54 protein-coding genes and 2 pseudogenes are annotated in these 56,690 nt (G+C 63.9%); 37 read left to right on the forward strand and 19 right to left on the reverse strand.

What is annotated here, in order from left to right; all coding sequences use genetic code 11:
• Positions 1-4: 4 nt before the first annotated feature.
• The 8 genes from O7B34_RS25210 to O7B34_RS25245 all read left to right on the forward strand — a co-directional run bounded on the left by O7B34_RS25210 (position 5) and on the right by O7B34_RS25245 (position 7,125).
• A complete protein-coding gene (locus O7B34_RS25210) occupies positions 5-1,261 on the forward strand; it encodes a flagellar hook protein FlgE (protein WP_337138673.1) in 1,257 nt (418 codons plus the stop codon).
• Positions 1,262-1,288: 27 nt separating this feature from the next.
• Positions 1,289-2,743 (forward strand): flagellar hook-associated protein FlgK, encoded by a 1,455-nt coding sequence (gene flgK / locus O7B34_RS25215; protein ID WP_337148577.1) that lies wholly within the window; start codon positions 1,289-1,291, stop codon positions 2,741-2,743.
• A 3-nt stretch (positions 2,744-2,746) separates the two neighbouring features.
• Positions 2,747-3,790: a flagellar hook-associated family protein gene (locus tag O7B34_RS25220; protein ID WP_337148578.1), complete on the forward strand. Its 1,044-nt coding sequence runs from the start codon at positions 2,747-2,749 to the stop codon at positions 3,788-3,790.
• 32 nt (positions 3,791-3,822) lie between these two features.
• A complete protein-coding gene (flaF, locus tag O7B34_RS25225) occupies positions 3,823-4,170 on the forward strand; it encodes a flagellar biosynthesis regulator FlaF (RefSeq protein WP_337148579.1) in 348 nt (115 codons plus the stop codon).
• Entirely contained in the window at positions 4,167-4,610 is a 444-nt protein-coding gene (gene flbT, locus O7B34_RS25230) for a flagellar biosynthesis repressor FlbT (protein WP_337138677.1), read from the forward strand. Before flaF ends, flbT begins: the two co-directional genes overlap by 4 nt.
• On the forward strand, positions 4,610-5,017 hold the full coding sequence (gene flgD, locus O7B34_RS25235; protein WP_337148580.1) for a flagellar hook assembly protein FlgD: 408 nt from the start codon (positions 4,610-4,612) through the stop codon (positions 5,015-5,017). The genes flbT and flgD overlap by 1 nt, the downstream gene beginning before the upstream one ends.
• Positions 5,018-5,030: 13 nt before the next feature.
• Positions 5,031-5,297 carry a flagellar biosynthesis protein FliQ gene (fliQ, locus tag O7B34_RS25240; RefSeq protein ID WP_013893193.1) on the forward strand — a complete coding sequence of 89 codons (267 nt, stop codon included), beginning with the start codon at positions 5,031-5,033 and terminating at the stop codon, positions 5,295-5,297.
• A gap of 184 nt (positions 5,298-5,481) precedes the next feature.
• Positions 5,482-7,125, forward strand: coding sequence for an MFS transporter (locus tag O7B34_RS25245; protein ID WP_337148581.1), 1,644 nt, complete (start codon positions 5,482-5,484; stop codon positions 7,123-7,125).
• A 23-nt stretch (positions 7,126-7,148) separates the two neighbouring features.
• Here O7B34_RS25245 and O7B34_RS25250 read toward each other — a convergent pair whose 3' ends face one another.
• From O7B34_RS25250 to O7B34_RS25260, 3 genes are all read right to left on the reverse strand, one after another.
• Positions 7,149-8,930 carry a chloride channel protein gene (locus tag O7B34_RS25250; protein WP_337148582.1) on the reverse strand — a complete coding sequence of 594 codons (1,782 nt, stop codon included), beginning with the start codon at positions 8,928-8,930 and terminating at the stop codon, positions 7,149-7,151.
• Positions 8,931-9,092: 162 nt separating this feature from the next.
• Positions 9,093-9,224 carry a hypothetical protein gene (locus O7B34_RS25255; RefSeq protein ID WP_337148583.1) on the reverse strand — a complete coding sequence of 44 codons (132 nt, stop codon included), beginning with the start codon at positions 9,222-9,224 and terminating at the stop codon, positions 9,093-9,095.
• Positions 9,225-9,248: 24 nt separating this feature from the next.
• Positions 9,249-9,977, reverse strand: a complete 729-nt coding sequence (locus tag O7B34_RS25260) for an NAD-dependent epimerase/dehydratase family protein (protein ID WP_337148584.1) — start codon at positions 9,975-9,977, stop codon at positions 9,249-9,251.
• A gap of 62 nt (positions 9,978-10,039) precedes the next feature.
• On the opposite strand from O7B34_RS25260, the gene O7B34_RS25265 reads away from it, so the two are divergent.
• Positions 10,040-10,513 (forward strand): MarR family winged helix-turn-helix transcriptional regulator, encoded by a 474-nt coding sequence (locus tag O7B34_RS25265; protein ID WP_337148585.1) that lies wholly within the window; start codon positions 10,040-10,042, stop codon positions 10,511-10,513.
• Between the two features lie 41 nt (positions 10,514-10,554).
• Here the strand turns inward: O7B34_RS25265 and O7B34_RS25270 are convergent, their stop codons facing one another.
• The gene (locus tag O7B34_RS25270; RefSeq protein WP_337148587.1) at positions 10,555-10,854 is read right to left on the reverse strand and encodes a putative quinol monooxygenase; all 300 of its coding nucleotides are present in this window, start codon (positions 10,852-10,854) and stop codon (positions 10,555-10,557) included.
• Positions 10,855-10,969: 115 nt separating this feature from the next.
• Between O7B34_RS25270 and flhA the strand changes: the two genes are divergently transcribed.
• From flhA to O7B34_RS25285, 3 genes are read left to right on the forward strand one after another with little or no spacing between them, the layout of a single operon-like run.
• Positions 10,970-13,057 (forward strand): flagellar biosynthesis protein FlhA, encoded by a 2,088-nt coding sequence (flhA, locus tag O7B34_RS25275; protein WP_337148588.1) that lies wholly within the window; start codon positions 10,970-10,972, stop codon positions 13,055-13,057.
• Positions 13,054-13,806, forward strand: coding sequence for a flagellar biosynthetic protein FliR (fliR, locus tag O7B34_RS25280; protein ID WP_337148589.1), 753 nt, complete (start codon positions 13,054-13,056; stop codon positions 13,804-13,806). Before flhA ends, fliR begins: the two co-directional genes overlap by 4 nt.
• Before the next feature lies 1 nt (position 13,807).
• Positions 13,808-14,191 carry a hypothetical protein gene (locus O7B34_RS25285; protein WP_337148590.1) on the forward strand — a complete coding sequence of 128 codons (384 nt, stop codon included), beginning with the start codon at positions 13,808-13,810 and terminating at the stop codon, positions 14,189-14,191.
• A gap of 30 nt (positions 14,192-14,221) precedes the next feature.
• Here O7B34_RS25285 and O7B34_RS25290 read toward each other — a convergent pair whose 3' ends face one another.
• Together O7B34_RS25290 and O7B34_RS25295 are read right to left on the reverse strand one after the other, a co-directional pair.
• Positions 14,222-15,091 (reverse strand): DUF1194 domain-containing protein, encoded by an 870-nt coding sequence (locus tag O7B34_RS25290; RefSeq protein ID WP_337148626.1) that lies wholly within the window; start codon positions 15,089-15,091, stop codon positions 14,222-14,224.
• A gap of 838 nt (positions 15,092-15,929) precedes the next feature.
• Positions 15,930-16,916, reverse strand: a complete 987-nt coding sequence (locus O7B34_RS25295) for a DMT family transporter (protein ID WP_337148591.1) — start codon at positions 16,914-16,916, stop codon at positions 15,930-15,932.
• 153 nt (positions 16,917-17,069) lie between these two features.
• On the opposite strand from O7B34_RS25295, the gene O7B34_RS25300 reads away from it, so the two are divergent.
• From O7B34_RS25300 to O7B34_RS25320, 5 genes are all read left to right on the forward strand, one after another.
• Entirely contained in the window at positions 17,070-19,052 is a 1,983-nt protein-coding gene (locus O7B34_RS25300; RefSeq protein ID WP_337148592.1) for a BTAD domain-containing putative transcriptional regulator, read from the forward strand.
• A 122-nt stretch (positions 19,053-19,174) separates the two neighbouring features.
• A complete protein-coding gene (locus tag O7B34_RS25305; RefSeq protein WP_337148593.1) occupies positions 19,175-19,747 on the forward strand; it encodes a rod-binding protein in 573 nt (190 codons plus the stop codon).
• A 13-nt stretch (positions 19,748-19,760) separates the two neighbouring features.
• Complete coding sequence (locus O7B34_RS25310) at positions 19,761-20,186, forward strand: hypothetical protein (protein WP_027144780.1); 426 nt, start codon at positions 19,761-19,763, stop codon at positions 20,184-20,186.
• A 29-nt stretch (positions 20,187-20,215) separates the two neighbouring features.
• Positions 20,216-20,737, forward strand: a complete 522-nt coding sequence (locus O7B34_RS25315) for a hypothetical protein (protein WP_337148594.1) — start codon at positions 20,216-20,218, stop codon at positions 20,735-20,737.
• A 188-nt stretch (positions 20,738-20,925) separates the two neighbouring features.
• Positions 20,926-21,210: an SCP2 sterol-binding domain-containing protein gene (locus tag O7B34_RS25320; protein ID WP_337106018.1), complete on the forward strand. Its 285-nt coding sequence runs from the start codon at positions 20,926-20,928 to the stop codon at positions 21,208-21,210.
• An 88-nt stretch (positions 21,211-21,298) separates the two neighbouring features.
• Here the strand turns inward: O7B34_RS25320 and O7B34_RS25325 are convergent, their stop codons facing one another.
• Together O7B34_RS25325 and odc2 are read right to left on the reverse strand one after the other, a co-directional pair.
• On the reverse strand, positions 21,299-21,868 hold the full coding sequence (locus tag O7B34_RS25325; protein ID WP_337148595.1) for a GNAT family N-acetyltransferase: 570 nt from the start codon (positions 21,866-21,868) through the stop codon (positions 21,299-21,301).
• 95 nt (positions 21,869-21,963) lie between these two features.
• The gene (gene odc2 / locus O7B34_RS25330; RefSeq protein ID WP_337148596.1) at positions 21,964-23,097 is read right to left on the reverse strand and encodes an ornithine/lysine decarboxylase; all 1,134 of its coding nucleotides are present in this window, start codon (positions 23,095-23,097) and stop codon (positions 21,964-21,966) included.
• 542 nt (positions 23,098-23,639) lie between these two features.
• On the opposite strand from odc2, the pseudogene O7B34_RS25335 reads away from it, so the two are divergent.
• The 4 genes and pseudogenes from O7B34_RS25335 (at position 23,640) to O7B34_RS25350 (ending at position 27,932) form a co-directional block, all read left to right on the forward strand.
• A pseudogene (locus O7B34_RS25335) lies at positions 23,640-24,835 on the forward strand (amidase).
• 3 nt (positions 24,836-24,838) lie between these two features.
• Positions 24,839-25,738 carry a LysR family transcriptional regulator gene (locus tag O7B34_RS25340; protein ID WP_027144786.1) on the forward strand — a complete coding sequence of 300 codons (900 nt, stop codon included), beginning with the start codon at positions 24,839-24,841 and terminating at the stop codon, positions 25,736-25,738.
• Positions 25,739-26,031: 293 nt separating this feature from the next.
• Positions 26,032-26,700 (forward strand): DUF1007 family protein, encoded by a 669-nt coding sequence (locus tag O7B34_RS25345; protein WP_337148597.1) that lies wholly within the window; start codon positions 26,032-26,034, stop codon positions 26,698-26,700.
• Positions 26,701-26,777: 77 nt separating this feature from the next.
• Complete coding sequence (locus tag O7B34_RS25350) at positions 26,778-27,932, forward strand: nickel/cobalt transporter (RefSeq protein WP_442920998.1); 1,155 nt, start codon at positions 26,778-26,780, stop codon at positions 27,930-27,932.
• A gap of 40 nt (positions 27,933-27,972) precedes the next feature.
• On the opposite strand, the gene denD is transcribed toward O7B34_RS25350, so the two are convergent.
• The 4 genes from denD to O7B34_RS25370 form a co-directional block, all read right to left on the reverse strand.
• Complete coding sequence (gene denD, locus O7B34_RS25355) at positions 27,973-28,950, reverse strand: D-erythronate dehydrogenase (protein WP_337148598.1); 978 nt, start codon at positions 28,948-28,950, stop codon at positions 27,973-27,975.
• Between the two features lie 12 nt (positions 28,951-28,962).
• A complete protein-coding gene (locus O7B34_RS25360; RefSeq protein WP_027146230.1) occupies positions 28,963-29,175 on the reverse strand; it encodes a hypothetical protein in 213 nt (70 codons plus the stop codon).
• An 89-nt stretch (positions 29,176-29,264) separates the two neighbouring features.
• Positions 29,265-30,233 (reverse strand): cation diffusion facilitator family transporter, encoded by a 969-nt coding sequence (locus O7B34_RS25365; RefSeq protein WP_337148599.1) that lies wholly within the window; start codon positions 30,231-30,233, stop codon positions 29,265-29,267.
• Positions 30,234-30,247: 14 nt separating this feature from the next.
• Positions 30,248-30,934: a GNAT family N-acetyltransferase gene (locus O7B34_RS25370; protein WP_337138696.1), complete on the reverse strand. Its 687-nt coding sequence runs from the start codon at positions 30,932-30,934 to the stop codon at positions 30,248-30,250.
• Between the two features lie 82 nt (positions 30,935-31,016).
• On the opposite strand from O7B34_RS25370, the gene O7B34_RS25375 reads away from it, so the two are divergent.
• Positions 31,017-32,201: a pyridoxal phosphate-dependent aminotransferase gene (locus O7B34_RS25375; protein WP_337148600.1), complete on the forward strand. Its 1,185-nt coding sequence runs from the start codon at positions 31,017-31,019 to the stop codon at positions 32,199-32,201.
• Between the two features lie 149 nt (positions 32,202-32,350).
• On the forward strand, positions 32,351-32,725 hold the full coding sequence (locus O7B34_RS25380) for a YciI family protein (RefSeq protein WP_337148601.1): 375 nt from the start codon (positions 32,351-32,353) through the stop codon (positions 32,723-32,725).
• A gap of 32 nt (positions 32,726-32,757) precedes the next feature.
• Here O7B34_RS25380 and O7B34_RS25385 read toward each other — a convergent pair whose 3' ends face one another.
• From O7B34_RS25385 to trhO, 4 genes are all read right to left on the reverse strand, one after another.
• Positions 32,758-33,513, reverse strand: coding sequence for an SDR family oxidoreductase (locus tag O7B34_RS25385; RefSeq protein ID WP_337148602.1), 756 nt, complete (start codon positions 33,511-33,513; stop codon positions 32,758-32,760).
• Entirely contained in the window at positions 33,510-33,692 is a 183-nt protein-coding gene (locus O7B34_RS25390; protein ID WP_156938300.1) for a hypothetical protein, read from the reverse strand. Before O7B34_RS25390 ends, O7B34_RS25385 begins: the two co-directional genes overlap by 4 nt.
• Before the next feature lie 123 nt (positions 33,693-33,815).
• A complete protein-coding gene (locus O7B34_RS25395; RefSeq protein WP_337148603.1) occupies positions 33,816-34,553 on the reverse strand; it encodes a tellurite resistance TerB family protein in 738 nt (245 codons plus the stop codon).
• Between the two features lie 116 nt (positions 34,554-34,669).
• Positions 34,670-35,602, reverse strand: coding sequence for an oxygen-dependent tRNA uridine(34) hydroxylase TrhO (gene trhO, locus O7B34_RS25400; RefSeq protein WP_337148604.1), 933 nt, complete (start codon positions 35,600-35,602; stop codon positions 34,670-34,672).
• Positions 35,603-35,803: 201 nt separating this feature from the next.
• Between trhO and O7B34_RS25405 the strand changes: the two genes are divergently transcribed.
• Positions 35,804-36,442 (forward strand): 2-dehydro-3-deoxy-phosphogluconate aldolase, encoded by a 639-nt coding sequence (locus O7B34_RS25405; protein ID WP_337148605.1) that lies wholly within the window; start codon positions 35,804-35,806, stop codon positions 36,440-36,442.
• Positions 36,443-36,732: 290 nt separating this feature from the next.
• Here O7B34_RS25405 and O7B34_RS25410 read toward each other — a convergent pair whose 3' ends face one another.
• Together O7B34_RS25410 and O7B34_RS25415 are read right to left on the reverse strand one after the other, a co-directional pair.
• Positions 36,733-38,577, reverse strand: coding sequence for a DUF882 domain-containing protein (locus O7B34_RS25410; protein WP_442920996.1), 1,845 nt, complete (start codon positions 38,575-38,577; stop codon positions 36,733-36,735).
• Between the two features lie 380 nt (positions 38,578-38,957).
• Positions 38,958-40,493 carry a sigma-54-dependent transcriptional regulator gene (locus O7B34_RS25415; protein WP_337148607.1) on the reverse strand — a complete coding sequence of 512 codons (1,536 nt, stop codon included), beginning with the start codon at positions 40,491-40,493 and terminating at the stop codon, positions 38,958-38,960.
• A gap of 192 nt (positions 40,494-40,685) precedes the next feature.
• On the opposite strand from O7B34_RS25415, the gene O7B34_RS25420 reads away from it, so the two are divergent.
• The 13 genes and pseudogenes from O7B34_RS25420 (at position 40,686) to O7B34_RS25480 (ending at position 55,285) form a co-directional block, all read left to right on the forward strand.
• Positions 40,686-42,527 carry a M3 family oligoendopeptidase gene (locus tag O7B34_RS25420; protein WP_337148608.1) on the forward strand — a complete coding sequence of 614 codons (1,842 nt, stop codon included), beginning with the start codon at positions 40,686-40,688 and terminating at the stop codon, positions 42,525-42,527.
• 358 nt (positions 42,528-42,885) lie between these two features.
• On the forward strand, positions 42,886-43,650 hold the full coding sequence (locus O7B34_RS25425) for a proton-conducting membrane transporter (RefSeq protein ID WP_337148609.1): 765 nt from the start codon (positions 42,886-42,888) through the stop codon (positions 43,648-43,650).
• Between the two features lie 162 nt (positions 43,651-43,812).
• A complete protein-coding gene (locus O7B34_RS25430) occupies positions 43,813-44,967 on the forward strand; it encodes an aminodeoxychorismate synthase component I (RefSeq protein WP_442920999.1) in 1,155 nt (384 codons plus the stop codon).
• Positions 44,916-45,578 (forward strand): aminotransferase class IV family protein, encoded by a 663-nt coding sequence (locus tag O7B34_RS25435; RefSeq protein WP_337148611.1) that lies wholly within the window; start codon positions 44,916-44,918, stop codon positions 45,576-45,578. Before O7B34_RS25430 ends, O7B34_RS25435 begins: the two co-directional genes overlap by 52 nt.
• Positions 45,579-45,597: 19 nt before the next feature.
• On the forward strand, positions 45,598-45,885 hold the full coding sequence (locus tag O7B34_RS25440) for a YciI family protein (RefSeq protein WP_337148612.1): 288 nt from the start codon (positions 45,598-45,600) through the stop codon (positions 45,883-45,885).
• A complete protein-coding gene (locus O7B34_RS25445; protein ID WP_337148613.1) occupies positions 45,882-46,814 on the forward strand; it encodes a heme-dependent oxidative N-demethylase family protein in 933 nt (310 codons plus the stop codon). The genes O7B34_RS25440 and O7B34_RS25445 overlap by 4 nt, the downstream gene beginning before the upstream one ends.
• Before the next feature lie 152 nt (positions 46,815-46,966).
• Complete coding sequence (locus O7B34_RS25450; protein ID WP_337148614.1) at positions 46,967-48,412, forward strand: homospermidine synthase; 1,446 nt, start codon at positions 46,967-46,969, stop codon at positions 48,410-48,412.
• A 187-nt stretch (positions 48,413-48,599) separates the two neighbouring features.
• Positions 48,600-48,977 (forward strand): hypothetical protein, encoded by a 378-nt coding sequence (locus O7B34_RS25455; protein ID WP_337148615.1) that lies wholly within the window; start codon positions 48,600-48,602, stop codon positions 48,975-48,977.
• 211 nt (positions 48,978-49,188) lie between these two features.
• Positions 49,189-51,261 (forward strand): 5'-nucleotidase C-terminal domain-containing protein, encoded by a 2,073-nt coding sequence (locus O7B34_RS25460; protein ID WP_337148616.1) that lies wholly within the window; start codon positions 49,189-49,191, stop codon positions 51,259-51,261.
• Between the two features lie 146 nt (positions 51,262-51,407).
• On the forward strand, positions 51,408-52,469 hold the full coding sequence (gene hemH / locus O7B34_RS25465; RefSeq protein ID WP_337148618.1) for a ferrochelatase: 1,062 nt from the start codon (positions 51,408-51,410) through the stop codon (positions 52,467-52,469).
• A 52-nt stretch (positions 52,470-52,521) separates the two neighbouring features.
• Positions 52,522-53,734: pseudogene (locus O7B34_RS25470) on the forward strand (NAD(P)/FAD-dependent oxidoreductase).
• A 121-nt stretch (positions 53,735-53,855) separates the two neighbouring features.
• Positions 53,856-54,806 carry an SPFH domain-containing protein gene (locus O7B34_RS25475; protein WP_027146254.1) on the forward strand — a complete coding sequence of 317 codons (951 nt, stop codon included), beginning with the start codon at positions 53,856-53,858 and terminating at the stop codon, positions 54,804-54,806.
• Positions 54,807-54,820: 14 nt separating this feature from the next.
• Entirely contained in the window at positions 54,821-55,285 is a 465-nt protein-coding gene (locus tag O7B34_RS25480) for an NfeD family protein (protein WP_027146255.1), read from the forward strand.
• Positions 55,286-55,487: 202 nt separating this feature from the next.
• Here the strand turns inward: O7B34_RS25480 and O7B34_RS25485 are convergent, their stop codons facing one another.
• Positions 55,488-56,489, reverse strand: coding sequence for a KpsF/GutQ family sugar-phosphate isomerase (locus O7B34_RS25485; RefSeq protein ID WP_337131849.1), 1,002 nt, complete (start codon positions 56,487-56,489; stop codon positions 55,488-55,490).
• Positions 56,490-56,690 lie beyond the last annotated feature (201 nt).

A 56,690-nucleotide genomic window follows, 5' to 3' on the forward strand; every position in this document is an offset into this window, starting at 1 on the left:
CTCGATGAGCCTCTACGGAATGATGCGGACTGGCGTTTCCGGCATGAACGCCCAGGCAAACCGCCTGTCGACGACGGCCGACAACATCGCCAACTCCGACACCACCGGCTACAAGCGGTCCTCGGCCGAATTTTCGACGCTGATCATGCCGTCGACCGGCGGCGCCTATAATTCCGGTGGCGTCACCACCACGATCCGCCAGGCGGTCAGCGATCCGGGCGTACTTCAATACACGACCTCGGTCTCCGATCTTGCCGTCAGCGGCGATGGCTTCTTTGTCGTCCAGGACCCGAGCGGCACGCCCTTCCTGACTCGCGCCGGCGCCTTCGTTCCCGATGCACAGGGCCGGCTGGTCAATGCCGCCGGTTTCCAGCTGATGGCCTACAGTTATGCCAATGGCACGCCGGCAGCCACGGTGAACGGCTTCGAAGGGCTGGAGCCGGTCGTCATTTCCGACCAGGGACTGACCGCGACGCCGAGCACCCAGGGGAATTTCAGTGGCAATCTGCCGGCGGGTGCGACACCGGTCGCCACCGCCAACCTGCCCGGCGGCAACGCCGCCACCGCACAGTACACCTCGAAATCGTCGATGGTCGCCTATGACAACCTCGGCAACAAGAAGCTGCTCGACGTCTATTTCACCAACACCGGCACCGGCACCTGGCAGGTGGCGGTCTTCGACCAATCGAAGGCGACGGCCGGAACTGGCTTCCCCTACGCTGGCGGTGCACTGGGCTCGGCCAACCTGACCTTCGATACCACCACAGGCAAACTCACCGGCACACCCACCAACGTTTCATTCACGGTGCCGGGCGGCGCGAGCCTCAATCTCGACCTTTCGAAGCTGACCCAGCTCGGCACTGGCTTCACCGTCTCCGACGCTCAGGTGAACGGCAACGCGCCGAGCACCATCGACAAGGTGCAGATCAGCAAGGACGGCACCATCTACGCCCAATACAAGGATGGCACCTCCAAGCCGCTCTACAAAATTCCGCTGGCCGACGTGCAGAGCCCCGACCAGCTCAAGGCCCTCCCCGGCAATGTCTACTCACAAGGCACCGACTCCGGTGCCATCCGTGTCGGCTTTGCCAATGAAGGCAAGGCCGGTTCGATCATTTCCGGCGCGCTCGAAAATTCCAACGTCGATATCGCGGAGGAATTGACCGACATGATCGCGGCACAGCGCAGTTACACCGCCAATTCCAAAGTCTTCCAGACCGGTTCCGATCTGATGGACGTCCTCGTCAACCTGAAGAGATAAACCGGGCTCCGCCCGTGAAAGACCAGCATGTCGCTTTCCTCCGCACTGAGCATCGCCCAATCGGCGCTTCTGGCCACCTCGCGGCAGACAAGCGTCGTCACGCGCAACGTGACAGACGCCGACAATCCGAACTATTCGCGCCGCATCGCGCTCGTCACCAGCACGACGCCCGGCGCGCGTTCGGTTGATGTCCAGCGTGCGGCCAACGACCTGCTGTTTCGCCAGAACCTCGGCGCTTTGTCCGCCTACGCCGGCCAGAACGCGCTCTACAGCGGCATGGATCAGCTCGACGTTTCAGTGAATGGCGTCGACAACGCCTCCTCACCTTCGACCGCCATCGCCAATCTGCAGCAGGCGCTGCAGCTATACGCCACCGCGCCGTCCAACCAGAATCTAGGCTCGAGCGTCATCGACGCTGCCAAACAGGTCGTGCGGTCCCTGAATGAAGGCTCCAAGGCCATTCAGGATTTTCGTACCCAGACCGACGGCCAGATCGATACCGCCGTCAAAGATCTCAACTCGCTGCTCAACCAGTTCCAGGATGCCAACACGGCGGTCATGTCCGGAACCCGTTCCGGCACTGACGTTTCCGATGCGCTCGACCAACGCGACGCATTATTGAAGAAGATCGCCAATTACATTCCGGTATCGACCTTCACGCGTGGCGACAATGACATGGTCATCACTACGGGTGACGGCACGACATTGTTCGAAACGATCCCACGCACCGTCAGCTTCGCCCCATCTTCGGGCTATGCCGCGGGTGCGGCTGGCAACACGGTCTATATCGACAATGTGCCGGTCTCGGCGGGCAGCGGCGGCAACACCAGCGCCAGCGGCACGATTGCCGGCATGCTGCAATTGCGCGACGGCGTCGCCTCGACCATGCAGGGCCAGCTCGACGAAACCGCGCGCGGCCTGATCACCGCCTTTGCCGAAACCGCACCGTCGAAGCCCAACTTGGCGGGCCTGTTCACCTGGTCGGGCGCACCGGCGGTGCCAGCCGCAGGCACGCTCGTCGATGGCCTTGCTGGAACGATCAAGATCAATGCCGCGATGGATCCCAGCATTGGCGGCAATCCGACATTGCTGCGCGACGGCGGCGCCAACGGCGTCGCCTACGTCGCCAACACCACTGGCGGACCTTCATACTCCAACCTTCTGGTCGCCTATGGCGACCGGCTCGACAAGCCGATGGCGTTCGATCCCTCGGCCGGAATCTCGGCAACCTCCAGCGTTGCCGACTACGCCGCCAATTCGATCGGCTGGTTGCAGGGCGTTCGTCAGCAGGCTTCGGCCGCCGCCGACGCGAAGGAAGCCCTGGCACAGCGCAGTGCCGATGCCTTGTCCAACGCAACCGGCGTCAATGTCGATCAAGAGATGTCGCTGATGCTCGATCTCGAGCACACCTATCAGGCATCCGCCCGGATGATGAAGACCGTCGACGACATGATGACGGCCCTGTTGAACGCGGTGGGATAAGCCATGACCTTTGTCTCCTCTGCTGCCCTAACGAATGCCATGCGCTATCAGCAGATGCGCATGCAGGCCGATCTCGTCAAAGCCACGAAGGAGTCCTCGACCGGCAAGGTCGCCGATGTCGGCCTGGCACTTGGTGGGCGCACGGCCCAGTCCGTCACTTTTTCGCGCGACCTCGACCGGCTCAACGTCATTGTCGATTCCAACGGACTGGTGGCCGCCCGGCTCTCATCGACCCAGACCTCGCTCGGCCAGCTCTCCAACGTCGCGCAGACTTTCCTGTCCAGCCTGACCACCGCATCGTCGGGCGTCAACTCCGACAGCCTGACCCAATCGACTGGCCAGACAACTATTCAGCAGCTTACGTCGATCCTCAACACCAGCGTCAACGGCGAATATCTGTTCGCCGGCACCAACACCGACGTCAAGCCCATCAACGATTTCACGGCCCCCGGCTCTCCCGCCAAGGCTGCCTTCGACGCCTCCTTCGTCGCCAAATTCGGCTTCACGCCCAATGACCCGGCCGCAGCCAACATCACCGCGGCCCAGATGGACGATTTCATCACCAACGATGTCACGCCGCAGTTCCTCGGCGCGGGCTGGCAGACCAACATGTCGAATGCCACCGACCAGCAGATCGTCAGCCGCATCGCGCTCAACGAAACCACCGAAACCTCGACCGGCGCCAACAGCGACGGTATCAGGAAGCTCGCCATGGCGGCCGCCTTGGTCTCCAGCCTGATGTCCACCAATATCAGCCGGGCGGCAAAGGACAGCATCGTCGACCACTCGCAGTTGCTGGTCGGCGAAGCGCTGAGCGGCATCGCGCAGGTCCAATCCCAGACCGGCATCGTCCAGAAGCGCGTCTCCGACGCCAGCGACCGTATGAAGACGCAGATCGACCTGTTCGAACGGCACATTCTGGATCTCGAAGCAGTCGATCCGGCGGAAGCCGCGACCCGCGTCGCCAACCTGACGCAGCATATCGAGACGTCGTTCGCTCTGACGGCGCGCCTGCAGCAGCTCAGCCTGCTGAAGTACCTGACCTGAAAGCACTCTGAACCGGAACGGTAGAGCCAACGATGTACCAATTCTCCTACGCCGACGTCCAGAGCACCTCCGTCACGGACGCCAAGGACCGTGAGCGCGAGCTGCTGACCCGCTCGATCGACATGCTGTCGGCTGCAGCGGTGGCCGGCCACGATTCGATGGAGGCCGTGGAGGCACTGAATTTCACCAATCGCGTCTGGACTGTCTTCGTCGAAGACCTTGGCTCCAGCGAGAATGCGCTCCCCAAGGAATTGCGCGCCAACCTGATTTCCATCGGCCTGTGGCTACTGCGCGAGGCCGAGGACATCCGCCAGGGCCGCACCGACAATTTCGAGGGGCTGATCGAAGTATCCCAGATCATCCGCGACGGCATTCAATGACGAACACGCTGAAGATATCGCTGAAGCCCAATGAGAAGATCTACATCAACGGCGCGGTCATCCGCGTCGACCGCAAGGTCACCGTCGAGCTGATGAACGACGTGCAGTTCCTGCTCGAGAGCCATGTGATCCAGGCCGACGAGGCGTCGACGCCATTGCGGCAGCTCTATTTCATCGTGCAGGTCATGCTGATGAACCCCGCTGGTGCCGACGAAGCACGCGGGATGTTCCGCCGCTCGCTGCCGCTGCTCATTGCAAGTTTCGAAGACGCCGAGATCGGCAGCGCGCTGAAACAGGTCGACCGCATGGTCGGCGAGGATCACATCTACGAGGCCTTGAAGGCGATCCGTTCGCTTTATCCTCTCGAACGCCGCGCGCTTGGCGGCAATGACGACGTTCCGGGTGCCGCGCGCCCGCTGGCCGTGGGGGCACGATACTAATGACCGTGGATATGACGACGACGATACCGGCTGGCACCAACCAGACCACCAAGTCGACCTCGAAGACAGCGGTCGACTATCAGTCCTTCCTGAAGCTTCTGATCGCGGAGATGAAGAACCAGGATCCGACCAAGCCGATGGATTCGACCGCGTACGTCGCCCAGCTCGCCACCTTCTCCCAGGTCGAGCAATCGGTACAGAGCAACACCAAGCTCGACCAGATCATGCAGTCCTCGGCGCTGTCGCAGGCCGACGCTATCATCGGCCGCTCGATCACGTCGGCCGACGGCAAGACCACCGGAATAGTGGCTTCGGTGACGCTCGCCAGCAGCGGACTGATCGCGGTGCTGCAGGACGGCACCCAGGTCCCCGTCGGCGCGGGCGTGTCGATCAAGCCGGCGAGCTAGGCCGACCGCCGACATGAACGAAGCCGACGCTCTCGACATCGTCCAGTACGCGGTTTGGACGGTGCTGACGGCATCCGCGCCGGTGGTGCTGGTCGCAATGGCCGTCGGCATCGGCATCGCCTTGATCCAGGCGTTGACACAGGTCCAGGAAATCACCTTGACCTTCGTGCCCAAGATCGTCGCCATCATGCTGGTGGTGGCGCTTACGGGCCCCTTCATCGGCGGCCAGATATCGGCCTTCACCAATGTCATCTTCGAGCGGATCCAGAACGGTTTCTGAGCGATTCCAGAAACGGTGCTCGGCGCCTTCCGGCACGAGCGTGTGGCCCTTCGCTATCCCCTTGTTGGACCATGATCTTCCCCGCAAGGCATTCGCCCTTTGCGCCGTGATGCCATAGTTTCGGCAAATCATGCGGGGAAACGGATCACCGCAAGGATCGGCATGCCGTGGCAGGAACCCGCCCATGATTGACGAAAAGCCGGATAGCGAAAGCGTCTCGGCGCTGGCGCCGTTCCGGCACGGCATCTTCCGCGCCGTCTGGGGCGCAAGTCTCGTCTCCAATTTCGGCGGCTTGATCCAGGGCGTCGGCGCCGCCTGGATGATGACCACCATCGCCACCTCGCCCTATCAGGTCGCCCTGGTCCAGGCCTCGACCACCTTGCCGATCATGCTGTTCGCGCTTGTCGCGGGCGCCGTCGCCGACAGCTTCGACCGCCGCAAGGTGATGCTGATCGCCCAGACCTTCATGCTGGTCGTTTCGGTGCTTCTGACCGTATTCACCTATCTGGACCTGATCACGCCGTGGACGCTGCTGGCCTTCACCTTCCTGATCGACAGCGGCACGGCGCTCAACAGCCCGTCATGGCAAGCCTCCGTCGGCGACATCGTTCCGCGCAACAAGGTGCCTGCCGCCGTGGCGTTGAATTCCATGGGCTTCAACCTGACCCGCAGTGTCGGCCCCGCGATCGGCGGCATCATCGTCGCGGCCGCCGGTGCGGCCGCCGCCTTCGCGGCGAACGCGGTGAGCTATATCGGCCTCATCGTCGTGCTGGCACGCTGGAAGCCGGATCTACCGGTCTCGACCCTGCCGCGCGAGTCATTGGGGGCCGCCATGGGCGCCGGCCTGCGTTACGTCGCCATGTCGCCCAACATCGGCAAGGTGCTGGTCAGGGGTGCGGCCTTTGGCTTCAGCGCCGGCGCGGTGCTGGCGCTGCTGCCGCTGGTGGCGCGCGACGTCGTCAAGGGCGACGCGCTGACCTACGGCATCATGCTGGGCGCCTTCGGCATCGGCGCCGTCGGCGGCGCGCTGATCAGCGTGCGGCTTCGGCAGTTGCTCTCCAGCGAGACGATGGTGCGCTGTGCCTTCGCCGGCTTCGCTGCCTGCGCCTTCAACGCAGCCGTCAGCCAGCATGCCTGGCAGACCTCGCTCGGCCTGCTGGTCGGCGGTGCCTGCTGGGTGATTGCGCTCTCGCATTTCAACGTTACCGTGCAGATGGCGACGCCGCGCTGGGTGGTCGGCCGGGTTCTGTCGGTCTACCAGACCGCCACCTTCGGCGGCATCGCGTTGGGCAGCTGGATCTGGGGTGTGGTCGCCGACGCGCATGGCGCCGAGACGGCGCTGATCGCCGCGGCCATCGCCATGCTGGCCGGCGGCGCCATTGGTCTCGTGCTGCCGCTGCCACAACAGCAGGTGCTCAATCTCGACCCGCTCAACCGCTTCAAGGAGCCGCACCTCGCCCTCGACCTGAAGCCGCGCAGCGGTCCGATCGCCATCATGATCGAATATGTGATCCGGCGCGAGGACGAGGCGGAATTCCTCGCCACCATGGCCGAACGCGGGCGCATCCGCCGCCGTGACGGTGCCCGAAACTGGACGCTGGCGCGCGATCTCGAAAATCCGTCGATCTGGATCGAGCATTATCACACGCCGACCTGGCTCGAATATGTCAGGCACAATGGCCGCATCACCCATGCCGACGCCATGGTCGGCGAACGCTTGCGGGCGTTGCACTCAGGCGACGAGCCGCCGCGCGTGCGCCGCGTCATCGAGCGTCCGACAACCGCCGGCACGGCGCTGGTGCCGGCCAAGGGACCGATCGAGCACTGACGCGTTCGGAGACCGCGGGCTCCTTACCCTTCCCCCGACAGGTCCCGGCGCGCCTTTTCGAGTTCCTCGGCATAGCGCCGCATCAAATGGCCCTCGGTCAGAAGCCCGAGCACGATGTGGTCGGCGAAATCCTCTACCACGGCCAGTTCCTCGGCGCCGGCGCGCTGGAAGGTCTCGGCGGCGGCCTGCACGTTCATGCTGGGCACCAGGACGGCATCCTTGTACTGGGCAAGATCGCGCACCGGCACCTCGCCTCCGGAGGGATCGCTGTGCAGTTCGGCCACGATCAGCACGCCGACATACTCGTCCCCCGGGTCGACGGCGATCACGCGCTGGGCCGAACCCAGCGGGAATTCGTTGCGGAAGGCGGCCAGGGTCGTCGAGGCGTCGATGGTCTTGATGTCCTTGCGCATCATCGAGCCGACGGTCAGGCTGCGCATCCAGCCGACATCGTGGGCGCTGCGGATCGTCTCGCCGCGCAGGTGGAAGCGCCAGGTCGAGAACGAGTAGCCGAAGGTCTCACGCACCAGGATCGCCGCCATGATCGAGGCGGCCAGCACCACGCCGGTGAGCGTCAGGTCACGGGTCGATTCCAGCGCCAGGAAGGTCATGGTCAGCGGGCCGCCGACGACACCGACGGCGAGCGATGTCATGCCGACGACGGCGGCGACGGAAGGGTCGATGCCGGTCGCCGGCGAGACGAGCGCCATGACACCGGCGAACGACTTGCCGAGCAGCGCCCCAAGGAACAGCGAGGCGAAGAACAGTCCGCCGCGAAAGCCCGAGCCCAGCGAGATGGCCGACGCCGCCAGCTTCAGCACGAAGACGCTGGCCACCACCGCCAGCCCATAATTCATGGCGAACTCGCGATGCAGCGCGCCGTGGCCGCTGGACAGGACCTGCGGCGTGATCAGGCCGAGGAGACCGACCAGGACACCGCCGATGACGGGGCGCAGCGAGGCATCGACGGACAGCCTGTTGAACCCGCGCTCGATCAGCGTCACCAGATGCATGATGGCGATCGAGGCCGCGCCGCCAAGCAGGCCAAGCAACAGGAACGGCACATATTGGCTGGCGGTGAGTTGCGGCAACCCTGAAAGCTCGAGCGGAAACGGTACACCGCCGAACACTTCCGCTGTCAGCGACGCCGAGATCGCGGCGGTCAGGACAGGCGCGACATTGGCGACCGAGTAGATGCCGATGACCAGCTCGAAACCGTAGAAGGCGCCGGTCAGCGGCGCATCGAAGGCGGCTGATATGGCGCCGGCGGCGCCGCAGCCGACGAGGATGCGGACATCGTTGCGGCGCAACCGGAAGGCACGCGCCAGCCGCGAGGCGACCCCTGAGCCGATCTGCGTATACCCGGCCTCCAGGCCGACCGAAGCGCCGAAGCCGCTGGAAATCATCGTCTGCACGACGATGATGAAGGTATCGGTGAGCGACATGCGCCCGCCATAGAGCGCGTTGGCCTCGATCGGGTCGACCGGCGTGCGGAATTTCCGAAGCCTCAGCCAGACCACCGATATCCCAAGCAGGATGCCGCCGATCGCGGGGATCAGCGCCTGCATCGGATTGGCGAGCGAGAACATGCCGGACAGGCGCCCGCCGGGCTGGACGCCAAACAGCAGTCCGTGCAGGTCCTGCACGATCTGGCTCATCGCGGTGACCAGTATGCCCGCCATCACGCCGACAATGCCCGCCAGGATGACCACGGCGATGCCGCGCGCCTCCAAGAGAGGGACTGATCTCAGAAGCACCGCGCGCAGCCGGCGGGCGTAGACTTGGGGTTGGTTTCTGGAAAGCACCGGGACGGCTCGCCGATATCAAAGGCAACGGAAGACCCGCCTGATACGCCGGGCGGCACGTCGTGACAACCACAATGCCGACATCAAAGGCGCCAATATGGCCGCGATGCCGCCTGACCCGGCCTTTCCCGCCTTGGGCGTGGAAAGCCACCGGCGCGGTGGTCAATCCGGGATCGTCAGCGGGCCGCAATCGTCGTTGGCAATAAAGGTCGCCAGCAGTTCGGCCGGCTCGGTGGTGCTGGCATTCTCGGCGAAGAGATGGATCGCTCGCAAACGGGCTTGATTGCTGATCATGTCGATGTCTCCGAGCGCATTGGCTCAGGCGGGCAAGCGGAAATCGGCGCGCCAGCCGAGTTCCTCGGCCGCCTTTCGCGTCGAGACGGCCTCATTGGGTTCGGCCACGTTGAAGATGCCGGGCACGCCCTTGTCCAGCGCAAGCAGCGCCGCATAGGCGGCCGCATCGACATGCACCGGCGACGCCCCGCCGGGGGCGTCCGCTCCCGTTCCCGGGCCGTAGAGCTGGCCATACCGCAGGATGATGCCGGCGAATGGGGCTTCGAGCACAGCCGTTTCCAGCGCGATGACCCCGCCGACGCTGATGCCGCGATTGCCGCTCCCCCCGCCATCCAGCGGATCGGCCTCGGCATGCGGTTCGGGGCCTGGCGCATAGGCCCAGGCGATGCTTTGCGCCACCATGCGCCTGACGCCGGCGGCGGCGGCTGCGGCGACCAGATTGCGTGTGCCCTCCTCGCGGATGCGCGCATTGCGAACGACAGCCTCGGCCATGCGGCTCGGGTCCAGGCCCGCCGGCAGATCGGTCAACTGGTGGACGACGATGTCGGGGCGGGCAGCAAGCATCGCCTGCGACAGTGACTTCGCATCGAACACATCCACAACCACCGGCTCGACGCCAAGGACCTCCAGTCTGGCGGCCTTGTCGGCACTGCGCGTGGTGCCCGCCACCTGATGGCCGGCGGCCAGGAGTTGCGGGACCAACCGCTGCCCGATGGCGCCAGAAGCGCCGGCGAGAAAAATCCGATAGGCCATCGTCATCGTCCTTGCTCTGCCTTAATATCAAAGCTCGAACAACATATAAGAGCTCTTACATCATGCGCAAGCCAAATCCGTCTATTCCAGCACCGGGCGAAGGCAAACGCGGCGAGGAAGGTTATCTCGGCTATCTCCTGCGGCAGGCCGCCGGCGCGCATCGGCTGAGGGTCGACCGGGCGCTAGCCGATCTCGGCGTGACGCAGCCGCAATTCGTCACTTTGACCATGCTGGCGGCCTATCCCGGCCTGTCAAATGCCGATCTTGCCCGGCTGGCGCTGCTCACCCCGCAAACGCTCAGCGTCATCGTCACCAATCTGGAGCGGGCCGGCTCGCTGGTGCGCAAGCCGCACGCTGTCCATGGCCGCATCCAGCATATCGAGCTCAGCGCCAGCGGACAGGCCCTGCTGCGGCGATGCCGGAACCGTGTGCATGCGATCGAGAGCGAACTGACCGCCGGCCTGTCGGCGCCGGAGGAACGAGCCGTCAGGCGGTGGCTGGTCGGCGTTGCCACCGCAGACCCGGCCGGGACCTGATTGCTTGCTGGGGGCCGGCAAGGATCCGGGCGCCGGACCGCTCAGGTCGGCATGGCTTCGCCGGCCTCGTAGAGCACGAGATTGCGCTCGCCGATGCCGAGGCCCGGCCAACTCGCGCGCCAGTCGGCGATGTGCGGCGAGCGGAAATGCGCATCGAGTGCCGGCCTGTCGCGCCATGCCTCGGTGACCCGGATCAAGCCGGAATCAAGCACATCCTGCGCATAGGAATATTCAAGGCAGCCATCCTCGGCGCGGCTGGCGCGAACCATGCGTTCCATTACCGGCCTGGCCTCGTCGAGCCTGTCGGGCGGCAGGCGGATCGTACCGATGATCAGCAGCATGGATTGTCCTTCGCGAGAGAGTCGATCCGGCCACTCTCCCACCCTCGCGCAAGCTTGGCCAGCTACCCTCGCCGGGCTGTCGCATGCTCGGCAGCCCTGTGGTTCGAGGACGAGAATGGCTATCAGCGAAAGCATCCAGCCCGGCGCGGCGGCCAAGAACGGCCGCGACATCTTCTTCGCGCTCGGCATCGTCATCATCCTGGCCGTGCTTTTCCTGCCGATCCCGGCCTTTCTCATCGACATCGGGCTGGCTTTCTCGATCGCGCTTTCGGTGCTGATCCTGATGGTGGCGCTGTGGATCCAGCGGCCGTTGGATTTCTCCTCGTTCCCGACCGTGCTGCTCATCGCCACCATGCTGCGCCTGTCGCTCAACATCGCCACCACGCGCATGATCCTGTCGCATGGCAATGAGGGCACGCACGCCGCCGGCTATGTCATCGCCGGCTTCTCCAAGCTGGTCATGGCCAGCGACTTCGTCATCGGCCTCATCGTCTTCATGATCCTGATCGTGGTGAACTTCATCGTCATCACCAAGGGCGCCACCCGTATCGCCGAGGTCGGCGCGCGCTTCACCCTCGACGCCATCCCCGGCAAGCAGATGTCGATCGACGCCGACCTCTCCGCCGGCATGATCGACGACAAGACCGCGCAGCTGCGCCGCCGCGAACTGGAAGAGGAATCCTCCTTTTTCGGCTCGATGGACGGCGCCTCGAAATTCGTGCGCGGCGACGCCATCGCCGGCCTCATCATCACCGCCATCAACATCGTCGGCGGCATCGCCATCGGCTACATCAGGCACGGCATGGGCATGGGCGAGGCCGCCGACGTGTTCATCAAGCTGTCTGTCGGCGACGGTCTCGTCACCCAGATTCCGGCGCTGATCGTCTCGCTGGCGGCCGGCCTGCTGGTGTCCAAGGGCGGCACGCGCGGCTCGACCAACCAGGCCGTGTTCGGCCAGCTCGGTGCCCATCCGCGCGCGCTCTACGTGGCGGCCGCACTGCTGGTGCTGCTCGGCCTGATGCCCGGCCTGCCACTGTTCCCGTTCTTCGCGCTGGCCGCCGGCATGGCCGGCCTCGGCTATGTCATTCCGATGCGCCACAACCGGGCAGTCGCCGAGGCAGAGGCGCTGAAGAGCCAGGAGAAAGCGACCAAGGCTGAGGAAGAGAAGAATTCGGTCAAGGCCTCGCTCGCCACCGCCGAGATCGAACTTCTGATCGGCAAGCAGCTTTCGACCCGGCTGCTGGTCTCGCATCAGGAACTGGTCTTCCGCATGTCGAAGATGCGCAAGAAGTTCGCCCAGCAATACGGCTTCGTCGTGCCCGAAGTCCGCGTCGCCGACGACTTCGCCATCCCGCCGAAAAGTTATCAGATCAAGGTGCACGGCACCGTGGTCGCCGAATATTCGATGCGCGTCGGCGAGATCATGGTGCTGCTCGGCAACCGCGATATCCCCGAAATCCCCGGCGAGGAAATCCGCGAGCCCGCCTTCGGCATGCGCGCCTATTCCGTCATGGAGACCTTCGCCGAGGATCTGAAGCGCGAGAACTTCACCTTCGCCGACAACATGTCGGTGCTGCTCACGCATCTCTCGGAAGTCATCCGCAACAACCTGCCGCAGCTCCTCTCCTACAAGGACATGAAGGCGCTGCTCGAACGCCAGGACCAGGAATACCGCAAGCTCGCCGACGAGATCTGCACCACCCACATCTCCTATCCCGGCCTGCAGGCCGTGCTGAAGCTTTTGCTTGCCGAACGCGTCTCGATCCGCAATCTGCATCTCATCATCGAGGCCATCGCCGAGATCGCGCCGCATGTGCGCCGCACCGAGCAGATCGTCGAACATGTGCGCATCCGCATGGCCCAGCAGATCTGCGGCGACCTCTCGGAAGGCGGCGTGCTCAAGGTGCTGCGCCTCGGCAACCGCTGGGACCTCGCCTTCCACCAGAGCCTCAAGCGCGACGCCAAGGGCGAGGTGCGCGAGTTCGACATCGATCCTCGCCAGCTCGAGGAGTTCGGCCAGGACGCCACCAAGGCGATCAAGAAACATCTGGAAGCCGGCGAGCGTTTCGTCCTCGTCACCGCGCCCGACGCCCGCCCTTATGTACGCATGATCATCGAGCGCCTGTTCACCACGCTGCCGGTGCTCTCCCACGTCGAAATCGCCAAGGGCGTCGAGATCAGGGTGCTCGGGACCATATCGTGAGCGTTCTCTCGCAGGCCGTCGTCATCGCGGCGTTTCTCGCTTTCTGCCGCATCGGCGCCTGCTTCATGCTGATGCCGGGCCTGTCCAGCGCCCGCGTTCCGGTGCAGGTCAGGCTGTTCGTCGCGGTCGCCGCCACCGGCGGCCTGCTCGCCTTCCTGTGGGACAAGATCTTTCCCTTCGTCGATCCGCGCCCGCAGATCCTGGTGCCGATGATCATCTCGGAGCTGCTGGTCGGCGGGCTGATCGGCGCCATGACCAGGCTCTACATGGAAGCGCTTCGCTTCATGGGCTCGGCCATCGCCATGCTGATCGGCTATGGCGGCCCCGGCGGACCGGCGATCGAGGAGCCGGAACCGCAGGCGGCGCTTGCCGCCATCATCTCGTTCTCGGCGCTGCTGATGCTGTTCGTCTTCGACTTCGACCACGAGATCGTCCGTGCCCTGGTGACGTCCTACACGGTCGCGCCGGTCAATGTCTTCTTCAATCCACAGGCCGCGCTGGTCGACATCACCGACACCGTGTCGGACACATTCTTCCTGGTCATCCGTCTCGGCAGCCCGTTCGTCGCCTATGCCATTCTCGTCAATCTGACGATCGGCTTCGTCAACAAGCTGACCCCGCAGATCCCGATCTATTTCATCTCCCAGCCCTTCGTCATCGCCGGCGGCATGCTGATCTTCTATTTCGCCATCGGCACCATGCTGTCGCTGTTCGTCGACGGCTTCGTCGACCTCACACTGGCGAGGTGACATGAGCACGCGCAAGGACCGCTTGCGGAAACTGGTCAAGGTGCAGGAGCAGCTGAAAGCCTTGCACGAAAGCCGCCACGCCACCTTCGTCGCCGCGGCAAACGCCGCCGAGACCGAAGCCCGCGAATTGATCGGCCATTTCGACCAGGACAATTCCCTCTCCGCCCTGTTCCCCGATCTCTACCACCGCCGCATCGCCCAGGCCGTCTTGCGCCAGGGGGAAAGCCTGGAAAGCGCGAGGCAGGAAGCCGGCCTCATCGCCGCGGCAAGCGCCCGCACCAACATCGTCGAGCGCGCCTACAAGGACGTGCGCAACCGCGACGAACGCGAGAGATCAGACCGCGAGCGCCTGGACCTGATCGCGCAGAAGCGGGGACAGGAATAGTGGCGGGACCCGATCGTTGGCGCGAACTCATCAGTGTTGCGTAGAAAGCCCATCCGCCTGCCGGCTAACGTCCATGCGTACTTCCGTAACCAGCTTGCGGCGAAGGGCCATCACATAGTCACTCGGTCCCTTCGGCGTTATAACGAAGGCTTGGGAACCGCCAATGACCGATTTGGCAAAATAGGATGCCAACGGTTGATCGGGGTCCTCATCTTGCGTTGGAATGGCGATCGCGTTGATCGTATACCCCTTGGCAACGGCGTTCAGCCTGCTCGGCTGAACAGGAAGCCCATCGTTATTCTCGCCGTTGGCAGAGATGTCGATTACTTTCTTTGCTGCCGTTCCCGGAAATTGGTCGAGCAGAAGGCTGCCGACGTCAATAGCCGACGATACGGACGTTCCGCTCCGCCCCCGGCGAGCGAAGCCGGTATCTCCTTTGTTGCTGATCACCGATGCGGCCGCCCTGGCGTCTTCCAGCCCGCAGATGTTCGTCCATGGCAGCACGACGCGTGAGTGTCCAGGACTCGACCACTCAAAGTAGGCAACGCCGATGCAGCCGACGTAATTGCGCGCGATGGCGGCGATAATCTCTGGAGAAGTGAGTGCCGCTGCATGACCCTCGCGCTGTAGATCGGCGACCTTTGGATCGATCGAGGATGAGAAATCGACGGCGAACACAACGGCGACATCGACATTGGCCGCGTACCCCTGCGGCGCCCAACACACCGAAGCTGCAAGTGTCCCCATCAGCGCCAGAAATAGACTGGCACGCTTTGCCGGCCCTCCGGCTGATCGCTCTGTCGCCGACGTCAGGGTGCCCCTGCGTATCGCCCGCACCTGCTCGCGAAAAGAGGCCGCTACGGACAAAGCACCCAAGCCACGATGCATATTTCCCAACATGTTATCCTCCATCTCAAGAATGGGCATTTTCAAAACAGTCATTTTTCAACATGTGGAAATCTCGCGAAGCGCCTTGCTCCGCGCGCCGAGCAGCAGCAGATCCGCTTTGGTCCACAGAAGGTAACAGCCCAGCAAAGTCAGTTGCATGGCGAGCGCCGCGAAGGACCGCCTGACCAGACCTGCCGCAAGGTCCCACCGAGGGCCACGGTTGTCGCCAGCATTGCCGGCAACCGGCTGGCGAGCACTGCACTACGGAAGGGATCGGGCCAGGCGGCCGGCCACAACGGAAGCGGCGTGCCCGGCCTATGAATGGCGCTGCCGAATTTACCCAACGCATGCAGCAGGCCGGAAGTCGCCGCCAGTAGGGGATCGCCGAACAGCAGGAGGGCAGCGCCGAGTCCGAGGGCACCTGTACCTGACAGGAAGTCGCCCAGACGGTTGAGGGACGGATCGGGCGCATCCGGCCCTGACCATGCGCGTGATAGGCCTCACCGCCCAGGAAGAAAACCAGAGTAGCCAGGGTCAGCGCAACAGTGCCATGGCTGCCGGCGAAATAGCCCATCATCGCGGTGGTGACGGCGCTTCCCTCATGCGATCCGGCCGGCACCGTGGCAATCTGGATCGCGACACCCACGACAAGGCCGAGCGCATTGCCGCCGTTGTAATAGCCGCCGGGCCCCTTCACGCGGGCGCGGAGCGCCGCCACCAAATATGCGACCGGAGCTGCCCGCGCGATCATCGCGGCGACCTCACGACAAGCGCGGCAGCGACCGTTGCCGAGCCGTTTGAAGTGATCCGTGCCATGCCGAGCGGCGGTAGGGTTGGGAATACGCCCTCATCAATGGCAAGGGTCATCACGTCTCTCCACTGAACCTGAATTGGTGGCGGGACGATCGCTCGCCTGGAGTGCGGGCGCGACCGCGAAGCCAGGCGCCGCGCCGAAGGGAACCGGCCCGGCCAGGGGCGCGCGTGCCCGCGTTCCGTTCGTTGCGACGGACAGGATCGCACCGAGAATGATCGCGGCACCCAGTGCGGCCGCGGGTGAGCTCCGTTCGCCAAGGAAGATCGCCGCTGCGAGCGCCCCGAAAACACTTTCGGCACTGACGATCACGGCGGCATGACTGGCGGTGGTGAAGCGTTGGGCGGCGGTTTGTATGCCGAAAGCGATCGCGGTGGAGAACACGCCGAGGACCGCCAGTTCCGGGCCAGCCGCGACTACAGCGGCCGGCGATAGCTTGCCTTGCAGCGCTCCGAGCGGCAGGGCGACGGCGGCGGCCCCGAGGAATTGTGTCGCCGAGGCGGTGAACGGTCGCGGATGGGCCCGCATGTGCCGGCCAAGTTCGACCATCCACAGCGCATAGCAGGCAGCCGACAGGACAGCGGTGAGATCGCCGCCACCGAGACCGTCGATTCCGCCGGACAAAAGCAGGGCACCAAGCACGGTCAGACCGGCGGCTACGGCAAGGTTTGCTGTCGGGCGTTCGCCGATGAGCAGCCAGGCGGCCAGTGGTGTCATCACGGTTGCGGTGCTCACCAGGAAGCTTGCATTCGTGACTGTGGCGCCGAGATAGCAAAGCTGCTGAAGCGTGATGGAGATCGCGAACAGCGCACCCACCTTGGTCAGGCTGGCAAAATAGCCCGGCCCGGCAGGCAGTCTCCTCTCCTTCAAGACAAAGGGCAGCACCAGCAGCCCGCCGATCAGGCAACGCAGGCCGACGGCGCTTAGAGCATCGAGGTGAGCAAGCACCGTCTTTTGCGCGACATTGCCGAGGCCCCATAAAGCGGCCGCCAACAGCAGCAGCAAATTGGCTCTGGTCTCGGACACCCGGCACCCCCCTCAAGCCAAGGTCTTGATGACTCGGCCGCTCTAACTCGCCGGACCTAGACCACCCTGCATCACGGCAGCGCTTGAGGGCGGGGCGCTACTGTTTGCGGAGCGTTAGTTTTGAGTTAGAATTTCGTTAGGCGGTGAGAGCAAATGCAAAATGAAGATGCGGGCGAGACAAATAGAATCTCACTCTTCGGTGGTTTCAGGATCGAAAATGAAACGGCGCATTCGCTGCGGCTGACAGGAAAACGAGGGCCTGCGATCATTGCTTATCTGTCCCGGTCTCCAGGCATGGCAGCGACACGGGAGAGACTGGCTGATCTATTCTGGAGTGACAGCGATAGCGAACACTCCCGCAACAGTCTGCGGCAAACTCTCAGTATCCTGCGCCGGGACTTATTGCGAGCAGGCGTGGATCTTATCCATTCCCGCGGGGAATCGATTGGCCTCACGCCAGAAGTGGTTCGGGTTGACGTGGACGATTTCGAAGCAGGCCTCACGGCCCGTTCTGTGCCGGAACTCGAAAAGGCTCTGGCGAACTACACCGGGCCGTTCCTCGACGGGTTTTATCTGGGAAGCGATGGGTTCGATGGCTGGGTCACATCCGAACGCGACAGATTGCTGAGCCGCGCACTTGAAGCTTTCGAAAAATTGGCCCGTCTCGTTGACCCGGAAACCGGAATCATCCTGGTCGATCGCGTTCTCGTCATGGAACCGACACGGGAAGAGTCCTATCGGCTCAAGATGGAATTGCTGCTCGCGTCCGGTCAACGCGACAGGGCGATCAGGACATACGAAGTCTGCAAAAGCATGCTGAAGAAAGAGTTCGGGGTCGAGGTCGGCCCGGAGACGCGAGCGCTTTGGCAATCCATGCTGTCGGCCGACACGGCGTCGAATACACAGTCGGCAAATGCTGGTCCAGCCAATCAGAGCCACGGGCGCCCATCGATCAGCGTTGCCGACTTCATCAATCTGACCGGAAAGCAAGGCGACGACTTTTTCTCCAAGGGACTCGTGCAGGACATCACCACGGCTCTTTCCGAGGTGGCTGACTATGTGGTGCTCTCCGCACCGCCACCCGCGGAAAAGAGTGGTGCTGCCGAAGGAACCAAGATCCCGGGAACGCTCCGCGCGCGATACGTGCTTAGCGGCAGCGTCCAGAGATCGGGCCATGGGCTGAGGGTGAACATCCAGCTTGTCGATGCCGCTGACGGCCACAACGTCTGGGCCCAGAAGTTCGACGGGCACTCCGAGAATGCGCTCGAATTCCAGGACAGGATCGCACAGGCTGTTGTCTTGGCAGTGATCCTCGACCTTCAACTGACCAACTGGAAAGTCCGCGACAAGAGCCCGCCTGGTCCCCCCGAAGTGCGCAGGTTGGTGAACGAAGCTTTGATGAAGTATTTTGAGATGACCCGGGACTCGCTTTTGATCGGGCTAGAGCTTGCCGAGAAAGCTGTCTCGATAGGCGCTGACAACGCTCGTGCGAAGCGGACGCTCTCGATTATAATTTCAATGGGCGTGGCGTTCGGCTCGCTGCCCAGGGAGGCGGGCCAGATCGAGCGGGCGGTCGAGCTTGCGGCGGCGGCGGTGCGGGCGGTGCCTGACGACGAAATTGCCCGCTGCATCCTGTCATTCGCGCTCGAAAGCTGTGGCCGCATCGACGAGGCGATGGCGGAATGCCAGCACGCGATCAGTCTCAATCCAAGCTATCCGAGCGGCCACGGCGACATTTCGATGCTCTTTGCATTGCGCGGACAGGTGAACGAAGCAGTGCGCGAGGCCAACGAGGCAATCCGGCTCGGAACGCATGACGTCATCGACTTCTGGCGTCACCATGGCTTGGTTGTCGCACTGTTTGCGGGAGGCGACGATCGGCGGGCGCTCGAAGTCGCCCGCAGGGTGGTCAGGACAAAGCCCGGCTTTGTTCGCGGCGCCCTTTACTGGGCCGCGTCCGCGTCGGCAACCGGAAACAGCGAAGAAGCCTCACGGGCCATACACCATTGCCTGTCACAACTTCCTCATCTCAACCTGGGCAATGTCTGCCCCGGTTTTGTGCCGCGCTATGTGAAGGATCATCATCACGCGAGGTTCCTTGAAATGCTGTCGAGAGCTGGCCTTCCTGCTTCCTGATGGAACCTGGCTAGGCGGCTTGGTTCTGGAGAAACCAGATCAAGCCCGCCTCCTCGCAAGCCTGCCACAAGCTTGTTGAGGCATGGTCCTGGCTAAGGAAACCCGGCAAAAGGCGGACCTTCTTGGCGATTTCTCCACCCAGCGACATCGTGATGGATGTCGCCCGAGCTGCCGATCCGATGGATATCGAGGCTGCCCGCGCCGCGCTGATCAAGCGCGCCGGGAGCGTAGCCGGCACGTTTTCGGTCGACACGGCGGCCTCGGTCGATGCCGGCTCGATCCTGTCGCGCGCGACGGCTGACAAAGCCGCGGCGACGGCCGATCCTGCCAAGAAATTCAAGAAGTTCGAGGCGATGGTGTTGCAGACCTTCATCCAGAACATGCTGCCCAAGGACACCGAGGGCGTCTACGGCACGGGTCTCGCCGGCGACATGTGGAAATCGCAACTCGCCGAGCGCGTCGCCGACGTCATGGCCGATCGCGGCGGCATCGGCATCGCCAAGTCGCTGCTCGCCGACCACTACATGGACGGCAAGCGCAAGGTACCGATCGGCCCGGTCTCGAATGGACCGGAAAAGACCGAGATCGACCAGCAGACCCGTCTGTCCACCTCGCTCGTCCAGGAATTACAGCGCAAGGCCGCCAGGTCGATGACCGGCGACGAGACAACCATAAAAACAGACATCAAGATCTAGACTGGGAAACACCATGGCCGACTCTTCCGAATTCACCGCCAACCTGCCAGCGCGAGCAACCGCGTCGGACGCACCGACCCCGTTCGCTCGGCCCGGAAACCTTGCCGCCATCATCGGCCGCATCGAGGAGGTGGTCGAGGAAGAGACCGCCGGCATCCGCAGTGACACAAGTTATGACCTCAAGGCGTCGAACGCCCGCAAGAGCCGCTATCTCTACGAGCTGACCCGCGCCATGAAGGGCGGCAGCGAAGCCGAATTCCTCGAGCAGCACCGTGAGGGCCTAACCCGGCTGCGTCAGAAGCTGGCGAAGAACGAGGCCGCGATCCTGGCGCATCTGAGCGCCGTCAACGAGGTTGCCGGCCTGCTGCGCAGCGCCATCCAGCGCGCCGAAACCGACGGCACCTACTCCGCCGGTGAGTTCGGCAGGCAGAAAGGTTAGAGCGCGGCGATGCAGGGCCCGGGTTCAAAATGATCAAGGTCATCGCCATAGCGGTCTGGATCTGCGCCGCCACGCTCGGCGCGGTGTTCTATTCGTTCCAGGCCGCCGGCGAACGCGGCGTAGGCGAAAAACCCAAGCCGATGCTGGGCGGGCTGGACTACGTCAAGACCGACGTCATTTCGGTGCCGCTGATCCACGACTCGAAGATCGACGGCTACTTCCTGGCCAAGCTCGTCTATACCGTCGAGCCGGAACAGATAAAGAAGCTGTCGATCCCGGCCGAGGCGCTGATTACAGACGAGGTCTACAGTTATCTCTACGCCCACCCCCAGATCGACTTCACCAAGAAAGCGACGGTCGACCTCGATGCCTTTCGCGCCGCCATCCGCGACACGATCAACACACGTGTCGGCGCAACCCTGGTGCATGAGGTCCTGATCGATCAGGTCAATTTCCTGAGCAAGGATGAGATCCGCGACAACTGGCTGCGCCGACGCCAGGATGCCAGCACCCCGGCGCCCGAGGCGCCTAAGCCGGTCAGCGCGCATTGAACTGGCCACCCGGTGCCGGTGGTCCCGATAGCAGTCGGCGTCGGGGCCGATTCCTGCAATTCGCGTTGACGTAAACGTCAATCCAAAGCTATATGCGGCAGCGATCGTGATCGCCAGTGATGCCGCATGGACCTCGGCTGGACCGAAGTGCCGGTGCGCGACAGAATGCAACCAGACAGGAGAACAGCGTGAGCGTTCAGGAGATTGCCGAGAAGATCAAGTCGCGCGTGGCCAGCAGCGGGTTCGATCGTTCCGTGAAATTCGACACCGGCAGCGACGGCGTCGTCGTCATCGACGGCGCAACCGTCTCGACCACGGACGCTCCCGCCGACTGCACCATCAAGCTGTCGCTCGACGATCTGGATTCGCTGATCGCGGGCGACCTGAACCCGACCATGGCCTTCATGACCGGCAAGATAAAGGTCGAAGGCGACATGACCGTCGCCATGGCGCTGAGCCAGTTGATCGGCTGAACGGATGCGGCCGCCAGAAGCGGCTTCGAGACAACAACGCCGCCTTTTCAGGCGGCGTTTTGTTTGAATGGCAGTTGTGCTTAAAGCGTCACGCCGCCAGGGTCGGCGCTTGTGCCTTGAGCTTGCGGCCGGACGCCTTCAGCGTGCCCTGGGCGCCGTCGAGCGCGCCCTTCACCAGTTCCAGCGCCAGCAGGCGGTGCCGCTCGTAAGGTCCCGGCATGGCGAGCGCACCGGTCCTGGCGGCCGAAAAGCCGAAGCGGCCATAGTAAGGCTCGTCGCCGACCAGCAGGATCGCCGCGTGGCCGAGGCGCGCGGCTTCCGCAATGGCATGGCGCATCAGCGCCGAGCCGATGCCGGCACTCTTGAGCGACGGGTCGACGGCGAGCGGGCCAAGCAGCAGCGCTGCCGGACCGCCCTCGCCCAGCGTGACATCCCATAACCGCACCGTGCCGGCCAAGCCGCCCGAGGCATCGCGCGCGACGAAGGCCAGGCCCTCCGAGGGCCGGCGGCCGCGCCGCAACTTCTCCGAAGACTTAGTCTTGCGCTTCGGCCCCATGGCACGATCGAGCAAGGCTTCGCGCGCCGCCACGTCGGCAACAGTTTCGGCGACCATTGCGAAGGCCGGCGCATGAGCTACGATTTCAACTGACATTTCCATTTCCGCAATCCCTGCGAGCGGAGATCTGTTCCACAGGCGAGCCCAAGCGGGCGACGGGCGCCCACCTGGGATGATCTGAACAGCTCTAGCGAGCGTCAGATCACGTAGGATCGGAGAGGCTCGAAGCCGTTGAAGGCGACCGCCGAGTAGGTGGTCGTGTAGGCACCGGTGCCTTCGATCAGCACCTCGTCGCCGATGGTCAGCGACAGGGGCAGCGGATATGGCGTCTTCTCGTACATAACGTCGGCCGAATCGCAGGTCGGGCCGGCGAGCACGCAAGGCGCGGTCTCTGTGCCGTCATGCGCGGTGACGATCGGGTAGCGGATAGCCTCGTCCATCGTCTCGGCCAGACCGCCGAACTTGCCGATGTCGAGGAACACCCAGCGCACATTGTCGTTGTCGGCCTTCTTCGAGATCAGCACGACTTCCGACTTGATGACGCCGGCATTGCCGACCATGCCGCGGCCTGGCTCGATGATCGTCTCGGGAATGGCGTTGCCGAAATGCTTGCGTAGCGCCGAGAAGATCGCCTGGCCATAGGCCTGCGCCGCCGGCACGTCGCGCAAATAGCGCGTCGGGAAGCCGCCGCCCATATTGACCATCTTGAGCACGATGCCTTCCTCGGCGAGCGTGGCGAACACCTTCTTGGCGTCGGACAGCGCACGGTCCCATGCGGTCAGGTCGGTCTGCTGCGAGCCGACATGGAACGACACGCCATGGGCGTCGAGGCCGAGGCCCTTGGCATGGCGCAGCACGTCGACGGCCATCGCTGGCACGCAGCCGAACTTGCGCGACAGCGGCCATTCGGCGCCTTCGCCATCGGTCAGCACGCGGCAGAACACGCGGGCGCCGGGAGCGGCGCGGGCGATCTTCTCGACCTCCTCGACGCAGTCGACCGCGAACAGCTTGATGCCGAGCTGGTAGGCGCGTGCGATATCACGCTCCTTCTTGATGGTGTTGCCGAAGGAGATGCGGTCCGCCGGCGCACCGGCGTCCATCGCCATCTCGACTTCGGCAACGGAAGCGGTGTCGAAGGACGAGCCCATCGCAGCAAGCAGGCGCAGGATTTCCGGCGCCGGGTTTGCTTTCACCGCATAGTAGATCTTGGAATCGGGCAGAGCCTTCTCGAAGGCGCGGAAATTGTCGCGCACGACATCGAGGTCGACGACGAGGCAGGGGCCGGACGGACGTCGGGTGGCGAGGAAGTCGAGGATGCGCTGTGTAGCCATCGGGTTTCTCCATCGCGCCTTTCGGCGCGCACAGGGGTGCGGACACGGGCTTTCGGCCTCGCGAACACGCGGTCAAACAAAGGCGGGACGGAAAATCCATGGAACCAGCCGGTGGAGACCCCGGAACCATGAAACGCCGTCTCGCGGCGATGAACCTTGGCCTTGCCCGGCTTCGGTTCGCTTTGTCTGCCTTGGCTTGGATTGGGAGAACCCCGTTCCGCACTGCCGGCAATGAAGGTGTGCCTCTTCAGTAACCCCGGTCTTTGGACAACCGGCAGAGAACCAGAAAGGCCCGCACCGTCGTTGCTTCAAGGTGTCCTCGGTCTGGCGGTTGGCCGCTAAACCGACTGGAGGGGTTGGCTCCAGTTACCTTACCGATTTCCCTCACCATTCGAGGACCGGCGGACACCCACAGGCACGTGCGACTTTGGGCAAGCGCGATATAGGGGCGAAGCATTTCACAATCAATAAAAATCGTATCCCAGGTTGTAAAATTTCTGGCATCGAACAATGTTGGCGCAACCGTATCCGGATATCGAACGATGACAGGCACGCACGGCCCCTTCAACGCCTTTCTCCATCTTCGCCAGATGCCGGTGGCGCATGCCGAACTTGGGCCCCTGGCCGGCCTGCGGCTGGCGGTCAAGGACATTTACGATGTTGCCGGCTATCGCACCGGTTGCGGCAATTTGCGGAAATTCGCCGAAGGCCACGCCGCTTCGCGCACGGCACCCGCCGTGCAGATGATTCTCGACGCGGGCGCGCGTTTCGTCGGCAAGACCCAGACCGACGAGCTCGCTTTCGCTCTGTTCGGCCAGAACGCGCATTTTCCGTTTCCGGTGAACCCCGCGGCTCCCGACCGCGTCACCGGAGGCTCGTCGTCCGGGTCGGCAGCGGCGGTTGCGGGTAGGCTGGCCGACATCGCCACGGGGTCCGACACCGGTGGTTCGATCCGCGCGCCGGCGAGTTTCTGCGGGCTGATCGGGCTCCGCACCACGCATGGCCGCATTTCCCTCGAGGGCACCATGCCGTTGGCGCCGAGTTTCGACACGTTCGGCTGGTTCGCCGACGACATCGAAACCTACGAGACAGTCGGCAAGCTGCTGCTCGGCCGCGACCCGCACCAGCATGCGCTCGAGCGCCCGCTGACGCTGACTGGCTGGACGAAATGGTGGCCCGGCCGGCACTCGCCGAATATGCGGGAATGAAGGCGCTGGCGGGCGCGATTTTCGGCACGCCGGCGACGCCGACGACGCGCTTCAGCTCTCCCCCGGATGAACTCTACTGGTGCTTTCGCCGGCTGCAGGCCAGGGAGGCCTGGACGGTACATGGCGAATGGATCACCAGCGGCGAGCGCGACCTTGGCCCTGGGGTCGAGGAACGGTTCGGCTTCGGCCGTGCCGTCGACGACCGGACGGCTCAGGCCGAAAAAGTGCGCCGGCTGACCTTTCGCGGCGAACTCAGCGCCCTGCTCGGCAAGGACGGCTTCCTTGTCCTGCCGACGGTGCCAGGCCCGGCGCCATACGTCGGCAGCACACCCGAGCAGTTCCAGACCTATCGCGAGCGCGCCTTGCATCTCCTGTGTCTGGCCGGGCTCTCCGGCTTTCCCCAAATCACCTTGCCGATCGGCTCGGTCGCCGGTGCTCCTTTCGGCCTGTCGCTGCTTGGCCCTTCCGGCAGCGACATAGCCCTGATACGGCTCGGCCGAAAACTTCTCGACGCAGCACAAAGAGCCTGAACAATGGATACACTGACCCGCATGCGCGCCTTCATCGATGTCGTCGAGGCCGAGGGCTTTTCGGCGGCGGCGCGCAAGATCGGCCGCTCCAAGGCGCTGCTGTCGAAATATGTGCGCGAGCTGGAGGACGAACTCGGTGCGCTGCTGCTCAACCGCACCACGCGCCAGTTCTCGATGACCGAGGCCGGCCACACCTACTACCGTCGGGCCTCGGAGATCGTGCGCGAGGTCGACAGCCTGGCCGACGCCGTGCGCGAGTCCTCCGGTGATGTGCGCGGCCGGATCAAGCTGTCGGCGCCGCGCACCTTCGCCGACGCGCCGATCGGTCAGTCCCTGATCGACTTCGCCAAGCAATATCCCGACATCGTGCTCGACATCCAGCTCGACGACCGCTTCGTCGATCTGGTCGAGGAAGGCTTCGACCTCGCGGTGCGCATCTCGCGGCTGGAGAATTCGTCGCTGATCGCCAGACGGCTGGCGCCGTTTTCGATCAAGCTTTGCGGCTCTCCCGAACTGATCGCCAGGCATGGCATGCCGACACGGCCCCAGGATCTCGGCCACATGCCCTGCATCGTCGACACCAATGGCCGCGGCCTGAACAACTGGCCGTTCAAGGGCGACAATGGCGATCCGGTGAGCATCGCCGTGTCGGGCCCGATCGAGGTCAACAGCCCGATGGCGGCGCGCGCCGCGGCCTTGTCGGGGCTTGGCTTCTGCATCCTGCCGGATTTCATCGCCGCGCCCGATCTCAAGAGCGGCCAATTGATGGCAGTGCTCGACGACCGCATCCTGTCGGGCGGCGGCATCTTCGCCGTCTATCCACACCGCCGCTATCTGCCGGCGAAGGTGCGCGTGTTCGTCGACTTCCTGGTGCAGTGGTTCAGGACGCGCGAGAGCGCCTGACCCCGCTTCAGTCCTCGAGGCGCGTCGCGCCGCGATGCGCTTCGAGCTCTCGTTGCGTGCGCGCCGCTGTCCCAAAACCGCTTCGCACTTTTGGGTGACATGCTTTTGTTGTGTGCGTGTCGTCGTCCCAAAACCGCTTCGCACTTTTGGGCGACACGCCTTTGTTGTGTGCGTGTCGTCGTCCCAAAACCGCTTCGCACTTTTGGGCGACACGCACTGGCGGTCCCAATTTCGCCCCCTTTCTGGTAACCTTCGACAACTCTCTCCGAAAACCAAGGGAATCGCGACCGCGAATGCATTTGAAACGGCACGCAATCATGCTGGCTTCGGCCTTGGCGGCGACCTTTGCCGCGACAGGACCCGCCGAGGTGCATCCGCACGTCTTCGCCGAGGCACGCCTCGACGTGATCCTCTCCCCGGATCACCAAAGTGTGAAAGCGTTGCGTCATCTGTGGCGCTTCGACGACCTGTTTTCGAGTACGGTGATGATGGAGTTCGACAAGAACTCCGACCTGAAGCTTGACGACAAGGAGCTGAAGGAGGTCGCCGATACCGTCCATGCCTCGCTGGCCGAGTTCAATTATTTCCAGCTCGTCACCCAGAACGGCAAGGACGTGACGATGGTGCCGCCGCCGCATCTGATGGCCAATTTCGACAACGACCAGTTGATCATCCTGTTCGAGTCCGAACCCAAGGTGCCGATCAAGCTGACCGGCACGATCAACATCGGTGTCTATGATCCGACCTTCTACACGGCGATCGACTTCACCGAGGATTCCAACATCACGGTTGAAGGCCTGCCGTCGAATTGCACGAGCAAGGTCATCCGGCCGGACCCGGACGAAGCGATCAAGGAAAACCAGAAGACCCTGACGGATGCTTTCTTCAACGATCCGACGGGCACCGATATGAGCAAGATCTTTGCCACCAAGCTCGAACTGACCTGTCAGCCAGAAGGATAGATCCGGTGAACCTGATCGGGAACTGTTCGAAACCGTCCCTGCGTTTGGCATTCGGCCTGTTGGCCCTCACCTTTGCCATGATGCATTTCGCCAATGCCGCGCACGCCCAGAGTTCGCTCGGCATAGGCGTCAATGACGGCATGGCGCCGACCACCGGTCCGTTCGCCCATATCCTGATGTGGATCAATCTCAGGCAGCAGGAATTCTATCGCGCGCTGGCGACAGCCATGAAGGCGATGCGCCAGGACAACAGCAAGCTCTGGGTGCTCATCGGCCTGTCCTTCGCCTATGGCATTTTCCACGCCGCCGGCCCCGGCCACGGCAAGGCGGTGATCTCCTCCTACATGGTGGCAAACGAAGTGGCGCTGAAGCGCGGCATCCTGTTGTCCTTCGTCTCGGCGCTGCTGCAGGGCCTGACGGCGATCCTGGTGATGCTGCTTGCCTATTTCGTCCTACGCGGCACCACCATCTCGATGACCGATGCGGCCTGGTTCATGGAGATCATGAGCTTTGCCCTGGTCACCCTCTTTGGCGCCTGGCTTTTGTGGCGCAAGCTCGGTCCAGCCGTCCTGCGCCTGTTTGGCAAGGGGCCGGCCTACAGCCTGTCCGCGGCTCACGCAGGTCATTCCCACGCGGGCCATTCTCATGCCGGCGGCCATTCGCATGGCGCCCACGACCATGCTGCGCACGCTCATTCCCATGCACTTCACGCGCACGACGATCACGACCATGCGCATGGCCATTCGCACGATCATCACGACCACGGCGCGCACGAGCACCATCACGACCATGGCGGGCACGACCATGGCGCGCACGATCATGCGCATCACGACCACGCCAGCGGGGAGGTCTGCGAAACCTGCGGCCACTCGCATGCACCCGACCCGGCGCTGCTGTCGGGTGACCGCTTCGATTGGCGCACGGCATGGTCGGCGGTGGCGGCGGTCGGCATCCGCCCCTGCTCCGGCGCGCTGATCGTGCTGAGCTTCGCGCTTCTCAACGGGCTCTGGCTCGGCGGCCTGCTGTCGGTGCTGGCGATGTCGATTGGAACCGCCATCACCGTTTCGGCGCTGGCGACGCTGGCCGTGACCGCCAAGAACTGGGCGGTGTATTTCGCCGGCGACGGCCGCATGGGCAACCGCATCCATTCGATCGTCGAGATCGGCGGCGCGGCCTTCGTATTCCTGTTTGGACTGCTGTTGCTGTCAGCGAGCCTGACGGGCGGCGTCTAGACCCATCCAACCCATTGGAACGGGATAGGCGCCGCGACGCCTAACCGGCGATCTTGCCGCCCAGCTCATCCTCGATATGAACGCGGATGATCTCGTCAAAACTTTTCTCGGCGCTGAAGCCAAGCTCCCTTGACCGCCGCGCCTCGAACCGGGTCGGCCAGCCCTTGACGATCGCCCAGATTGTCTCGTCGGGCACCTCGCGGATCAGGCTTGCCGCCTTCGATCCGGCGATGCGTTCCAGCGCCTCGATCTGCTCGCCGACGGTGACGGAGACGCCCGGCATCGTCAGGTTGCGGCGCGGCCCGACGGCGGCACCGTCGATGCCAGCCGCATGGATCAGGAAATTCACCGCCGAACGCGGGCTGGCATGGGTGTGCAGCACCGAGCGCGGCACCGGCAGGATCGCCTCCTGCCCGCTCAGCGGTTCGCGGATAATGCCGGAGAAGAAGCCGGAGGCCGCCTTGTTCGGCTTGCCCGGCCGCACGCAGATCGTCGGCAGCCGGATGCCGATGCCATCGAAGAAGCCGCGCCTTGAATAATCGGCGAGCAGCGCTTCGCTCATCTGCTTCTGCGTGCCGTAGGAGGTCAGCGGCGTCGGGTGGAATTCGTCCGGAATGACATCCGGGAACGGCGCGCCGAACACCGCGATCGACGAGGTGAAGACGACGCGCGGCGCGAACCCCGCCAGGCGGATGGCGTCGAACAGCGCGCGCGTGCCGTCGAGGTTGACGTGGTAGCCGAGTTCGAAATTCGCTTCCGCCTCACCCGACACGATGCCGGCGAGGTGGAAGACGACATCGGGCCGCGACGCAACCAGGCTTTCCGCGGCGCCTGCTTCGGCAAGGTCACCCGTGTGCGCTGCGACGCTGACGCCGTCCATGGCTGGCGCCTGCGGCGGCACGATGTCGTGCAGATCGAGCGCGGTGATCTTCTTGCCGCGCAGCGTGCCGTCCTTGGCCAGCCGGGCGATGAGTTTGCGGCCGACCATGCCCGCCGCGCCAGTGATCAGAATGCGCATGTCCGATATCCCTTACTTGTCCCGATTTTTGCGCTGGCTGCGCGCGCGCAGCCAGAACACCAAGAAGAACGCCAGCACGAAGGCGGTGCCGAAGATACCCGCCAGCACGGTCGAATAGTTGCCGAGTGCCAACATCACGGTCGGCAGGTAGAAAGCGGCAATGCCGAACAGAAGCATGATCCAGACCGCCGCGATGGCCGCATTGCGCGTGTCGCGGTCCATCAGGCCGGACCGGAGCGGCGATCGTTCATCGGTTTGAGTTTCAAAGCTGGAGAACTCCTGAGGCAGGTCCGATCAATGGTCATCGATCGGGCCTAGTGATAGTGGCCGTGATGCGGAGCCGCATCGTGCCCGTGCTTATGGTCGTGGCCGTCGCCATCATCGGCGCAGTGGCCGAATTCCGGTTCGACGGTGGCATGGCTGATGCCGTGCTCGCTGGCAAGCCGCTTCTTGATGGCGCTGACCGCCTGATGCGCGTCGATCCCCTCGTCAAGGCAAGCGTGCAGGGTCGCCATGCTGCTCGTGCCGTCGATCGACCAGATATGCATATGGTGCACTTCGCGCACGCCCTGGACGGTTGTCTGGATATCCCCGGCGATCAGGTCGCGGTCGAGGCTTGGCGGCACGCCTTCGAGCAGGACGTGGGCGGCGGCGCGCATCAGCGACCAGGCGGTGGACAGGATCAGCAGCGAGACCAGCACGGACAGGATCGGGTCGATCGGCGTCCAGCCGGTCGCCAGGATGACCAGTGCCGCCACGATCGCGGCGGCAGAGCCGAGCAGATCGCCAAGCACATGCAGGATGGCGCCGCGCATGTTGAGGTTGTCTCGATCGCCGCCATGCAGCACCAGGAAGGAGCCTATATTGACCAGCAGGCCGAGGATCGCCACCACCAGCATCGGACCGCCCAGCACCGGTGCAGGTGTCAGCAGGCGATTCCATGCCTCGTAGACGATCCACAGCGCGATGACGAAGATGGCGATGCCGTTGGTGTAGGCTACCAGCGTCTTGACCCGGCCGAAGCCGTAGGTGAGCTGGCCGGTCGCCGGCCGGCCTGCCAGGTGGAAGGCATACCAAGCCAAGCCGAGCGCAATGGCGTCGGCGAGCATGTGGCCGGCATCGGCCAGCAGCGCCAGCGACCCCGTAAACAGGCCGCCGAGCGCCTCGGCGACCATGAAGCCGGCGGTAAGGCAAGCCGCGATCAGCACGCGCTTCTTGTCGCTCGAGCCATGCACATGGCCAGCGCCGTGATCGTGCCCGCCGTGGTGGTGGGTATGGGCCAAATGGCAAACTCCCGTTAGGCGCCGAATTCCGCGCGAAAATCCTCCAGGCGGCGCTTCTGCTGGCCATCGGCGTCGAAATTGGCTGGATCGAGCCAGGCTTCATAAGCCTTGCGCAGAGCCGGCCATTCCTTGTCGATGATCGAATACCACGCGGTGTCGCGGTTTTCACCCTTGACGATGAGATGCTGGCGGAAAATGCCCTCGAATTTGAAGCCAAACCGTTCCGCCGCGCGCTTCGATGGCTCGTTGCGGTTGTTGCACTTCCATTCGTAGCGGCGATAGCCGAGTTCGTCGAAGATGTATTTCATGAACAGGAACTGCGCTTCGGTCGCCGCCGGCTTGCGCGAGATGAGCGGTCCCCAATAGATGTTGCCGATCTCGATGACGCCATAGGCCGGATCGATGCGCATCAGCGTCTGGCGTCCCGCGATCTTGCCGCTCGCCTTGTCGATGACCGCGAAGAACAGTGGATCCTCGCTGGCCTCCACCTTGTCCAGCCAGGGCTGGAAGGCGGCGCGGGTTTCCGGCGGATAATCGGGTAGCCAGGCGAAGCGGCCGTCGACATCGGCGACGGCCGAGGCTTCATAGAGACCGTCGCCGTGCTTCGCGGCACTCAGCGGCTCGAGCCTGACATAGCGGCCCTCCAGCACCTTGTGCTCCGGGCGCGGACGCGGTTGCCAGTCTTTGAGATTTTCCGACACCGAAAGCTCCAATCCGTTGACTTTTGCGAGCGGACGCTCACAAAAACGCTGCCGCACAGTAAGAACCACAGGGACGGGAAAAATGCTCCACACGATTTCGGCCTTCGACCGTCTCGGCGAGGAAAATGCGTTCGCGGTGCTGGCGCGAGCAACGGCACTTGCCCAGCAGGGCCGCGACATCGTCAACCTCGGCATCGGCCAGCCAGACTTCAAGACGCCGCAGCACATCGTCGAGGCGGCGATCAAGGCGTTGCGTGACGGCCACCATGGCTATACGCCGGCCAACGGCCTTTTGGCGACGCGCGAGGCGGTGGTGCGCCGCACGCTGACCACCACCGGCATCGAGGTCTCGCCCGAGGCGGTGATGATCATGCCCGGCGGCAAGCCGACCATGTTCGCCGCCATCCTGATGTTTGGCGAACCGGGCGCAGAGATCCTCTATCCCGACCCCGGCTTTCCCATCTACCGCTCGATGATCGAATTCACCGGTGCGACCCCCATTCCCGTGCCGATGCGCGAGGAGAACGGCTTCGCCTTCTCGGCGCAAGAGACGCTGGCGCTGATCACCTCGAAGACCAGGCTCCTGATCCTCAACTCGCCGGCCAACCCGACCGGTGGCGTCACGCCCCGGGCCGAGATTGAAAAACTGGTCAAGGGGCTGGAGAACCACCCAGATGTCGCCATCCTCTCCGACGAGATCTACGATGTCATGACCTATGACGGCGAGACGCCTTGCTCGCTGCTCGGCTTTCCCGAGATCCGCGACCGGCTGATCGTGCTCAACGGCTGGTCGAAGACCTGGGCGATGACCGGCTGGCGCATGGGCTGGTCGATCTGGCCGAACGGCGACAAGGGCGGCCATCTCTATGACAAGGTGCGCAAGCTGGCGGTCAATTGCTGGTCCTGCGTCAACGCGCCGAGCCAGTTCGCCGGCATTGCCGCGATCGACGGCCCGCAGGAGGACGTCGACAGAATGATGCGCGCTTTCGACAACCGCCGGAAGATCGTGGTCGAAGGCCTGAACGCCCTGCCAAACGTCTCCTGCATCACGCCCAAGGGCGCGTTCTATGCCTTCCCAAATGTCTCGAAGACCGGTTGGAAGGCCAAGAAGCTCGCCTCGGCGCTGCTCGACGAGGCCGGTGTGGCGCTGATCGGCGGCCCCGATTTCGGCATTCTCGGCGAAGGCTATATCAGGCTCTCCTACGCCAATTCCGAAGAGAACATCCTGCGCGCGCTGGAGCGGATCGGAGCGTTCCTGGCGAAGTGAGCTTCAGCGTCCGCCGCCCGAGCCCAGATAGGGTGCCGCCCTTCCACGACGGTGTCATGAGGCGTCCGGAGGCGCTTGGCCAAGGCTGGGCGGGCATGCCGAAAACGGCTACGACTTCCCTTTGTCAGGACCAAATGAGGGAATCTCGGATGTTCTATGCAATCCTCGCCTATCACGTGGAAGACGCGATCAAGGCGATGACGCCGCAGGAAGATACGGCGCTGATGGCCGAGTTGCTGAAGATAAACGCCCGGCTTCACGAGGAAGGCACGCTTGGACCGTCCGCGCGTCTGGGGGCAACACAGGATGCCTGCACCCTGCGCGGTCCAGGCGACGGCATGATTGTCGACGGCCCCTTCGCCGAAACCAAGGAGCAGTTGCTCGGCCTCTACGTCGTCGACTGCGCCACGAGAGAGGACGCCATCGCGATCGCCCGCGACCTTCGCCGCGTCAATCCTACCGCGGTTTACGAGATCAGGCCCATTTTGCATTTCAAGCCCGGCGTGCCGCTGGCTGGCAAATGAGCCGGCGCGAAAGCCCTGCCGGCACCGGCTGCTCACCCACGCCCGACGAATGGCATCTTGGTCGCCATCACCGTCATGAACAGCACGTTGGTGTCGAGCGGCAGGCTGGCCATGTGCACGACCGCATCGGCGACGCGCTGGACATCCATCACCGCTTCGGCGGCGATCGAGCCATTGGCCTGCGGCACGCCGACGGTCATCGGCTGCGCCATGTCCGTCAGCGCATTGCCGATGTCGATCTGGCCGCAGGCGATGTCAAAGGGGCGGCCATCCAGCGCCAGCGTCTTGGTCAACCCCGTAATGGCGTGCTTGGTCGCTGTATAAGGCACGGATCCCGGACGGGGCGCATAAGCCGACACCGAGCCATTGTTGATGATGCGGCCGCCCATCGGCTTCTGCTTGCGCATGGCGCCGAATGCGGCGCGCGCGCACAGGAAAGATCCCGTGAGATTGACGCCGACGATATCGTTCCACACCTCGACCGGGATCTCGTCGATGGGCGTCGACTTGTAGCCCATGCCGGCATTGTTGAAGAGCAGGTCGACGCGGCCGAAAGCCTCCGCCACCGTCTCGAACAGATCGTCGACCTCGCCGGCCTTGCTGATGTCGCAGGAAGCCGCCAAAGCCCTGGCGTCGGTCGGGCCGATCTCGGCGATCGCGGCATCCAGCACCGGCTTGCGGCGCCCACAGAACACCGTGTTCCAGCCCGCCTTGAGCAAGGCCGTGGCGACGCTCTTGCCGATCCCGGTGCCGGCGCCGGTGACGATGGCGGTTTTTTGTTCGGTCATGGCAGTTGTCCTCCGGCAGCGCTGTGCGTGCTCGCCTGATCTACAAGTTTGGTTCGGGTGGAGAAGGCATCGCAAATGATGGCGGCGATGGCAAGCGCGGCCACCGGGACATGCCCTCGAAAAGTGAAACCCGTTTCTTTGGAGGGAAGCCGGCGAGCGCCGACAAAAAGGGCGGTCATTGGCGACCGCCCTGATCTGAACCGGGCTTGGGAGGAGGAAAAGCCGATCCGACTGTGTAGAATGATGCGCTTCCTGAGTTAACGAAAGGTAAACGCCTCCAGGGCCCTCCGTGCCAATCCGGGCTACCAGCGCGGATTGGGTGACGTACCCTTGGCGGCGGGCACTTTCGCCGCCGAAACCGTCGCCTCGACATGATCGATCAGCGCATCCGGCAGGCCAAGCCGCCCGGCAAGCAGGTCGAGATAACCGCGCTCGGCGCGCGTGTTGGGGTCGATGGTGAGGCGCGACGCCGTATAGAGCTCGAGCTTCTGCGCGTCGGTCCTGGCGCCGGCCACCAGCGTGTCGAGGTCGAGCGGGCTCTCCAGCTCCGCCATCAGGAATTTTTCCGCATCGGTGCCGATCCCGGCGAGGTTGAGCTTGCCGGCGATCTTCTGGCGTTCCTCGTCGTCGACATGGCCGTCGGCCTTGGCCGCCGAGATCATCGCCCGGACCAGGGTCAGCGTGAACTCATCCTCGCCTTGCGGCGCCTGCGACGGGTGGAAGGCGGTATCCTTGGGTGGCGGCAACAATTCCGGCTCGCCGGCGGCGGGCGCCTGTTCCGGTGCGTTGCCGGCCTTGTAGTTCTGATAGGCCTTGTAGGCGAGACCACCGATGGCGGCCAAGCCGCCGAGCTTCACCGCGGCACCCGTCACCTGCCGGCCGGCGCCGGTCCCAAGCAACACGGCAGCCAGCGCACCGGCGGCCAGCGGATTGTCCTTGGCCATCTGTACCGCTTGTCCCGCCTTGTCGCGGACCGTGCCGCTGGTGCCGGGAACTTGCGAGCCGAGCAGATCGTCGAGAAGCTTCTTGGGATCGAACATCAATGCCTCCAGGATTTGCCCGGCCGAACGGGCAGGTTTCGACGCCGAAGACGTAGGTCCCGAAGCTTGATATTGCAATGACAGGCGACCCGGTTTGCCCGGCCCCGGCGCCTCGATCAGGATCCGATATGCGGTCCCCTGCCCCGGGCTTGCGCAAGCTCGACCTGGCGCTGGCGCTCTGCGTAGCGCTTGCGGTCCTCATCCGAGCGGGCATCGAAGCAGTGCGGGCACGAAACCCCGGCGGCATATTTCGGCGACACCAGCTCGCTCTCCGTCAGCGGATGGCGGCATGCGCGGCAGAGTTCCGCGTCGCCCTCCGCGAGGCCGTGCGACACCGAAACCCGTTCGTCGAAGACGAAGCACTCGCCCTGCCACAGGCTCTGCTCCGCTGGAACATCCTCGAGATATTTGAGAATACCGCCCCTGAGGTGGAACACGTCCTCGAAGCCGAGCGACTTCACATAAGCGGTCGCCTTTTCGCAGCGTATACCGCCGGTGCAGAACATCGCCACCTTGCGCCCTTCGAGAGCCGCCCGGTGCGCTTCCACCCAGGCCGGGAATTCGCGAAAGCTCGCCGTCGCCGGATCGACGGCGCCCTTGAAGGTGCCGATCGAGACCTCATAGGCATTGCGCGTATCGATGACGATTGTGTCGGGTTGCGAGATCAGCGCATTCCAGTCGCCCGGCTCCACATAGGTGCCCGCGCTTTTCGCCGGGTCGATGGTCTCGACACCCATGGTGACGATCTCGCGTTTCAGCCGCACCTTCATGCGGTGGAACGGCATGGCCGCGGCACTGCTGTATTTGACCTCGAGACCCGACAGGCCGTGGATCGCTTCGATGTACTCGATCAGCGCGGCGATCGCTTCCTCGCTGCCCGCGACGGTGCCGTTGATGCCCTCATGTGCCAGGAGCAGCGTGCCCTTGATCCCGCGCCCGCAGCAGAAGGCCGCAAGCGGCGCGCGCAACGCCTCGAAAGCGTCAAGCCGGGCAAAGCGGTAGAGCGCGGCGACGCGGACTGGCTGGGATGGCGCGGGCAGAGTTGTCATCGCCAGAGCAACTAGACGCTCGTAGACGCCGATTCAAGGCGAAACGGGTCGGGCTGCTCGTCATGGCCTTGTCGGGAAAGAACCTTTAAGCTCGGCGGCAATACGTGACATCGCGCCGCGACCGGTTTCGTGGACACGGCAATACCCGTCTGCTAATCGGTTGAAATTCCCCTCGATCCGGCCCTCGACAAGGAGAGACAGATGCCCAGCAAGACCGAGAAACTCCTGTCGCTCCTGAATGGCCAGCCTGTCATTCCGGTGTTGAAGATCGCCAATGTAGCCGATGCGGTGCCGCTGGCCCGTGCTCTGGCGCGCGGCGGTTTGCCGGCGATCGAGATCACGCTCAGGACCGCGGATGCGCTCGAAGCGATCCGTCGCGTGGCCGGCGAGGTCGAGGGGGCCATCGTCGGCGCCGGCACCATTCTGGACGGCAAGCAGTTCGACGAGGCAGCCGGTGCCGGTTCGCGCTTCATCGTCAGCCCCGGCATAACCCGCGAGCTTCTGGCCGCCGCCGCCGGCAGCGAGGTTCCGTTGCTGCCCGGCGCCATCACGCCCGGCGAGATCATGGCCGCGCGCGAAGCCGGCCTGCGCTTCCTGAAATTCTTCCCCGCCGAGCAGTCCGGCGGCATCGCTTCGCTCAAGGCCTTCGCCTCGCCGCTGGCCGACGTCAAATTCTGCCCGACCGGCGGCATCACCGGCAAGAACGCAGCCGACTATCTCAGCCTGTCCAATGTCATCTGCGTCGGCGGCTCGTGGGTGGCGCCCGACGACATGGTCAAGGCCGGCAAGTGGGACGAGATCGAAGCGCTCGCACGCGCCGCCAGCAAACTAGCGAAATAACCTTTCCGGACGGCACGAAAACTCCGGCCGACTAGCGTCGACCGGGCCTCTTTGACCGGCTGGGGGGTGCGATCCGTTGCAGACCCTTGACCGTCTGCTTGGGGTGGTGCCGGCAGCGCGTCACCACCGTGGTGCGGCAGCGCTTCTTCATCATGTGCATATGATTGTCGGTCTTGACGACAAGCCGCGCCCGATCCTGCGGCGTCAGGCACCACCTGCATCGCACCTCTGGACAGCAAAAAGCCGCGCGGGTCGCCCGGCGCGGCTTCAGCAATATTCGGGGCTGTTCGCTACTTCGTCTGGAAACGGGCGACCGACAGGAACTTGACGGCATTGCCGGTGAAACGGTTGGCGTCGGCCATCTGGTTGCCCGCCTGGAAGCCAGTCGTATAGACCTCGCTCGGCGGCGTATGCACGATGTTGTAGGCGTAACCCGGTGCGGTCGTCGCGCTCGAAACGGTGGCGACGTTTTCGCCGCTGGTCAGCGCCCAGCGGGCGGCCTGCGGAGCAGCGGCAACCACCACGGCCCTGGGGCCGGGTTTCTGGTCGCGGACGGTGGCCCTGGCTTCCTTGCGGGTCGTCTTCACACCAGCGCCGATCGCGGCGACCGGATCGGAACCGGCAGGACGGGCGGCAACAGCCTGGCGCGGCGAGGCCGCATCGACACCAGACGGATCGTTGAAGGCCGAACGCGGTTCTTCGGCCAACGAGGCCACCTGATATTCGTCGGCGGTGCCGACCTGGGCATTGGCCTCGTCGAGCACGGCCTTGACGGCGTCCGGCTTGGTCGGCTCGGGACGCGCTGTCGGCAGCACGGAGAACGCATCCGTCGCGGTCTTGCCCTGTTCAGCCGTTTCGGCCAGCGCCATCAGCACATCCTTGCTGGGCGGCGGTGCGAGGTCCGCCGGCAGCGAGCGCTCGGGGCGCCATGTCGGCAGTGGGATGTTGTTGAGGGCGACCTGCGCCGGATCGGCGGCCGCGGCTTCCGCGATGGCTGCCGGATCGGACTTGCCGAAAGGCATGTTCGCCGGTGCCTGGGCCGTCGCCACTGCCTGTTCGGTGGTGGCCGTCGCATCCGCCGTGGCGAAGGGAACATTCTCAGGCGGCTGTGCGCCGACATCGGCCTTCGGCCGCGGCGCGAAATCGGGCAGCGGGATTTCCTTGGCCGGCAGCGCCGCGATAATCGTCTCCGGCGTGTTCTTCTCCGGTTCCGGAGCCTGCTCGTCGGCAACCTGCGGAATCTCGGCCCGTTGGGCATTCTCGGGGGCCACGATGGAGATGCCAGGCACGTTGCTGCTCTTGGCGGCGGCGGCCGGCTTCAGATTTCTAGCCTTGGGCGCAGGTGCGGCCGAAGCGGTCTCCACGTCGGCGCTGTCGTCGGCCTCGTCGTCGCCACCGCCGCCGAACAAGGCAGAGAGGAACCCGCCGGATTTCTTGCCGCTGCCGCCGGCGCTGGCCATCTCGATATTCGGTGTGCCGGAACCCTTGCGCGATTGATAGGAGGCCAGCGCCTGTTCATAGCCGGGCAGCGGCCGGCCGTCGCTCGGCACATGCAGCGTCTTGCCGTTGGGGAACAGGCTGACCAGTTCCTGGCGGCTGATGCCGGGCCAGTGGCGCACATTGCCGACGTCCATGTGGACGAACGGCGAACCGGAGGTCGGGTAATAGCCGACGCCACCGCCCTGCATCTTGAGGCCGATGTTGCGCAGCTTCTTCAGCGGCACGCCGGGAATATAGAAATCCATCGCCTTGCCAAGCATATGCTGGCTCTTCTCGGCGACACCGCGGCTGCGGCTGCGCAGCATTGAATTGGTCGAGGGCGAGCGGTAGCCGCAGACGACCTGGATATAATCGGTGGCGCCGCTTTCGCGATACGCCTCCCAGACCAGATCCAGCAGACGCGGGTCCATCTTGGTCGGCTCGTTGCGGCGCCAGTCGCGCAGGATGATGTTGATCTTCCTCAGGCCCTCGGGAACGTAGCGGCCATTGCGCTTGTAGACGATCTCCGCCTTCTCGTGCGTGTGGAGGTGGTAGAGCTTTAGCGAACGAACTTCGGCTTGGGCGCCCGTGGCGGCCGCGGCAACAAAACCAAATGCGACAATCACCGCCGCCAACCATCTCGGCCAGACGCTCAAATGATACTGCCGCCCGTTTGTGAGTCGTTCGATTCTGTTCAAATCAAAAGGCCTTGCAGGCTGCCGTTTGTCCCCGGATTTGCCCAAACGGACGTGTCGTTTTCACATCCGAATATCGATCCTAATGGTTAATCATCGCTTATTGAAGCCGAAATGCGGTAACACCGTGGCGATATCCCGTCAAAAATTGTCCGCGCGGTTTCTTGGTAAACCGCTGGTTTAGATCAGGATTCCGGCTTTGGCCGAACACGATCTGTTACCACTGGCCTCAATGCGTGAACAATACCCACATCGAGTGCCGCCTCCGACCCGCCATAGTCCGGGGAAGGCACTCTGTCAGCCCACATAATGACGAGGGAAGCTGGTCTCGGCCTTGCGGTTCAGGATGCAAGCCTGTCGACGCGGCCGGTTTCCGGGTCGATGCCGTATTCCTTGAGCTTGCGGTAAAGCGTCGAGCGGCCGATGCCGAGCCGGCGGGCGACCTCACTCATCTGGCCATTGTAGTGATCGATGGCGAGCTTGATCATTTCGAGTTCGACATCGGCCAGCGCACGCACATTGCCGCGCTCGTCGAGCGCCCGCAGCGTGCCGAAGCGGGGCTGCGCCCCGGCCGGCTGCACAGTTGCCGGAGCGGTTTCGTCGGGCACGACGTCCTCGTCGCGCGGCGCCAGCGGCGGCGCAGCGCCGCTTGCTTCGAACGTGTCGTCGACCTCAAGATTGACAGTGCCTTCCACCTGCGCGCGGATCTGCGGGAAATCATCGGCGGTCAACACATCGCCTTCGCACAGCACCGATGCGCGGAAGACGGCGTTTTCGAGCTGCCGGATGTTGCCAGGCCAGTCATAGGCCTGCAGCACCGCGAGTGCCGCCGCCGAAATGCCTTTCAGCCGATGGCGCGGGTCCGCGGGCGCCACCTTTTCCATGAAATGCGTGACCAGATGGGGAATGTCGTCGCGGCGGTCGCGCAGCGGCGGCACGAAGATCGGGTAGACGTTGAGCCGGTAGAACAGATCCTCGCGGAACTTGCCGTCCTTGACCTGCTGCAGGAGGTTGCGGTGCGTCGCCGAAATCAGCCGGATGTCGACCTTGACGGTCGAGCGGCCGCCGACCGGATCGACCTCGCCCTCCTGGACCGCGCGCAGCAGCTTGACCTGGACGTCGAGCGGCAGGTCGCCGATCTCGTCGAGGAACAGCGTGCCGGAATGCGCCTCGACGAATTTACCGGTGTGCTTGTCGGTGGCGCCGGTGAACGAGCCTTTCTCGTGGCCGAACAGGATGGATTCCACCAGATTGTCGGGGATGGCGCCGCAATTGACGGTGACGAACGGTTTCGAGCGGCGGTCGCCGCTGCCCTGGATGGCACGCGCCACCAGCTCCTTGCCGACACCGGATTCGCCCTCGATCAGGATCGGGATGTTGGAGGCCGCCGCTTTCTGGCCGAGGCGTATCACCCTGTCCATGGCCGGACTGTGGGTGATCATGTCCCTGAAGGTCAGCAGCCCGCCGCGTTTGCGCGATGTGCGCTTGACCTCGCCCTCGACCGCCTCGACCTTGAGCGCATTGGAGATCGAGGCCTGCAGCCTGTCGGGCGAAGCGGGCTTGACGACGAAATCGAAAGCGCCGTGGCGCATCGCCGAAACCACGGTTTCGATGCCGCCCTGAGCGGTCTGCACGATGACCGGCACGCTGATGTCGCGCTCGCGCATCGCCTTCAGCACGCCGATGCCGTCGAGACCGGGCATGACAAGGTCGAGGATCACGACCGAGACATCGCGGGCGCCAGGCCCGTCGAGGACTTCGAGGCCGGCAGCACCGCCATCGGCGATGATTGCGGTATGGCCGAACCGCGTCACCGCCCCCTCGAGCAGCCGGCGCTGCACGGGATCGTCATCGACTATGAGTATGGAACCTGTCATGACTGTCTTGGTCTGCCCGAGCCCGAATTCCCCATGGATCATCTTGGCACAGGGTTCTAAATAAGGTTTCAAAAAACCCGGTGAACGAATTCCTTAGGATTTGACCGGCTTCTCCATTCCCCGTTGAGTCCGGCTCCGTAATTCCGGTCACTTGATTCAACTCAGGCCATTTGATTCAAAGAAGGTATGTCGATGCGCATGATGTTTGATCGGCGGATTGCGGCGCCAGCGTCCGGTCAGGGTGCGGCGGCCGGGCTTGGCGATCTGCCGGAATGGAACCTCGCCGATCTTTATGCCGGCATGGAGGCGCCGGAACTGAAGCGCGACATTGCCAAAGCGGCCGCCGACGCCATCGCATTCGAGGCCCGCTGGAAAGGCACGCTAGCCGCCGAGGCCGGGCGCGGCAGCGCCGGCAGGCTGGGCGAGGCGCTTGCCGCCTACGAGGCACTCGAGGAACTGATCGGCCGCATCGTCTCCTATGCCGGCCTCGTCTATGCCGGCAACACCGCCGATCCGCAGCGCGCCAAGCTCTATGGCGACATCCAGGAGAAGATGACCGACGCCAGCGCGCATCTTCTGTTCTTCGCGCTCGAGCTGAACCTGATCGACGATGCGGCGATCGAAGGCGCGCTGGCCAGCGACCCCGCCTTCGGGCATTACCGCCCGTGGGTGCTCGATCTGCGCATGGACAAGCCTTATCAGCTCGAGGACCGCGTCGAGCAGCTTTTCCACGAAAAATCGATCACCGGGCGCGGCGCCTGGAACCGCCTGTTCGACGAGACGATGACCGATCTTCGCTTCGATGTCGACGGCGAGGAATTGACGCTGGAGCCAGCCCTCAACCGGCTGCAGGACGCCGATGGCGATGTTCGCCGGCGCGCCTCGGAGGCATTGGCCACGACCTTCCGCAAGAATTTGCGCACCTTCACGCTGATCACCAACACGCTTGCCAAGGACAAGGAAATTTCGGACCGCTGGCGCGGTTTCGAGGACATCGCCGATTCACGCCACCTCGCCAACCGCGTCGAGCGCGGCGTGGTCGATGCGCTCGCCACCGCGGTGCGCGAAGCCTATCCGCGCCTGTCGCACCGCTACTACGCAATGAAGGCGCGCTGGCTCGGCATGGAGGTGATGAACCACTGGGACCGCAATGCGCCCTTGCCGGAGACGCCGCAGGCGGTGATCGGCTGGGACGAGGCCAGGAACACCGTGCTGTCGGCCTATCACCGCTTCTCGCCCGAGATGGCCGAGATCGCGCGCACCTTCTTCGACCGCAACTGGATCGACGCGCCGGTGCGTCCGGGCAAGTCTCCCGGCGCCTTTGCCCACCCGACCGTGCCATCGGCTCACCCCTATGTGCTGCTCAACTACATGGGCAAGCCGCGCGACGTGATGACGCTGGCGCATGAACTCGGGCACGGCGTGCATCAGGTGCTGGCCGCCGGCCAGGGCGCGCTGATGGCCTCGACGCCGCTGACTCTGGCGGAGACGGCGTCCGTCTTCGGTGAGATGCTGACCTTCCGCTCGCTGCTCGAGCGGACCACCGACCGGCGCGAGCGCAAGGCCATGCTCGCCCAGAAGGTCGAGGACATGATCAACACGGTGGTACGCCAGATCGCCTTCTATGAATTCGAGCGCAAGGTGCACGCCGAGCGTCGCAACGGTGAATTGACATCCGACAGGCTCGGCCAGTTCTGGCTGGAGGTGCAAGCCGAGAGCCTGGGACCGGCGATCAAGTTGCGCGAGGGTTACGAGGTGTTCTGGACCTACATCCCTCATTTCATCCACTCGCCCTTCTACGTCTATGCCTATGCGTTCGGCGACTGTCTGGTGAACTCGCTCTATGCGGTCTACCAGAATGCCGAGCGCGGCTTTCAGGACAAATATTTCGAGATGCTGCGTGCCGGCGGCACCAAGCATCATTCTCAGCTTCTGGCGCCTTTCGGCCTCGACGCCACCGACCCTGCCTTCTGGCAGATCGGGCTCGCCGTGATCGGCGGCCTGATCGACGAACTGGAAACGCTGGACGATTGAGTCACCTCTCGCCCGGCAAGAACAGTTTAGCCGGAATGCATGTTTGGGCCGCGCTATTCTTGCCCTAAATATTTGTTCTTGAAGAACTCTCCGCGAACGTTTTCCCATAGCTTTCCGCAAGCTCTATGGTAGCTTTCCCTTTAAGCTCAGCCGGAGCGCATGCGGATCGGCGAGGGAAAGTCCCGGCCGGCCGTGCGCTCAGGCGAACGCGACGACGGCCGTTGGCCATGGGCAGGCAAAGCCGATCGCCGACAGCTCGAACCGAAGCCGGCTGTTCCGCGAACCGCGGAACCATCATCGAGTAGTCCTGCGCCGAAGGTCTTGACCCACGGCAGACGGATCTGACTGGAGAGAGACAATGGGCACTTTTTTCTACGTGGTCCTGGCGTTCCTGGTAGGCGTGTTGGTCGGCTGGTTCATCTGGGGGCGTCTGCGCGGTGAACTCGACAGTTTGCGCGGCGACGTCGATCGCACCCGCAGCGAGCGCGACAAGCTGCGCGCCGACAGCGATCGCCTGACCGGCGAACTCAATGCATGCGGCAAGACCCGCTCCGATCTCGAGCGTCAGCTGCGCGAGGCGCAGGCCTCGTCGGGCGCCGGCGGAGCAAAGGCGTCAAGTCAGCCACCGGCAGCCCTGATGTCGACGCCTGCCGTTGGCAAATCCGCTCCGGCGACAGCCAAGCCAGCCGCGGCGAAAGCCGCCCCGGCAAAGACGGCGCCGAAGCCCGCGGCGGCCAAATCCGCAACCGCTTCGGCACCGGCGGCCAAGGCTTCGCCGACCAAGGCTCCGGCGAAGACCTCGGCCGCGCCCAAGGCAGCGCCCGCCGCAAAGAAGGCCGCAACAGCAGCAGCCAAGCCGGCGTCGGGCAAGCCCGACAATCTGCGCCGGCTGATCGGCATTGGCCCGGTCAACGAAAAGCTGCTCAAGGCGCAAGGCGTTACCAGCTTCGCCCAGATCGCCGCCTGGACATCAGCCGACATCAAGCGGATCGAGGACGTGATGAACTTCGACGGCCGCATCGCGCGCGAACGCTGGATCGAGCAGGCCAAGCTGCTCGCCGCCGGCAACGAGGCCGAATTCGCCAAGCAGTTTCCGACGGCCGGAACCGCCAGCAACACCTGAGCGATGGATACAGGGACGATGTCACGGCGGCGCCAAGGCGCCGCCGCTTTCTTTTTTGATGGCAAGGTTCGATGCGGCAAAGGTCGGCTTTGAGGGACAGGGTGCCGTTCCCTCGATTGCGTGCGCCCGGCCCCCCATATAGAGCGATCGTCGGCTACATCGATCCCGGTCCCCATGTCCCTGCCCGCCGCAATTTTCCGCAACGACGAAAGCGCGCGCCAGCTCGTTTTCGAGCGGCCGGCCGATGTTATCGTCGCGCATGAGGCCAAGGATTTCCCGGCCGCACTGCAAGCGGCGCAGGCCGCGCACGACGCCGGCAAATGGCTGGCCGGTTATTTCTCCTACGAGGCCGGTTACCTGCTCGAGCCGAAACTCGTTCCCCTGCTGCCGGGCCGGCGCCGGGCCCCGCTGGTCTGCCTCGGGGTCTTCGATGCTCCCGATGAAGAGGCGGTGCCGCCGCCAAGCACGCCGACCAACGGCCCGATCTTCGATGCAAGGGCGACGTGGTCGTTCGAGGACTACGAGAAGCGGTTCTCGCGGCTGCACCGGCACATCAGGCAAGGCGATTGCTACCAGGGCAACCTCACCTTTCCGGTGCACGCGCAATGGTCCGGCGATCCGCTCGCCGCCTTCGACGCGCTGACCGAACGCCAGCCGGTGAAATATGGCGCGCTGTTCGCGCTCGGCGATCCCATCGTTCTGTCGCGCTCGCCCGAACTGTTCTTCGAGATCGATGCGGCGGGGAGGATCGAGACGCACCCAATGAAGGGTACCGCACCGCGCGGCGCGACAAGGGACGAGGACGAGCGGCAGAAGAATTTCCTGCGCAACGACGAGAAGAACCAGGCCGAGAACCGGATGATCGTCGATCTCCTGCGCAACGACATATCGCTGATCAGCGAGGTCGGCACGCTGGAGGTGCCGGAACTGTTTCGCATCGAGACCTACCCGACCGTGCACCAGATGGTGAGCGACGTCAGGGCCAAGCTGCTGCCCGGCCTCTCGATACGCCAGATCTTCGCGGCGCTGTTTCCCTGCGGCTCGATCACCGGCGCGCCGAAGATCCGCGCCATGGAGATCCTGCACGATCTGGAAGGCACGCCCCGCGACGTCTATTGCGGCGCCATCGGCTGGATCGCACCCGGCGGCACGATGCGCTTTTCCGTGGCGATCCGTACCATCTCGCTCTTTGCCAGCGGCGAGGCCGTCTACAATGTCGGCGGCGGCATCGTCTTCGATTCGGTCGCGGAAGAGGAGTACCAGGAATGTCTGCTCAAAGCCCGCTTCGCGACGGGGACGCCGCCGATTTCGAGCTGATCGAGACCATGCGCTGGGAACCCGCCTCGGGTTTCCTGCGCCTCGATCGCCATCTTGCACGTCTTTATGGATCGGCGGCGGAACTGGGCTTCAGCCATGATCCGCAAAAGGTCGGCGAAGCCCTGAGCGGCGCGGTCGATCGATCACCCATCGCCATGCGCACGCGGCTCGCTCTGTCGCGCGATGGCGAGGCCAACGCCTCGGCGCAGCCCTATGAACCGCTTGCCGCCGACAAGGTGTGGGCGCTGCGGCTGGCACGGACGAGGCTCGATTCGAGCAACATGCTGCTGCGTCACAAAACCAGCCGGCGGCAGCTCTACACCCATGCCCGCTCCGAATATCTCATCACCCAGGCCGATGAGGTGTTGCTGGCCAACGAACGCGGCGAAATCTGCGAAGGCACGATCACCAATGTCTTCGCCGATTTCGGCGACGGCATCCTGGCGACGCCCCGGCTCGATTGCGGCCTGCTGCCTGGCGTATTGCGCGCGGTGCTTCTGGATGAAGGCCGCGCCACTGAAGCGATCTACAGCTTGGATGACCTGAAATCCGCCAAGGCGCTGTTCGTCGGCAATTCGCTGCGCGGGCTGATCCCCGCCAGGCTGGCGTAACCCAAGCCCGGAGAATGCAATGTTCGTCGTGTCGCTGAACTACAAGGTGCCGCTCACCGAGATCGACCGCTTGGCGCCAGGTCATATCGAATGGCTGGAAGCCTGTTACGCCGAAGGCATCTTCGTTGCGTCCGGGCCCAAGCGGCCAAGAACCGGCGGCGTCACCATCGCACGCTGCTCCCGCGAAGTTCTCGATGCCAGGTTGGCAGCCGATCCTTTCGCCCAGGCGGGCGCCGCCGACTACGACATCACCGAATTCACAGCGCGGATGACCGCCGCCGGTTTGGGCTCGTTCAAAGAGGCATGAGTTTCCGGCAACCTACCCACACGCCGTATGACGGCTCGTCGAAACTCTTCACCATCGGGCTGAAGCCGCTCGACCCCGCGAACTGGATCGAGGTCGACGGTCACCTGCTGCCCTATCTCGCCGAAAAGCGCCGGCTCTATGACGAAATCCCCGCGCGCGTCTTCGTCGAGGAGGACGGCACGCGCGCTGCCCAGCAAGAGGTGCTCGACTTGCTCGGCGCCTACCTGCCGGAAAGATTTCCCGACACCCACCGGCGCAGCGATGCGGGCGTTGCGGTCGTGGGCGCGACGAGCCATCCCGCCATCCCTTCCAGCCTCATCGGCGCTCCCTTGGTCGCGGCCTCACTGCTGGTCCAGGAAGACCTGATCCTCATGCGGCGGGGCGAAGACGGCTGGCGTCTGGCCGCGGGTTCGCTGTGCTTTCCTTCGTCCTGGGCGCTCACCGAAAAATTCGGCAGGCCGCTGCAGCGGATCCACGAGCCGGTGCCGGGCTTCGGCCCGGGCACAAGGCCGGCCGATCTCATCAACCGGATGTTCGATGGCCTCCAGGGCCAGGCCGTCGAGCGTTACAATTGGTCGATCCAGTCAGGCGACGCGCTCTACCATCCGTTGTCCAATGTCGAGCGCATCGACCGCGCGACCAGCCGGCCGACGCGTTTCCGCGACGGTGACGTCAAGGCACACGCCTTCATCCGCGTCGAACGTCAGACGCTGCGCAAACTGCCGGCTTCGCGCGATGTCCTGTTCACCGTCCGCATCCATCTCGACCCGCTCGCCGTGCTGGCGCGGCACCCGGAACGGGCAACGCTGGCGGTCTCCTTCGCCGACCAGCTCAATGCGCTGGACCAGACGCAGCTTGACTACAAGGGCCTGACGTCGGATCGCGATCGGCTGACTGCTGTCCTTAACCACATGGCGAAGGACGCGTAGTCGCGGGTTGGCGGTTTTCGCTGGTTTATGACAATGATCTGTGATGTAGCGCATGGCCGTTGAGCGAAAATGCCCGGTTTTTGCAAGTGGTTGCTCGGTCTTTGCACGTCGTTGCCGGGCTTTTGCACGCAGTTGAAGGAGTGCTCGATAAAATGGCGAATGAAAACTGGCCCGTTTACGGTGAGATCACCGGCCCCGTGGTGATGATCGGCTTTGGTTCGATCGGACACGGAACGCTGCCGCTCATCGAACGCCATTTCAAGTTCGACAAGTCGCGCATGACGGTCATCGATCCGCGCGATACCGATCGCAAGCTGCTCGACGAGCGCGGCATCACCTTCGTCCAGGAAGCGGTGACCGAGAAGAATTACAAGAAGCTTTTGACGCCGCTGCTGACCAATGGCGGTGGCCAGGGCTTTTGCGTCAACCTGTCGGTCGACACCGGCTCGGTGGACCTGATGCGGCTCTGCCGCAAGCTCGGCGTGCTTTACATCGACACTGTCGTCGAGCCCTGGCTTGGCTTCTATTTCGACGCCAAGGCCGACAATGCCAGCCGCACCAACTATGCGTTGCGCGAGGCGCTGCTCAAGGAGAAGCACGACAAGCCCGGCGGCGCCACCGCCGTCTCCACCTGCGGTGCCAATCCCGGCATGGTGTCCTGGTTCGTCAAGCAGGCGCTGGTCAATCTGGCCACCGATCTTGGCATGGAGTTCTCCGAGCCGGCGCAGGAAGACCGCGAGGGCTGGGCGAAACTGATGAAGAAGGCCGGGGTCAAGGGCATCCACATCGCCGAGCGCGACACCCAGCGCACCAAGAAGCCCAAGCCGATGGATGTGTTCTGGAACACTTGGTCGGTCGAGGGCTTCATCTCCGAGGGATTGCAGCCGGCCGAGCTCGGCTGGGGCACGCATGAGACCTGGATGCCCAAGAACGGCAAGAAGCACAAGCACGGCTCCAAGGCCGCGATCTATCTGGAGCAGCCTGGCGCCAACACCCGCGTGCGCTCCTGGTGCCCGACGCCGGGACCGCAATATGGCCTGCTGGTGACGCACAACGAGGCGATCTCGATCGCCGATTTCTTCACCGTGCACTCCAAGAAGGGCAAGGTTCAATACCGCCCGACATGCCACTACGCCTATCATCCCTGCAACGATGCCATGCTGTCGCTGGACGAGATGTTCGGTGCCGCCGGCAAGCCGCAGCCGGTGCACCACGTGCTCGACGAGAACGAACTGGTCGACGGTGTCGACGAACTCGGCGTCCTGCTCTACGGCCACGACAAGAATGCCTACTGGTACGGTTCCCAGCTGTCGCTTGCCGAGGCGCGCAAGCTGGCCCCCTATCAGAACGCCACCGGCATGCAGGTCACCTCGGCGGTTCTGGCCGGCATGGTCTGGGCACTGGAAAATCCGGCCGCCGGCATCGTCGAGGCCGACGAGATGGACTACAAGCGCTGCCTGGACGTGCAGTCGCCCTATCTCGGACCGGTCAAGGGATACTATACCGACTGGACGCCGCTCGACAGACGCCCGGGCCTTTTCCCGGAAGACCTCGACCGCAGCGACCCGTGGCAATTCCGCAACATCCTCGTCCGATAGCATCACCCGGACCATGTGCCATTGCCTTGCAATCGCCCGGAAATCGGGCGATTGAAGGGATGCGGCCTGGGGTGGCGATGTGCGTCCGTCGGACGCTTGAAGCATACCCCAGCACTTTGGACGTTCGCGTCGTGCTTCCCAGAAATCGGCCCGATTTTTGGACCGACGCGTTTGGAGAGGATTTCATATGACGATTGCGCGCAAAGTTCTTTCGATAGGCATCGCGGGTGCCCTTGCCTCGATGCTTGCTGCCTGTGCCACCAGCGGTCCCGACCAGCCGCCGATGGCTGCCGCGCCGAAAGGCGTCGAAGGTTCCTGGATCGATGCCAAGGGCACCGGCCTGTCGACCTTCACCGGCGGCACCTTCACGACCGTCGCCACCGACACGGGACAGAAGCTTGCCGACGGCAGCTACACGATGACCGGCGCCACGTCGGTGCAGATCAACGGCACCTCGCTGATCCGCCAAACCCCGGTGAGCTTCAATTGCCTGATGGTGTCGACGAGCCAGCTCAACTGCACCAGCTCCGCCGGCCAGAATTTCGTGCTGACGCGGCGCACCTGAACCCGGCGAACATTCCAGTCACAAAGGACGGCGGCCGCTTGGTCGCCGTTTTTTTGTGCCGGCAATCCCCCGCATTTTGCGCCTGGAAATACCACCGGCATTTCCGCTTGCGTCAGCCGGAACGCGATGGGAACATGATCGAAACGCTGGCTGTAAATCCCAGTCAAGCAAGGGCGCTAGACGCCTATGATCAGCCTACCGGGAGACGAAGATGAAGAAGCTTGCCGCCATTGCCGCCCTTTCCGCGTCGACGCTTGGCCTGTCGGCCGGGGCATCCTTTGCCGACTACACACTGAACATCCTGCACATCAATGACTGGCACAGCCGCATCGAAGGCAACAACAAATATGAGTCGACCTGCTCTGCCGAGGAGGAGACCAAGGGCGAGTGCATCGGCGGCGCCGGCCGGCTGATCACCGCCATCGCCCAGGAACGCAAGAAGCTGGAAGGCCAGAACGTGTTGCTGCTCAGCGCCGGCGACAATTTCCAAGGCTCGCTGTTCTACACGACGTACAAGGGCAAGGTCGAAGGCGAGTTCCTCAACGACATGAGGTTCGACGCCATGGCGCTCGGCAACCATGAGTTCGACGACGGCGAAGCCGCCCTTGCGCCCTTCCTCGACATGATCAAATTCCCGGTGCTCGGCGCCAACGTCAAGGCAAACGCGCAGTCCAAGCTCGGCGACCGCGTCAAGCCGTCGATCGTGATCGAGGTCGGCGGCCAGAAGATCGGCATCATTGGCGCCGTCACCAACGACACGCCCGAACTCGCCTCCCCCGGCCCCAACATCACAATCGAGGACGACGTCAAGTCGATCACGGCCGAGGTCGAGAAACTCAAGGGAGAAGGCGTCAACAAGATCATCGCTGTCACCCATATAGGCTACAACAGGGAACGCGACATCATTGCCAAGATCCCCGGCATCGACGTCGTGGTCGGCGGCCACAGCCACACGCTCCTGTCGAACACCGATCCGAAGGCGGCTGGCCCCTACCCGACGATGGTCGACAACCCTGGCGGCTACAAGGTTCCGGTGGTGCAGGCGGCGTCCTATTCGAAATATCTCGGCGAATTCAAGGTGGTGTTCGACGACAATGGCGTCGTCAAATCGGCGAGCGGCGACCCGATCTATCTCGACAAGTCGATCACGCCCGATCCCGCGGTGCTCGCCCGCATCAAGGAACTCGGCGCGCCGATCGAGGCCCTGAAGAACAAGGAAGTGGCCGAGACCACCGACGTGATCGACGGCAGCCGCGAAAGCTGCCGCGCCAAGGAGTGCGAGATGGGCAATCTCGTCTCCGACGCCATCCTCGACCGCGTCAAGGGACAGGGCGTCGAGATCGTCATCTCCAACGGTGGCGGCCTGCGCGCCTCTATCGACAAGGGCACCGTCACCATGGGCGAGGTGCTGACCGTGCTGCCGTTCCAGAACACGCTGGCGACCTTCCAGATTTCCGGCAAGGATCTGGTCGCCGGGCTCGAAGGCGGTCTCAGCCAGATCGAGGACGGCGCCGGCCGCTTCCCGCAGGTCGCGGGCCTCAAATATTCCTTCGACAAGTCGGTCGCGCCCAATGCCGGCCGCGTGAAGTCGGTGGAGGTGATGGAGAACGGCGCCTGGACGCCGATCAATCCCGAAAAGGATTATCTGGTCGCCACCAACAACTACGTCCGCCAGGGCGGCGACGGCTACAAGGTCTTCGCCGAAAAGGCCAGGAATGCCTATGATTACGGCCCTGGCCTCGAACAGGTCGTCGCCGACTATCTCGGCGCGCACCGGCCCTATACGCCAAAGCTCGACGGCCGTATCACCGAGATCGCCGCGACGACAGCGGCAGCTCCCGCCGCCGAGCCGGCCAAGCCCGCCGAACCAGCAAAGCCCGCGGAGACCGCACCGGCAGCGCCGGCACCGGCCGAAGCCGCCAAACCGGCCGCACCGGCGATGCCTGAACTGCCTGCCAACTCAGGCGATATCGCCAACACGCCGCCAGCCATATCGACGGAAAAGGCACCCCCGCCGCCGGCACCCGCCGAACCGGCAAAGCCTGCCGAGACCGCCCCCGCGCCTGCCGCTCCCGCCCCGGCGGCGCCAGCAGAACCGACAAAGCCCGCTGAAGCCGCGCCAGCCACCGGCAGCCATGTCATCGTGGCCGGCGATACCTACTGGGATCTGGCAAAGAAAGCCTATGGCGATGCGACCAGGTGGAAACTCATCTATGAGGCGAACAAGGGTCAAAGGCCGCATCGGCTTGTGCCGGGCGCGACACTGACCATCCCCGCGAAGTAACCTCATTTCGCTTCCAGCGAGAACACCCGCCGGGGAAACCTGGCGGGTGTTCTTTTTCCAGACGGAAAGGCGGTATGGTGCGGCCAGACGCAGCATTGAAAAGCGGCGCGCCATCGCTAGTTTCACGCCGTCTCCGGAGAACCCTTATGACGCCTACCAATGTTGTCGACCCCAAGACGGTCAAGCCGGTCGGCGCGACGGCGGGGCACGCGCCGGCCAAGGCCGGCAAGGTTGGCGTCATGCTGGTCAACCTTGGGACCCCAGACGGCACCGAGTTCAGGCCGATGTGGCGCTATCTCAGGGAGTTCCTGTCTGATCCACGCGTTATCGAGCTCAACAAGGCGATCTGGTATCCGATCCTCTATGGGCTGGTGCTGACCACGCGGCCGAAGAAGTCGGGTGCCAACTACGCCAGGATCTGGAACCGGGAGAAGAACGAGTCGCCTTTGCGCACCTACACGCGCGCGCAGTCCGAAAAGCTGACCGGGGCATTGCGCGACTTGCCCAATGTCATCGTCGACTGGGCGATGCGTTACGGCAACCCTTCGACATCAAGCGTCGCCGAAAGGCTGGTGGCGCAAGGCTGCGACCGCATCCTGAGCTTTCCGCTCTATCCGCAATATTCGGCGACCACCACGGCAACCGCCAACGACCAGCTGTTCCGGGCGTTGATGAAGATGCGCGCGGCACCTGCCGTCCGCAGCGTGCCGCCCTATTATGCCGAGCCGGTCTACATCGAAGCGCTCGCCAGTTCGATCGAACGGCATCTGGCGACGCTCGATTTCGAACCGGAGGTGGTCATCACCTCCTATCACGGCATCCCGAAACCCTATTCCGACAAGGGCGATCCCTACCAGGCGCATTGCCTGGAGACGACGCGGCTGCTGCGCGAGAAACTCGGCTGGGACGAGAACAAGCTGATCACCACCTTCCAGTCGCGCTTCGGCGCGCAGGAGTGGCTGCAGCCTTACACCGACAAGACGGTCGAGAAACTGGCCAAGGACGGCATCAGATCGATCGCCATCGTCAATCCAGGCTTTTCCGTCGACTGCATCGAGACGCTGGACGAGATCGGCCGCGAAGCAGCCGAGACCTTCCATCATGCCGGTGGCGAAAACTTCGCCCACATACCATGTCTCAACGACAGCCCCGAGGGCATGGCGGTGATCGAAGCAATGGTGCGGCGCGAACTGTCGGGCTGGGTCTGACGCCGGAACAACACAAGCTCCGAAGCGTTGAGCAGCGCCTCCGGAGAATTCAATGCTCCGCAAACTCGACCTCAGCACTGGCCGGCCCGTCTGGTCCGCCTATCGGGCGCCCGCGGTGCCGACGGGCAGTCTGACCCGGGACGTCAAGACCGATGTGCTGATCGTCGGCATGGGCATCAGCGGCGCCATGATGGCCGAGGCGCTGACAGCGGATGGTCACTCCGTGATCTGCATCGACCGGCGGGGGCCGCTGAAAGGATCGACGGCGGCAACCACGGCGCTGGTGCAGTTCGAAATCGACCAGCCGCTTTCGGCTCTGTCGAGGATGATTGGCAAGGCCCAGGCACGGCAGGCCTGGCGACGTTCGCGGCTGGCTATTTCCAATCTCGCCGCCCGCATCGCCGAACTCGGCATCAAATGCGGCATGAGCCGCACCCAATCGCTCTATTTGGCCGGTACCGCGCTCGGCCCCTCGGAACTCCGGGACGAAACCGAGGCGCGGCAGATGGCCGGCATCGGCGCGACCTATCTCACACCGACGCCATTGGCCGAAACATTCGGCATCGATCGCGCCGGCGCCATCCTAAGCCATGGCAACATCGCGCTCGACCCGCGCAAGCTGACGGCCGGGTTGCTACTCAAGGCCCAGGAGCGCAAGGCACGTCTCTATACGCCGGTCGAAGCGGCGGCAATCAAGGACAGTGCCGACGAGGTGATCGTGGCAACCAGGGATGGCCCCGCCATCACGGCACGGCATGTTGTCCTGGCCACGGGTTACGAACTGGTCGATATGGTGCCGGCGGCTGCTCACCGGGTCATATCGACATGGGCGATCGCAACCCGCCCGCAAACGCGAAAACTCTGGCCGGGCGCGGCGTTTATCTGGGAAGCTTCCGATCCCTATCTCTACGTCAGGGCAACGGTCGACGGCAGGGTCATCTGCGGCGGCGAGGACGAGGATTTCATCGACGATGACGCGGCGCGATGAACTGATCGGCGACAAGAGCGCACGTATCGCCGCAAAACTTGGCCTGATGTTTCCGCATCTCGACGTCAGGCCCGAATTTGCCTGGGCCGGCTCCTTCGGCATCACGACGTCAGGCCTGCCCTATATCGGCGCCATTCCCAGGCACCCGCGCATCCACGCCGTGTTGGGTTACGGCGGCAATGGCATCACCTTCTCACGGATCGCCGCCGAGATCGTCTCGGCGTCGATCGACGGGCTTGAAGACACGGATGCAAGCCTGTTTGCCTTCAACCGCTGAGTGCATACTCGCAAACAATCCCTCATCACCTGATTGTAACGTTCTTGAAACACACTTAAGTCTTTGGTGAAGTTGGCTGCGCGGGAATGGCTTGCGTGGCCTGCCTCTGAGGGAGAGCCAAATGGATTTCAGTGGTTTCGATATTGCGGTCGTTGTTCTTGTCGCGCTTGTCGTGCTGGTGCTCTTCAAAGGCATCAAGACAATTCCGCAGGGATACAACTATACCGTCGAACGCTTTGGTCGTTATACCAAGACACTGAGCCCCGGTCTCAATCTCATCACGCCGTTCGTCGACCGCATCGGCGCCAAGATGAACATGATGGAACAGGTGCTCGATGTTCCGAGCCAGGAGATCATCACGCGCGACAACGCCATCGTCGGTGTCGACGGCATCGCTTTCTACCAGATCCTCAATGCGGCACAGGCCGCCTATCAGGTTGCCGGCCTGCAGAACGCCATCCTCAACCTGACGATGACCAACATCCGTACCGTCATGGGTTCGATGGACCTCGATGAGCTGTTGTCCAACCGCGACGCCATCAACGAGCGCCTGCTGCGCGTCGTCGACGAGGCGGCGCACCCGTGGGGCATCAAGATCACCCGCGTCGAGATCAAGGACATCAACCCGCCGGCCAACCTCATCGAATCGATGGGCCGCCAGATGACCGCCGAGCGCAACAAGCGCGCGCAGATCCTGGCCGCCGAGGGCCTCAAGCAGTCGCAGATCCTCGAAGCCGAGGGCCGCAAGGAAGCCGCCTTCCGCGATGCCGAGGCGCGCGAACGCTCCGCCGAAGCCGAAGCCCGCGCTACCCAGGTCGTGTCGGAAGCGATTTCCAAGGGTGACGTGCAGGCGCTGAACTACTTCGTCGCCCAGAAATACACCGAGGCGCTGGGCAAGATCGGCACCGCCACCAACAGCAAGATCGTGCTGATGCCCTTCGAGGCGTCGTCTCTGATCGGCTCACTTGGCGGCATTGGCGAAATCGCCAAGGAAGTCTTCCGCAGCGAAGGCACGACCGGTGCGCAAAGGCAGGCAGCACGTCCGCCGGTGGTCCGGCCGAGCGAGAATTGAGATAGGCCACTCTCATGATCGACCGCATCGTTTCTGAACTCGGCCCGTGGAACTGGATGGTTCTGGGCTTCGTGCTGCTGGTGGTAGAGGTCATCGCGCCGGGCTTCTTCATGCTTTGGATCGGCATCGCCGCCCTCATCGTCGGCGCGGTGTCGCTGCTGATCTGGGATGCCGCCATCTGGACATGGCAGGTCCAGGTGCTGCTATTCCTCGTGCTGTCGCTGGTTTCAGCCTTTGCCGGCAAGAAACTCATGGGCGGACACGACCAGCCGAGCGACCAGCCGCTGCTCAACCGCCGTGGTGCGCAGATGATCGGCAGGATGGCGACGCTTGCCGAGCCGATCCGCGACGGCCGCGGCCGCATCAAGCTCGGCGACACGCTGTGGCGGGTTTCCGGCCCGGATTTGCCCGCCGGCACACAGGTGCGCGTCACCGCCGCTGCCGACACCGACCTGGAACTGACGGTGGAACAGGTCTGAGTTTCCGACCCCCAATACCTGAATAGCACCGGCACAAGGTGTGTTGAGATTCAGGTCAGGCCGAGCCGAGAATGGTGGCCTCCGAGAACCGGAGCGGAGCGGGCATTAAGTCCGTGAGCACAGTTCTACTGCGACGCAGTAGAACTGGGAAGCGCAGGAGGCTGTCGTTCTCGGCTCGGCCTGACCTGAATACCGACACGCCTTAGGCGGCGCCGATGCGCAGCAGGTCATGGAAATGCACCACGCCCAGCGGCATGTTGTTCCTGGTCACCACCAGCGCGCCGATATTGTGCTCGTTGAGCAGCGCGATGGCCGTGCCTGCAAGCGTCTGCGGGTCGACCGTCTTGGGCGTGCGGGTCATCACTTCGTCGACGATGACGTCGGCCAGGTTGCGGTGCAGGTTGCGCGCGACATCGCCGTCGGTGATGATCCCGGCCAGTTCGCCATTCGCGTCGACGATCAGAACGCAGCCGACCTTCTTCTGCGATAATGTCATCACAGCTTCCGGCATTTTGGTGCCGAGCGAAGCCAGCGGCATCTGGTCGCCGGCCCGCATGATCTCGGAGACCATGGTCAGGTTGGCGCCGAGCTGGCCGCCGGGATGGAAGGTGCGGAAATGGTCAGGCGTGAAGCCGCGCGCCTCGAGCAGCGCGATCGCCAGCGCGTCACCGATGACCAGTTGCAGCAGCGTCGATGTCGTCGGCGCCAGGCCATGCGGGCATGCCTCGGGGGTGCGTGGCAAAAGCAGCACCACGTCGGCCGCGCGCGCCAGCGCCGACGTCTCCCCGGAGGTCACGGCGATGAGCGGGATGGAGAAACGCCTGGAATAGGCGACGATGCCCATCATCTCCTTGCTCTCGCCCGACCACGAAATCGCGATGATGGCATCGTCCTTGGCGATCATCCCGAGATCGCCATGATTGGCCTCGACGGGATGGACGAAGAAGGCCGGCGTGCCGGTCGAGGCCAGCGTCGCCGCGACTTTCGAACCGATATGGCCGCTTTTGCCGATACCGGTGACGATGAGCCGGCCCTCAATCTTCGAGATCATCTCGACGGCCTGGGCAAAGGGTGCTGCCAGTCCGTTCTCGAGTGCCTCGGCAAGGGCCGCGATCCCGGCCTGTTCGGTTGCCACCGTTCTCAGCGCCGATTCGATCGACGCTTGCCTGTCCAGAGGCTTCTTATCGAGAGGTCTCGCATGCATGGATGATGCGATTAGCGCTTTGCCGCCCGCCTGTCCAACGGAAATGGCCCTCCGGCATCAAGGTCGAGTGTGCGGCGGTTGGAGTAACGACAAGGATCAAAACAGAGGGCACGACCCGGACCCGCATTGTCGCCCGCGGAAATCGCGTTTTGAGCCGGGGGTGATGCGTGCCGCCTCAACCCTCCATTAACCATCCCCATT

This window comes from Mesorhizobium sp. Cs1299R1N3 (genome assembly GCF_037179625.1).
Taxonomy (GTDB): Bacteria; Pseudomonadota; Alphaproteobacteria; order Rhizobiales; family Rhizobiaceae; genus Mesorhizobium; species Mesorhizobium salmacidum.

Coding starts and splice junctions, on each gene's coding strand:
- O7B34_RS25210 (WP_337138673.1), top strand. CDS start 5: ATGAGCCTCTACGGAATGATGCGGACTGGCGTTTCCGGCATGAACGCC.
- flgK (WP_337148577.1), top strand. CDS start 1,289: ATGTCGCTTTCCTCCGCACTGAGCATCGCCCAATCGGCGCTTCTGGCC.
- O7B34_RS25220 (WP_337148578.1), top strand. CDS start 2,747: ATGACCTTTGTCTCCTCTGCTGCCCTAACGAATGCCATGCGCTATCAG.
- flaF (WP_337148579.1), top strand. CDS start 3,823: ATGTACCAATTCTCCTACGCCGACGTCCAGAGCACCTCCGTCACGGAC.
- flbT (WP_337138677.1), top strand. CDS start 4,167: ATGACGAACACGCTGAAGATATCGCTGAAGCCCAATGAGAAGATCTAC.
- flgD (WP_337148580.1), top strand. CDS start 4,610: ATGACCGTGGATATGACGACGACGATACCGGCTGGCACCAACCAGACC.
- fliQ (WP_013893193.1), top strand. CDS start 5,031: ATGAACGAAGCCGACGCTCTCGACATCGTCCAGTACGCGGTTTGGACG.
- O7B34_RS25245 (WP_337148581.1), top strand. CDS start 5,482: ATGATTGACGAAAAGCCGGATAGCGAAAGCGTCTCGGCGCTGGCGCCG.
- O7B34_RS25255 (WP_337148583.1), bottom strand. CDS start 9,224: ATGATCAGCAATCAAGCCCGTTTGCGAGCGATCCATCTCTTCGCCGAG.
- O7B34_RS25260 (WP_337148584.1), bottom strand. CDS start 9,977: ATGGCCTATCGGATTTTTCTCGCCGGCGCTTCTGGCGCCATCGGGCAG.
- O7B34_RS25265 (WP_337148585.1), top strand. CDS start 10,040: ATGCGCAAGCCAAATCCGTCTATTCCAGCACCGGGCGAAGGCAAACGC.
- O7B34_RS25270 (WP_337148587.1), bottom strand. CDS start 10,854: ATGCTGCTGATCATCGGTACGATCCGCCTGCCGCCCGACAGGCTCGAC.
- flhA (WP_337148588.1), top strand. CDS start 10,970: ATGGCTATCAGCGAAAGCATCCAGCCCGGCGCGGCGGCCAAGAACGGC.
- O7B34_RS25285 (WP_337148590.1), top strand. CDS start 13,808: ATGAGCACGCGCAAGGACCGCTTGCGGAAACTGGTCAAGGTGCAGGAG.
- O7B34_RS25290 (WP_337148626.1), bottom strand. CDS start 15,091: ATGTTGGGAAATATGCATCGTGGCTTGGGTGCTTTGTCCGTAGCGGCC.
- O7B34_RS25300 (WP_337148592.1), top strand. CDS start 17,070: ATGCAAAATGAAGATGCGGGCGAGACAAATAGAATCTCACTCTTCGGT.
- O7B34_RS25310 (WP_027144780.1), top strand. CDS start 19,761: ATGGCCGACTCTTCCGAATTCACCGCCAACCTGCCAGCGCGAGCAACC.
- O7B34_RS25315 (WP_337148594.1), top strand. CDS start 20,216: ATGATCAAGGTCATCGCCATAGCGGTCTGGATCTGCGCCGCCACGCTC.
- O7B34_RS25325 (WP_337148595.1), bottom strand. CDS start 21,868: ATGGAAATGTCAGTTGAAATCGTAGCTCATGCGCCGGCCTTCGCAATG.
- odc2 (WP_337148596.1), bottom strand. CDS start 23,097: ATGGCTACACAGCGCATCCTCGACTTCCTCGCCACCCGACGTCCGTCC.
- O7B34_RS25340 (WP_027144786.1), top strand. CDS start 24,839: ATGGATACACTGACCCGCATGCGCGCCTTCATCGATGTCGTCGAGGCC.
- O7B34_RS25345 (WP_337148597.1), top strand. CDS start 26,032: ATGCATTTGAAACGGCACGCAATCATGCTGGCTTCGGCCTTGGCGGCG.
- O7B34_RS25350 (WP_442920998.1), top strand. CDS start 26,778: ATGATGCATTTCGCCAATGCCGCGCACGCCCAGAGTTCGCTCGGCATA.
- denD (WP_337148598.1), bottom strand. CDS start 28,950: ATGCGCATTCTGATCACTGGCGCGGCGGGCATGGTCGGCCGCAAACTC.
- O7B34_RS25375 (WP_337148600.1), top strand. CDS start 31,017: ATGCTCCACACGATTTCGGCCTTCGACCGTCTCGGCGAGGAAAATGCG.
- O7B34_RS25380 (WP_337148601.1), top strand. CDS start 32,351: ATGTTCTATGCAATCCTCGCCTATCACGTGGAAGACGCGATCAAGGCG.
- O7B34_RS25385 (WP_337148602.1), bottom strand. CDS start 33,513: ATGACCGAACAAAAAACCGCCATCGTCACCGGCGCCGGCACCGGGATC.
- O7B34_RS25390 (WP_156938300.1), bottom strand. CDS start 33,692: ATGACCGCCCTTTTTGTCGGCGCTCGCCGGCTTCCCTCCAAAGAAACG.
- O7B34_RS25395 (WP_337148603.1), bottom strand. CDS start 34,553: ATGTTCGATCCCAAGAAGCTTCTCGACGATCTGCTCGGCTCGCAAGTT.
- trhO (WP_337148604.1), bottom strand. CDS start 35,602: ATGACAACTCTGCCCGCGCCATCCCAGCCAGTCCGCGTCGCCGCGCTC.
- O7B34_RS25405 (WP_337148605.1), top strand. CDS start 35,804: ATGCCCAGCAAGACCGAGAAACTCCTGTCGCTCCTGAATGGCCAGCCT.
- O7B34_RS25415 (WP_337148607.1), bottom strand. CDS start 40,493: ATGACAGGTTCCATACTCATAGTCGATGACGATCCCGTGCAGCGCCGG.
- O7B34_RS25420 (WP_337148608.1), top strand. CDS start 40,686: ATGCGCATGATGTTTGATCGGCGGATTGCGGCGCCAGCGTCCGGTCAG.
- O7B34_RS25425 (WP_337148609.1), top strand. CDS start 42,886: ATGGGCACTTTTTTCTACGTGGTCCTGGCGTTCCTGGTAGGCGTGTTG.
- O7B34_RS25435 (WP_337148611.1), top strand. CDS start 44,916: ATGTCTGCTCAAAGCCCGCTTCGCGACGGGGACGCCGCCGATTTCGAG.
- O7B34_RS25440 (WP_337148612.1), top strand. CDS start 45,598: ATGTTCGTCGTGTCGCTGAACTACAAGGTGCCGCTCACCGAGATCGAC.
- O7B34_RS25445 (WP_337148613.1), top strand. CDS start 45,882: ATGAGTTTCCGGCAACCTACCCACACGCCGTATGACGGCTCGTCGAAA.
- O7B34_RS25450 (WP_337148614.1), top strand. CDS start 46,967: ATGGCGAATGAAAACTGGCCCGTTTACGGTGAGATCACCGGCCCCGTG.
- O7B34_RS25455 (WP_337148615.1), top strand. CDS start 48,600: ATGACGATTGCGCGCAAAGTTCTTTCGATAGGCATCGCGGGTGCCCTT.
- O7B34_RS25460 (WP_337148616.1), top strand. CDS start 49,189: ATGAAGAAGCTTGCCGCCATTGCCGCCCTTTCCGCGTCGACGCTTGGC.
- hemH (WP_337148618.1), top strand. CDS start 51,408: ATGACGCCTACCAATGTTGTCGACCCCAAGACGGTCAAGCCGGTCGGC.
- O7B34_RS25475 (WP_027146254.1), top strand. CDS start 53,856: ATGGATTTCAGTGGTTTCGATATTGCGGTCGTTGTTCTTGTCGCGCTT.
- O7B34_RS25480 (WP_027146255.1), top strand. CDS start 54,821: ATGATCGACCGCATCGTTTCTGAACTCGGCCCGTGGAACTGGATGGTT.
- O7B34_RS25485 (WP_337131849.1), bottom strand. CDS start 56,489: ATGCATGCGAGACCTCTCGATAAGAAGCCTCTGGACAGGCAAGCGTCG.